Source organism: Nocardia sp. NPDC058658, from assembly GCF_042716665.1.
Taxonomy (GTDB): Bacteria; Actinomycetota; Actinomycetes; order Mycobacteriales; family Mycobacteriaceae; genus Nocardia.
In genome coordinates this window covers 1-56809 of sequence record NZ_JBHXRR010000003.1, presented here as the reverse complement: position 1 = coordinate 56809, position 56809 = coordinate 1, and the positions used below count along the sequence as shown (strand labels likewise).

The following is a 56809-nucleotide window of genomic DNA, read 5'->3' as shown; positions in this document are numbered from 1 at the left end:
TCGTTGGTGATGGTGTCGGAAACCAGGCCCATAGCGATACCCGCGACCGGTGCCTTCAGCGGCACACCGGCGTTGAGCAGCGACAGCGTCGAGGCGCAGACCGAGCCCATCGAGGTCGAGCCGTTCGAGGACAGCGCCTCGGAGACCTGACGGATGGCGTACGGGAACTCCTCCTGCGAGGGCAGTACCGGCATCAGCGCACGCTCGGCGAGCGCGCCGTGGCCGATCTCGCGACGCTTCGGCGAACCGACGCGACCGGTCTCGCCGGTGGAGAACGGCGGGAAGTTGTAGTGGTGCATGTAGCGCTTGGAGGTCTCCGGGCCCAGCGAGTCGACCTGCTGTGCCATCTTCACCATGTCGAGGGTGGTGACGCCCATGATCTGAGTCTCGCCACGCTCGAAGATCGCCGAACCGTGGGCGCGCGGGATCACGTCGACCTCGGCGGACAGCTCGCGGATGTCGGCCAGGCCACGGCCGTCGATGCGGAAACCGTCGGTGAGGATGCGCTGGCGAACCAGCTTCTTGGTGACCGAGCGGAACGCGGCACCCAGTTCCTTCTCGCGACCGGTGAAGTCCTCACCCAGACGGGAGAGCACCTCGGCCTTGATCTCGTCGATCTTGGCTTCGCGGGCCTGCTTGTCGGCGATGCTCAGCGCCTGGTTCAGCTCGACCTTCGAGGTGCCCTCGACAGCCTCGAACACGTCGGGGCCGTACGGCGGGAACAGCGGGAATTCCTGCGTCGGCTTGGCAGCCAGCGCCGCCAGGTCGGCCTGCGCACGGACCAGACGCGCGATGAACGGCTTCGCGGCTTCCAGACCCTGGGCCACCACGGCCTCGGTCGGCGCCTGCGCACCGTCTTCGATCAGCGCGATGACCTTGTCGGTGGCTTCGGCCTCGACCATCATGATGGCGACATCGCCGGTCTCGGTGACGCGACCCGCGACGACCATGTCGAACACGGCGCCTTCGAGCTCCTCCACAGTCGGGAACGCGACCCACTGCTCACCGATGAGGGCGACGCGAACGCCACCGATCGGGCCGGAGAACGGGATGCCCGAGAGCTGAGTCGACGCCGAGGCCGCGTTGATGGCCACCACGTCGTACAGGTCGGCCGGGTTCAGGCTCAGCACGGTGACAACGACCTGGATCTCGTTGCGCAGACCGTCGATGAAGGTCGGGCGCAGCGGCCGGTCGATCAGGCGGCAGGTCAGGATCGCGTCGGTGGAGGGGCGACCCTCGCGACGGAAGAACGAGCCGGGGATGCGACCCGCGGCGTACATGCGCTCTTCGACGTCGACCGTCAGCGGGAAGAAGTCGAACTGATCCTTGGGGTACTTACCGGCGGTGGTCGCCGACAGCAGCATGGTCTCGTCGTCCAGGTAGGCGGCGACGGAGCCCGCGGCCTGCTTGGCCAGACGGCCGGTTTCGAAGCGGATGGTGCGGGTGCCGAAGCTACCGTTGTCGATCAGTGCGACCGACTCGAAAACACCGGGCTCGACCTCGACCGCAGTCGAAGGACGTTCAGTTGTCTGCGTCATATTTTCTTCTCTCGACCTCTCGTCTCGCCGGAGCGCAGCACCATGTGGGCGCGAACCGGCTTTTCGTCAGCCGTACCGGACACGGACACGTGGAAACCCTCCTGGCTGCCACGCGCAGCACCCGGCCTTTTCCCCTTGGAAGCGGCGACGCGGTGGCGGTCATCGATCGAAGCCCGACGGCGGTTTGAACTAACGCCTGCCGAAAGGCCACTACCGAAGACCGACGCCACGCGGACGGATGCACACGGCTGTCACATGTTGTAATGCAGCCGGGAACCCGATGGTCCCCGAATACACGAATAGCCAACGAGAAGAAGTGTACTTCTTCCCATTGGCTACTCGACGACCGCCTCCCGAAGGATGGCGTGTCACGCGAACTCGACCACGACGTTTTCGGCCGCCCCGGATCCGAGGGGCGAGACGTAACGCCGAAGGCGCAGTATCGCCCCTCGGATTCGGGGTTACAAGGCCGAAAACCCGCGGCGCCAGCCGCAAAAACTATCGACGCAGGCCGAGACGCTCGATGAGCGACCGGTAGCGGTTGATGTCGTTGGCCTGCAGGTACTTCGACAGGCGACGACGACGACCGATCAGGGCCAGCAGGCCGTGGCGGGTGTGGTGATCGTGCTTGTGCGTCTTGAGGTGCTCGGTCAGGTCCGAGATCCGCTTCGACAGCAGCGCGATCTGCGCCTCCGGGGAGCCGGTGTCGGTGGGGTGCAGGCCGTACTCGGCGAGAATCGCCGACTTCTGCTCAGTGGTCAGCGCCATGGCTGGACTCCTATTTTTCAGTTCCGCGCTCGAAGGTCCGGTTACCCGGGATGGGCGCCACCGCGGACCGCAGCAAACCCGAGGAGCCACTTTACTCCGCGCTACGCACGGAGTAAAAGCCGGGTCAGGAGTCGGCGGCCGTGAGGACCTTGCGCGCGGCCTCGACATCGCGGCCCATGGCCTCGACCAGCTCGTCGATGGACTCGAACTTGCGCATCCCGCGCAACTGTTCGACGAAATCGACGCCGACATGCTGGCCGTAAAGGTCGGCCTCACCGTCGAGCACGAACGCCTCGACCGTGCGCGAGCGACCCGAGAACGTGGGGTTGGTACCGACCGAGATCGCCGCCATCGCCCGCTCGCCCGGTTCGGTCGAACCGATCGCTGGACCGGACCCGAGCACGGTGAACCAGCCCGCGTACACCCCGTCAGCCGGAATCGCGGCATGCATCGGCGGCGCGACATTGGCGGTCGGGAAGCCGAGCCCGCGCCCGCGACCGTCGCCGTGTACGACGACACCCTCGACCCGGTGCGGGCGCCCGAGGGCCTCGGCCGCCGCGGCCATATCGCCGGCATCGACACAGGCGCGGATATAAGTGGAGGAGAAAGTGACGGCGTGTTCGCCGAGCAGGGTCACCCCGTCGACCTCGAAGCCGAACCGCTCGCCCAGCTCCCGCATCGTGTCGACGGTGCCCGCGGCCTTCTTGCCGAAGGTGAAATTGTCCCCGACCACGACCTCGGTGACATGCAGTCGTTCGACCAGTAGATCGTGCACGTACTCGCCCGGCGTGAGCTTCATGAACTCCTGGGTGAACGGCATCACGCAGAACACGTCGATCCCGAGCTCTTGCGCCAGCTCCGCGCGGCGGGTCAGCGTGGTCAGCTGTGCCGGATGCGAACCGGGTCGCACCACTTCCATCGGATGCGGATCGAAGGTCATCAGAACCGAGGGGACACCACGCTTTTCCGCCGCGGCCACCGCGCGGCTGATCAGCTGCGCGTGCCCCCGATGTACCCCGTCGAACACGCCGATCGTGAGAACGCAACGCCCCCAGTCCGCGGGCACGTCGTCGAGACTTCGCCATCTCTGCACAGAGCGAAGCCTACGCAAAGCGGTGCGCGAACAGAATTCCGGTGTGACCGGATCACCAGCGCGCGCCGTGCCGGTTCGCCGATGTGTCATTCGGTCCAGGGATGCCTAACATTGGTGATGTGCCAGCTAAACGAGATGTCGCGACCCGTAGCGCGCTGACGCAGCCCGCCGAGCAGGCAGAATTCAGCCCCGCGATCGCCCCCGAACTGTCGGCGGTGGCACAGGATTATCTGAAGGTCATCTGGACCGCCCAGGAGTGGTCGCAGGAAAAAGTGTCGACCAAGCTGCTCGCCGAGCGGATCGGCGTGTCGGCCTCGACGGTGTCGGAAGCCGTCCGCAAACTCACCGATCAGGGCCTGGTCGAGCACGCCCGCTACGGCGCGATCACCCTCACCGAACACGGCCGCCTCGCCGCAGTCGCGATGGTGCGCCGCCACCGCCTGATCGAGACCTTCCTGGTGAACGAACTCGGCTACGGCTGGGACGAGGTCCACGACGAAGCCGAAGTCCTCGAACACGCCGTCTCGGACCTGCTCATGACCCGCATCGACGCGAAACTCGGCCACCCCGACCGCGACCCCCACGGCGACCCCATCCCCTCCGTCGACGGCGCCGTCCCCACCCCACCCGCCCGCCAACTCAGCGACTTCGCCGCAGGCGAGTCCGGCCGGGTAGCCCGCATCTCCGACGCCGACCCCGCGATGCTGCGCTACTTCGACTCCGTCGGCATCGCCCTCGACACCTCCATCGCCGTCGAGGAACGCCGCGATTTCGCCGGCACCATCGCCGTCCGCATCGCCTCTGCCGATACTCCCACCGAACTGGGAACCCTCGCCGCCGAAGCCATTTGGCTGACGACCTAGCAGTTGTGGAAGTAGGAGCGCAGCTGTAGTGGCACCCCGTCGGTGAAGGCGGTCGTCCAGCAAGTCACGTGCGGAAAGAGGACGTAGGTGGTCCAAGCGCCCGAGACGCGTCGGATGATGCGCTGGTTGTCGCCGGGGCTGTCCCAACGCACGACAGCCCACTGCTCATCGCAGTCCGACACCGTCGCGGCGGGCGCCGGGTCGACGCCGAGGTCGGTTTCGATGGTGGATTCGGCGCAGGCCGACGCGGGTTGGGCGTCGTTGAACCGCAGTTTCCCGGTGACTGTGCTGCCCGGGGTGACCAAGAACAGCGAGTGCATGCCCTCAGGGACCGGGTTCGTCCCCGCTGGAGCGGTCATGCCGAAGTGGTAGCACCCGGTCGGGGCGGTGAACACCGCGCTGCCCTGGTCGTCGGTGACACCGTCGAGACGCAGCGCTTCGGTGGTCTCCGCGAGCGGGATGTCGTGGCTGCTGGGGTCGCAGGGCTGTCGCAGCGAAAGGCGCACCGGCACACCGGGAACGGGGATGCCGGACAGGGTCACGGTCCGCAGCACGATGGTGCCGGTCGCCGGTGCGGGCGGTTGCACGGTCGTCGGCGGGGCGGTTGGCACACCGGGATTCGGTGGTGCACCCACGGTGGGTGTGGACCCGCCGACGGTGGGAGCGGGTGCACCGGGTGCGTCGGCCGCAACCGCGGTGGTGGGCGGCACGGGTGTAGTGAGCGGAACCGTGGGGCGCGCTGCACTCGGCGCTTGCGGTTCACCGCCGCCACAGGCCGTCACCAGCAGTGCTATACCGGCGACGACGCCGATCCAGGTCTTCCCGATCGCGGTCATGCTCTACCCCTGTCGACGCGATACCTATGTGATTTCGCTATCGCCGGTGGTGATCAGGTCGTTAACCCCTGTCCACCACCCCTGACATCCGCCATGCCCGAGCAAGATCCGGCATAATCACGCACTTCGCCGCCCGCCGATCAGTTTTCTGATTATTCGACGTCGAATTGCACGATTACGCCGGTGTCAGCGCGACAGAAAGTCCAGCAGCACACGGAATTCGGCCGGCGAAAGGAACCCGTCGCCGTCCTGGTCAGCGGCCGCGAGCAGATCAGCGGCCGGCTCGTCGATACGGCCCGCACCCACATGCCGAATCAGCGCTTCCAGCTCGGTCACCGAAATCCGCCCGTCCCCGTCCCGATCCCACAGCGTGAACGTATCGACCGACTCTGCACTCATCTCACAAATCCCTCTCCCGCGACCATTATCCGGCCGGTTCCGCCACTCTACGGATTCCCCGAAGCCGGTGCGGCGCACAACAAGTCGACCAGGAGGTCAGTCGCCGATTCCGCGCGGACGCACCACGATGACCGAGCCCGCGCGTTTTCCGCTCTCCTGGAGCAGAGCGATGGCGCGGCCGCGTGGGTCGATGGCGGCGTAGACGCCCTTGATGCCGACGGGGTCGAGCCAACGGCCCGTGCGCAGGTCGGTGGCCTGGGATTCGTCGATGTCGCGTAGGGGGAACGCGGTTTTGACGGCGGTGTCGACGTCGAGACTGAGCAGTGGCTCGTCCGCTTCGGCAGCAGCGGCGAGTTGTTCGAGGGTGCGGGCGTGTTCGAGGGTGAAGGGGCCGACTCTGGTGCGGCGCAACGCAGTCAGGTGGCCGCCTACGCCGAGCGCGGCACCGAGATCACGGGCCAGGGCGCGAATGTAAGTGCCGGAAGTGCATTCGACCGCAACGTCGAGGTCCACGAACTCATCGACATCGCGTCGAGCCAGAATATCGAAGCACGACACCGTAACCGGACGGGCGGCCAACTGCACCTCTTCACCGGCGCGCGCGCGGGCGTAGGCACGTTCACCGTCGACCTTGATGGCACTCACTGTGGCGGGCACCTGCTCGATATCGCCGGTCAGCGCGGCGACACCGGCCGCGATCTGCTCGTCGGTGACGTGCAGCGCGGACGTCGTCGCGGTAATCTCCCCCTCGGCGTCGTCGGTGTTCGTCGCCTGTCCGAGCCGGATCGTCGCCGTGTAGGCCTTGGTGGTGAGCAGCAGCTGGCCGAGCAGTTTCGTGGCCCGCTCCACCCCGAGCACCAGCACACCGGTGGCCATCGGGTCGAGGGTGCCCGCGTGCCCGACCTTCTTGGTCTGCAAGATCTTTCGGCTGCGCGCCACCACATCGTGGCTGGTGAGCCCACTGTCCTTGTCGACGATCACCAGACCGCCGAGCTCGCCGACCCGCGACACTCGCGCCGCCATCAGCCGTGCGCGATCGCGGTCAGGATCAGCCCGTCGGCGATCAACCAGCTGCCGTCGAACTCCGTCAGCGCGGCACCGCCGTCGTTCGTCAGGCCCGGAACGAGCAGTTTCGTGTGGAAGGTTCCGGAGCCCGAATCCGATGTGCGGGAATCGATCTCGAACGTGATGTGGGCGTCCTCGAAACCGAGCCAGCGCATGGTCAGCGGGAACCAGGCCTTGTAGGTGGCCTCCTTGGCGCAGAACAGCAGACGATCCAGGTGCAGACCCTCGCCCGGCGTGGCGGACAGCCACTCGCGCTCTTCGGGCAGGCTCACCGAATCGAGCACGCCGTCGGGCAGCGGGCCGTGCGGTTCGGCGTCGATACCGACGGAACGGAACCGCAGCGAATGCGCCAGCGCGGCAGCACGGTAACCGTCGCAATGGGTGAGGCTGCCGACGATGCCGCGCGGGAACAGGGGCATACCGCGCTCACCCTTGTCGATCGCGACCGGCTGCTCACCGAGTTCCTCGAGGGCCAGGCGAGCACAGTGCCGGGCGCCGATGAAATCGCGGCGACGCTTCTCGACGGACTTGGCGATGAGGTGTTCTTCGGCGGGGTGCGCCGTCAAATCCTCGGGAAACACCAACAGCTCCGCCGAAGCCACACTCCGCGGCAAAATCCTCTCCAGCACGTGCTCGTCCGCCTCTCCGCGTATTCAGGCCAGACTCAGCTGCCGATTTGAGCAGCGTTGGCGTCTGGCGGGACCGGGGTGGGCGGGTTTGCTCGTGCCCGGTGAGTTACCGATGTGCTCGCCCGCCTCTCCGCGAATTTCGGCCAGACTCAAATGCTGATCAATGCAGCGTTGGCGTCTGACGGTTCGCGGGCAGCCAAGTTAGCTCGTGCCCGGTGAGATACCGATGTCCATACCAAATCAGGCGTAGAGACTTCGTGCAAATGCGCAGGTCATACGCCTCGGCGGCGTTCAGCCTTTGCGCGCATTTCCTCGGCTGCGGCTTCCATCTCCGGGGTGACCTCGAAGTGGCCGCCCCAGGCGTTGAGGTCGCCTGCGGCGTAGGTGGGTTCGGGGAGGATCTGGCGCAGGAGGGGGTCGGGCATGCCTCGGCGTTTCCATTCTCGGGGGTAGCCGAGGGAGACCTCTTCGAAACGGACGCCGTCGTAGTAGGTGGTGCGGGGGATGTGGAGGTGGCCGTAGACCGAGCAGACCACGTTGTAGCTGGTGTGCCAGTCGGCGGTCAGGTCGGTGCCGCACCAGAGCGAGAACTCCGGGTAGAACAGGATTTCCGTGGGCTGGCGGACCAACGGGAAGTGGTTGATCATCACCAGCGGGGTTTCCGGGGGCAGGGCGTCGAGGCGGCGCTGGGTGTACTGGACGCGGGCGTGGCACCAGGCGTCGCGGGTGAGGTACGGGTCGGGGGTGAGCAGGAACTCGTCGGTCGCGACGACATTGCGTTCGCGGGCCAGCGCCAGACCCTCCGCCTTGGTTTTCGTGCCCGCCGGACGCCACGAGTAGTCGTAGAGCAAGAACATCGGGGCGAGGGTGACCCGGCCGCCGTACTTCTCCGCACCCGAACCCGTCCACACCGGGAACGGATCCTCCGGGGTGACGACATCGAGGTCACGGCACATCGCCACCAGATAGTCGTAGCGCGCGGCCCCGTGCATCTGCACCGGATCCTTCGGTGTGGTCCACAGCTCGTGATTACCCGGCACCCAGATCACCTTGGCGAAGCGGCTGCGCAACAACTCCAGCGCCCACCGCACCTCTTCGGCCTTCTCCCCCACATCACCGGCGACGATCAGCCAGTCCTCCGGCGAGGCCGCCTGAATCTGCTCCACGACGGGCTTGTTCCCCTGATGCCCCACATGCACATCGCTGACCGCCCACAACTTCGGAATCACCTGTCCACAGTGACACACCCGCGCCCCGCGCCACCGACGGGTTCACCCCCGCGCGTCCATACCTTCGGCGACGAGCAGATCCAGCAGCCCAGGAAACCGTGCGTCGAGCTCGGCGCGACGCAAGACGACGGTGCTGCGATTGCCGTAATTCACCTGCCGGACCAGCCCCGCCTCGCGCAACACCCGGAAGTGGTGGGTCCGGGTCGCCTTCGTCACCGGCAGGTCGAACGACGAGCAGCTGCGATCCCCGTCTGCCGGATCCAGTGCGAGCAGCGTGATCACGCGGCGCCGCAGCGGATCGGCCAGTGCGCCGAGTACCGCGCCCAGCTCGAGTTCCTCCACCCACCACCTCCAATAGGTACGACTTGCACCATACCTAGCCACGGCCTAGCGTTCCTAGGTACGTAGAACATCGTACCTAAGGAGCATGATGCCCAGCACCTACGCACTGGTGGGGTTCGCCCACCCGAAACCCGAACGCCGCGACGAGCTGCGCGAACTGTTGCTCTCGTTCGTCGAGCCGACCCGCGCCGAGGAGGGCTGCCTCGAATACCACTTCCACGTCGACAGCGACGACCCGTCGGTCTTCGTCTTCTACGAGGTGTGGCGCAGCAAAGCCGACCTCGACCGCCACCTCGCACTCCCCCACATGCAGGCCTTCTGGAACTCCCGCCTGGACTACCTGACCCGCGACCTCGACATCCGCTGGATCGACATGCTCAGCCCCTACCCGCGCTGATTCACGCCGCCCCACTCGGTATTTCGGCGCCCACCCTGGCCCAGCGGCCCGACCTCGCCCGGGCGACCACCGCGACCAATCGCAGCAGCATGAAGGCGACAAGGCCGGTCCAGATTCCCGCGACGCCCCAGTCGAAGATCAGCGACAGCCAGATCAGGGGCAGGAACCCGACCAGTGCGGCGACAAGGGTGGTAGTGCGGAGGTAGGCGGCATCACCTGCGCCGAGCAGGACACCGTCGAGGGCGAAGACGGCGCCGGCCACCGGGATCATGGCCACGAAGAACCACCAGATGACGTGGGTGCGTTCGAGGACCTGGGCGTCGTCGGTGAACAGCAGCGGGATGACGCCGACGCCCGCGGCGAACACGGTGGCCAGGAGCAGGGCGAAGACCACCGACCACGCGGTGACGCGGCGCGCGACGGTTTCGGCGCCGTGGACATTGCTTGCGCCCAGAGCCGCACCGACCAGAGTCTGCGCGGCGATGGCGAGCGAGTCCAGCGTCAGGGCAAGGAAATTCCAGAGTTGCAGGACCACCTGATGGGCGGCGACGGACGCGGCGCCGAAGCGGGCGGCCACGGCGGCGGCGGAGACGAAGCAGATCTGGAAGGCCAGACTGCGGACGATGAGGTCGCGCCCGAGGACGAGTTGAGCACGCATCACCGAGAGTTGGGGACGTAGCGAAACCCGTTCGCGCAGCAGCGCATACGCGAAAAGGACACCCGAGACGGACTGGCCGAGGAGGTTCGCCACCGCGGAACCGGCCAGTTCCATGCGCGGCGCGCCGAGTAATCCGTACACCAGTACGGGGCACAGCGCCGCCGACAGTGCCAGTCCCACCACCACATACGTCAGCGGCCTGCGCACATCCTGCACCCCACGCAGCCAGCCGTTGCCCGCCATCGACAGCAGAATCAACGGCACCCCGAATATCGCGATCCGCACCCAGACCACCGCCTCCCCGGCGATCTCCCCACCACCGGACAGCACCGAACACAGAGGCACCGCGAACACCTGGACCACCGCGACGATCACCGCACCGACCGCCAACCCCACCCAGCTCGCCTGCACGCCTTCCTCGACGGCACCGTTGCGGTCGCCCGCACCGTGCCTGCGTGCCGCACGCGCTGTTGTGCCGTAGGACAGGAACGTGAGTTGCGTGCTCAACGTCCCGAGAATCACCGCACCCACCGCGAGCCCGGCCAGTGCCAGCGCACCCAACCGGCCCACCACCGCGATATCGAACAGCAGATACAACGGCTCGGCCACCAACACCCCCAGCGTGGGCACGGCGATCCCGAGAATGCGCCGAGGACCGACCGACCCGCCGGTCACCACGTCATCCGGCGATTTCGCAGACCCCACACCCACCACCCACCGTCCTACCGGAGCAACACTGCCGACCCCGCCGATGGTGGCACACCCCACCGACAACAAACGCCGTCAGGAACCGCCGAGCAGTGTGCCGAGGAACTCCAGAACCGCATCCCGGGAGACCTCTTCGATCTCACGGTGCCCCGCGGTGTGCAGGTCGAACTCGTAATCGGTTCCGGCCGCGCGCAATTGGGCGAGGTAGGCCATCGTCATGGGAATCGGCACCACCATGTCCGCAGCACCGTGCGTGATCAACAAAGGTTGGTCGAAGGTGGTCGGCGCGGCCATGTAGGCGCGCAGCGCATCGCCGATCTCGGAGACGGGCGCGGCGAGCATCGTGGCGAACGTGATTCCGGCGGCGAGTCGGTCGAAATCCTCGACACAACTGGACGAGATCGCGTCGACGAGCGCGCGGCCGGTGGGCGTGAGAATCCTGTTCACATCGACATCGGGACGAGTGAGCCGGAGCCCTGCCAGAATCCCCGCGAAGGGGCCGATCAGCTTGTCCTCCATCGGGAAATGCGGGGTCGCCGGGCCCATCTGCGCGAACAGTGTTTCGAAGTTGGATTCCGGTGCGAGCGCGGCGGTTCCGCGAAAATCCAGTTCCGGCGCGTACTGCTGCGCGATGCTGCCGGTGGCCAGCGCGGCATGTCCGCCCTGCGACGCCCCGGCCACGGCCCAGGTCGGCGCCAACGCGGGTTCGGCGGCACGGGCCGCGCGGACCAGATCAAGGGTCGAGGTCGCCTCAGTGCGCGTATGCAGGTATGGGTGCGGGAACGTCGAACCCGGCGTCAGACCCAGGTAATCGGGTGCGACCACGGCCCATCCTCGATCGAGCACCGCCTGCATGAACGCCTGCTCCTGGACACCACGAGACGTGGTGATGCCGCAGTGCCCGGCCAACCCCATGGTCGGGTGATCCCAGGCAACCACAGGGTAGCCACCGGCGGGAGCGGGCGAGTCGGGCAACAACAGCAATCCCGAAGCCGAAACCGCTTCGCCGACAGGGCCTTCCGTGCGGTACTCGATGATCGACGCACGCTTCCAGGTCCCCCAACCGGGTTCCTGCGCCACCCGCCCGAGCAACTCGCCCGACGAATTCGGCGCGGCCTGCGCGACCGATCCACCGAGCGCGACCAGCAACGCCGCCAACGCCATCCCGAGCACTCTCGACATCACATCGCCTCCATCAGTCAGCTTCGACCCTAGCCAACCCCGGCCCATCGCACGTGCTTCGGTTCGCCGTCGGTTCGATCGCACCACGCTGAGCGCACACCAATCGCGAAAACGGTCGAATTCTCGACCGTTGAACGAAGTTTTGTCCGCTCAGCGTGGTTACCCCGCCCCGCGAATCAACCCAGCGCGGTAATCAACGCGCGGACAACACCTTCCGGGTCCCCATAGGTGGTGTAGCCGGCGGCGAAGCGATGGCCGCCACCGCCGAACCCGCTGGCCACCGCCGCGACGTCGACGCCGTCGGTCAGGCCGGGTGCGGAGTCGCGGGAACGCAGGGAAACGGTCCAGCGGTCGTTCTGGCCGCGGGCTTCCTTGAAGACAGCGGCGATACCCGCCTCCGAAGTCGTACGGATGACGTCGATGACACTTTCGACCTCTTCGGGACCCACATCATGGGTGTCGGCGGCGCGGACCAGCGCGTACACGAGGCCGACGCCCGCGGCCTGCGGCACGACCACCGCCGTCGACAGCACCTTCGACAGCATCGGCAACCAGGCGTACGGGTGGGTGTCGAGCAGGACTCGGGTGATCTCGGTGCCGTCGATGCCGGTGGCGAGGAGACGCTCGGCCATGGCGTGACTTCCGGGGCGGGCCCAGCGGAACGAACCGGTGTCGGTGACCAGGCCCGCGAACAGGCAGTGCGCGATGGCGGCGTCGATCGGCACGCCCCAGGCGTCGAGGAGGCGGGTGACCAGTTCGGTGGTCGAGGCCGCGGATTCGTCGATCAGGTCGACGGTGCCGAAACCGTCGTTGGCGCGGTGGTGATCGATCACCAATGTCGTTGTCGCGCCGGGTAATCGGTCGGCGAGCGCACCGAGCCGACTGCGCGCACCGCAATCCACGACGATCAGCAGGTCGACCTCGTCGGGCACCTGCGCGGGCGGCACGACGAGCTCAACGCCCGGCAACGTGCGCAACGATGCGGGCAGCTCAGCGGGCTCGGCGAAGGACACGCACACCGGCACCTCGCGCCGATGCAGCGCCAAGGCCAGCGCCAGGCCGCTGCCGACGGTGTCGGCGTCGGGCTGCACGTGGCACAGGATGGTCACCGAACGCGCCGCCGCCAGTGCGGCGACGGCGGCGTCCAGTTCGGTCCCGTCGCGGACGCTGGTCATCTAGCGTCCACCGGTCCTCGGCCGGACAAGACGGTACCCACCGCGCAGTTCTGCGTGGTCACTCAAGCTACCGCCTCCGGGCGCCGACCGGGCATACCTGTCTACTCGTCCTCGTCGTCGCGATCGACCTTGTACGGATCCGCATCGCCCGCGTGCTTGGCGTTCGCGGCGACCTTGGCCACCTCGTCATCGATGGCCCGAGCCCTGGCCAGCAGCTCTTCCATCTCGCGGGCCACCTCGGGCACCTTGTCGAGGGTGAACGACAGGATCGGGGTGAACTTCACGCCGGTGCCCGCGCCGACCTTCGACCGCAATACGCCCTTGGCCGCGTCCAGCCCTGCGGCGGCTTCGGTGTAGTCGGGTTCGGCGTCGATGGTCTCGCCCATCACCGTGTAATACACGTTCGCCTCGCGCAGATCGCCGCTCACCTTGCAGTCGGTGACGGTGACGAACCGCAGTCGCGGATCTTTGATCTCGTATTCGATCGCGGTAGCCACGATCGCGGAAATCCGCTTGGCGAGTCGGCGTGCCCTGGCTTGATCCACCATGGGAATCCTCCTCTAGCTCTAGTCTTCGGGTCCGAAGATCCGGCGGCGTACTGCCAGCAACTCTATCTCCGGACGCGCGGCAACGTGCCGCTCACACTTGTCGAGCACCTCGTTCAGGTGTCCCGTCTCCGCACTGACCATGGCCACACCGAGCAATGCCCGGCGGTGTAGGTCCTGATCTCCGGCTTCCGCGGCATTCACGCCGAAGCGTTTTCCCAGCTCAGCGAGGATCGGCCGGATCACCGACCGCTTCTCCTTGAGCGAATGCACGTCACCGAGCAGTAGATCGAATTCGAGCGCACCAATGAACAGCGGTGCTCACCTCCTGTGAATTGTTCGGATGTGTACGCCCGCACGCCGCACCCGAGAATCGGATGCGGCGTGCGAAGCGGTGTTGCGTTTATCAGTCGCGCGGCTTTTCACGAAGCTCGTAAGCCTCGATGATGTCGCCTTCCTTGATGTCGCTGTAGGTGACGGTCAGACCGCACTCGAAACCTTCGCGCACCTCGGTGGCGTCGTCCTTCTCCCGCTTGAGCGAGGAGATGGTCATCGTCTCGGCGATCACTCGACCGTCGCGGATCAGGCGCGCCTTGGCGTTGCGCTTGACCGAACCCGACTGCACCATGCAACCGGCGATGTTGCCGATCTTGGACGAGCGGAAGATCGCACGGATCTCCGCGCGGCCCAGCTCGACCTCTTCGTAGATCGGCTTGAGCATGCCCTTGAGGGCCTTCTCGATCTCGTCGATCGCCTGGTAGATGACCGAGTAGTACCGGATGTCGACGCCTTCGCGGTTGGCCAGCTCAGTGGCCTTGCCCTCCGCGCGGACGTTGAAGCCGATGATGATCGCGTTGGAGGCCGACGCCAGGTTGACGTTGGTCTCGGTGACGCCACCGACACCGCGGTCGATGACGCGCAGACGCACCTCGTCGTCGATCTCGATGCCGAGCAGGGCCTCTTCGAGGGCCTCGACGGTACCGGAGTTGTCGCCCTTGAGGATCAGGTTGAGCTCCGAAGTCTCCTTCAGTGCGGCATCCAGATCTTCCAGGCTGATCCGCTTGCGGCTGCGAGCGGCCAGTGCGTTGCGCTTACGCGCATTGCGGCGATCGGCGATCTGACGGGCGATGCGGTCTTCCTCGACCACGATCAGGTTGTCACCGGCGCCGGGCACCGAGGTGAAACCGATGACCTGGACCGGGCGCGACGGGGTCGCCGCGTGGACGTCCGCGCCGTGCTCGTCGACCATGCGACGGACGCGACCGTAGGCGTCGCCCGCCACGATCGAGTCACCGACGCGCAGGGTGCCGCGCTGGATGAGCACGGTGGCAACGGGGCCACGGCCGCGGTCGAGGTGCGCCTCGATGGCAACACCCTGGGCGTCCATGTCCGGGTTGGCCCGCAGGTCGAGCGAGGCATCCGCGGTCAGCAGCACTGCTTCGAGCAGCTGATCGATGTTGGTGCCCTGCTTGGCCGAGATATTGACGAACATGGTGTCGCCGCCGTACTCCTCGGTGACCAGGCCGTACTCGGTGAGCTGCTGCTTGATCTTGTCCGGGTTCGCACCCTCTTTGTCGATCTTGTTGATCGCGACAACGATCGGCACATCAGCGGCCTGCGCGTGGTTGATCGCTTCCACCGTCTGCGGCATGACGCCGTCGTCGGCCGCGACCACGAGGATCGCGATATCGGTGGCCTTCGCACCACGCGCACGCATGGCGGTGAACGCCTCGTGACCCGGGGTGTCGATGAAGGTGATCAGACGCTCTTCCTCGTTGAGGTTGGTGAGCACCTGGTACGCACCGATGTGCTGGGTGATGCCACCGGCCTCGCCCTCAGCGACGTTGGCCTTACGGATCGTGTCCAGCAGTCGGGTCTTACCGTGGTCGACGTGACCCATGACGGTCACGACCGGCGGACGGTGCTCGAGGTCGTCCTCGCCGCCGGCGTCTTCGCCGTAGGTGAGGTCGAACGACTGCAGCAGTTCGCGATCTTCGTCCTCGGGGCTGACCACGTGCACGACGTAGTTCATCTCGCCGCCGAGCAGCTCGAGGGTCTCGTCGTTCACCGACTGAGTGGCGGTGACCATCTCGCCGAGGTTGAACAGGGCCTGCACGAGAGCTGCGGGGTTCGCGTCGATCTTCTCGGCGAAGTCCGACAGCGAGGCGCCACGGGCGAGGCGGATGACCTCACCGTTGCCGCGGGGCAGACGCACGCCGCCGACGGCGGGAGCCTGCATGTTCTCGTACTCGGCGCGCTTCGCCCGCTTCGACTTACGGCCACGGCGAACCGCGCCACCGGGACGACCGAACGCACCGGCTGCGCCACCACGGCCACCGGGACCACCGGGACGACCGCCGCCGCCACCGGGACGACCACGGAAACCACCGGCCGCGGGAGCACCTGCACCCGGAGCGCCGGGGGCACCGCCACCGCCACCGCGGTAACCGCCACCGCCGCCGCCACCACCGGGACGGCCTGCGCCGCCACCGCCGGGAGCGCCACCGGGACGACCGCCGCCACCGGGACGACCCGCGCCACCGGGGGCAGGACGTGCCGAACGTGCGGGCATGGCACCGGGGTTCGGACGCGGAGGCATCGAACCCGGGTTGGGACGGGGACCACCGGGACGCGGGGCACCGCCCTGCGCGGCGGCCGGGCGCTGGCCCTGACCACCCTGCGGGCGAGGACCGCCCTGACCGGGAGCCGGACGCGGACCACCCTGACCGGGAGCCGGACGGGGACCGCCCTGACCCGGAGTCGGGCGAGTGCCGCCCTGACCCTGGCCCTGACCGGCCGGACGCGGCGCGGGACGCTCACGATCGGGGGCCGAGCTGAACGGGTTGTTGCCGACGCGCGGAGCCTTGGGGCCCGGCTTCGGGCCGGGACCGGCCGGACGCGGGCCCGGAGCCGCAGCACCGGGAGTTGTCTGGGCCGGACGGGTCTGACCGGCGGCCGGGGCCTGGGTCGGACGCGGCGCGGGAGCCGGACGGGGGCCGGGCGCCGGAGCGCCTGCGGGCTTGGTGGCCGGAGCCGACTGCTGCGCGGCGGCCGGAGCGGGGCTCGCGGGTGCCGGGGTAGCGGGCTTCGCTTCGACCGGAGCGGCCTCGACCTTGGGCGCGACCGGTGCGGCAGGAGCTGCCGGGGCGGGCGCGGCCGGAGCCGGACGCGGACCGGGGCGAGGGCCACCGGGGGTGGGCTTGGCGCCAGCCGGACGGGCTGAGGCTGCTGCCGACGACGGGCCGGGACGGGCCGCCGACTTGGCATCGGCCGCCGGAGCGGACTTCGATGCCAGTGATTCGCGCAGACGACGGGCGACGGGTGCTTCCACCGTCGACGACGCCGACTTCACGAACTCGCCTTGCTCCTTGAGCTTCGCGAGTAGTTCCTTGCTTGTGACACCGAGTTCCTTAGCCAACTCGTGCACGCGGGCCTTGCCTGCCACTGCTCTCCTCACTGAGAGGCCGAGCAGTGACGCCGCCTAGGTAAGGCGGGCCCGCACGACCTCGGGTTATCTCCGACGGACGTTCATCGTTGGTGCTTCACGGTGTGCTCATGAGTGCTCGTGCCTGTTCTCGAGGTACTTATCCAGGGCTGAGATATCCAGATTTCCGGACACTCGTAGGGCTCTGCCGAATGCTCGGCGCCGCTCTGCGGAACGCAAACAAGCTGAAACGGGGTGCAACCAGGCACCCCGTCCGGGAAGTCTGCGCCGCGGATCGGGAACAATCGCGACATCGGAATTCCGATGCTGCGCCACGATCCGCAACAGGTCGGCAGACGACTCGCGCTGACGGCATCCGATACAGGTGCGAACGGATTGCGCGGGCCGGTCCTGTACCCACTCTACCGGTGACCCGGTCATAACGACGAACCCCTCCCCTCCGGAAGTTACGAAGATGTCATCCGCGGGCAGGGATTCGACGTTCTCGAATCAGCTACGGTGCGCGCTACGGCCGGGCGGACTCGTCCGGTATCGGAGCCGCGTCGCTGCGGATATCGATCCGCCAGCCCGTCAGACGGGCTGCCAGGCGGGCATTCTGGCCCTCCTTGCCGATGGCGAGGGAGAGCTGGAAGTCGGGCACGACCACGCGGGCCGCCCTGGCATCGGGATCGACGACAGTGACCGATACCACTTTCGACGGCGAGAGTGCGTTGCCGACGAAGGTGGCCGGATCCTCGTCGTAGTCGATGATATCGATCTTCTCGCCGGCCAGTTCGCTCATCACGTTGCGCACGCGCTGACCCATCGGGCCGATGCACGCACCCTTGGCGTTCACGCCCTGGACGGTGGACTGCACGGCGATCTTGGAGCGGTGCCCCGACTCGCGCGCCACCGCGACGATCTCGACGGAACCGTCGGCGATCTCGGGCACCTCGAGCGAGAACAGCCGCCGCACCAGGTTCGGGTGGGTGCGCGAGAGCTGGATCTGCGGGCCACGCGGGCCACGCGAGACGCCGTAGACGTAGCACTTGATCCGGTCACCGTGCTCGTAGGTCTCGCCGGGCACCTGCTCGGCGGGCGGGATCAGACCCTCGGCGCCGTTGGCCTCGCTGCCGATGCGCACCACCACGATGCCGCGGGCGTTGGCCCTGGCGTCGCGCTGGACCACACCGCCGACGATCTCACCCTCGTGGGTGGCGAAGTCGCCGAAGGACTTCTCGTTCTCGGCATCACGCAGCCGCTGCAGCACCACCTGGCGGGCGGTGGTGGCGGCGATGCGGCCGAAACCCTCTGGGGTGTCGTCCCATTCGGAGACGAGGTTGCCGTCGGCGTCGAGTTCACGCGCCATCACCCGCACCACACCGGTCTTCTGGTTGATGTCGATGCGCGCGTTGGCCTCGTGGCCGTCGGTGTGCCGGTAGGCGGTGAGCAGTGCCGACTCGATCGCCGAGATCACGGTCTCGATCGAGATGCCTTTGTCGGCGACGATCGCCCGCAAGGCTTCGATTTCAATATTCATTCCGCAACCCCTTCGGTGGGAGTGTCACTGTGCTGTCCTGGTGCGGCGAGGTCGGCCGGCTCTTCGCCCGGTACCGGGCGGCCCGGCGCGATGCCGCCCGCGAGTTCGAGTTCGGCGGCACCCGGTGCGTTGAACTCGACCTGGACGACAGCCTCGGCGATATCGGTGAGCGGAACGTGCACGCGATGCGGCTTGATCTTGCCGCCGAGCACGAGCGCGATGGTGGGGTTCTCGGCGTCGGCCACCTGGCCGACGCGCGCGTCGAAACGGGCTTTGCCCTCGATCCGCTCGGCACCGTCGGCCAGTTTCACGCGGACCTTGCGGCCCTGCGCGCGGCGCCAATGCCGTTCGGTGGTGAGCGGGCGTTCCACGCCGGGCGTTGTCACTTCGAGCAGATAGGCGGATTCGCCGAAATCGCCTGCGGCATCGAGAAGTTCGGACATATCGCGACTCAGTGCGGCGATGGCGTCCAGGTCGGCGGGGCCGTCGCTGTCGACGGTCACCTTCACCCGAACCGGAGCCAACTCACCATTGCCTGCAGCCACGATCGCAACGCCCTCGAGGTCGAATCCCCGGCGTGCGACGAGCTCAGCGACTAGCTGGCTCACCCTTTCCTCGGTGGGCATCGGCATATGGGCGGCTCCTGGTTCAGTTGTGACGCGATCGGAAATATCTACGCCGAAGGTCTAGCGTAACGCGCTCAGAGAGTGTAAAGGACCAGGCGCCGACCACCGCGCACCGGTCCGACTCGGCGTGCCCGAGGCATGTCGGAACGCGCGCGAACTCCCCGCGCGAGATCTGGCACGATGGTGCACGTGCCCCACCGCCTTCCCGTCCCGCCGAGCGCCGGGCGACCTTCCGGCATGCGCCCCGACCGGCACGAACCCCCTCTCCCGAGGCTCGAGCCCACCGCCGCGCACCGCCATTCGACCAACACTTGGCGCCGCCGCACCTTGCTCCGGCTCGCCGGTGCGAGCGCGATCGGCATTCCGGCGATAGCCACGCTGGCCGCCTGCGCCGAGGACGATACCGTGCACGCCCCGGATCCTCTTGCCGCACAGGAGGTTCTGGCCCGAGCCGATGCCGCCGCCGCGACCGCCGCGATCGCTTTGGCCCCGCAGTCGAACGCCGCGTTGAACACGATCGCCACCGAGCGCACCGCGCACGCCGACGCTTTGCGCACCGAAATCGACCGGGTGATCGGCGTTTACGGTGACGGCACCACGCCCGTGCGTCGCACCGGCGCACTGACCGTGCCCGGCCCCGACGGGTCCCCGGTACCCGCCGCAGAAGTCGAGACCGTGTCCGCGCAGCCGACGACCGTCGCACAGTTGCGCGATCAGCTGGTTCGCTCCCAGCAGTCCGCCGCCGAGCTGGCTCGCACCGAATCCGGTTATCGCGCAGGGCTACTCGCGTCGATCAGTGCGGCCTGCGCCACCCAGGCAGGAGTCCTGCTGACATGACCGACCAACGCAAGTCCCTCCAGAACGCCCTGGACGCCGAGTACGCCGCCGTCTACTCCTACGGGCTGATCGCCGCGTACGCCAATGTCGACCGGGCTCGCCTGGTCGCCGAGTTCAGCGCCGCGCATCGAGCACGCCGCGACGCCACGATCGAATTGCTCGAGGCCGACGGCACCGCACCCGAGGCGCCCGCCGCCGCCTACAACCCGCCCGCACCGGTCGACGACCCGATCCCGGCCGCCCACCTCGCGGTCAGCGTCGAATCCGATTGCGCCGCAGCGTGGTACGCCGTTGTCGAGAACGCCACCGACGCCGCAGTGCGTGCTACGGCGACCGAAGCGCTCACCGAAGCCGCTATTCGCCGGGCCCGCTGGCAGTCGATCCTGGGCACCGGCCCGTGGACCGTCGCCTTCCCCGGGCGTGCGTAAACCGCCGACTCATCCGGCGTAATCACGCAAAACGCTGTCGTTCAGTCAGAGAACTGACTGGAGCGACGCGTTTTGCGTGATCATGCCGGGGCCACACTGCTACGGGCGCATCGCGTACGCGCCGTCGTAAGCCTCCACCTGCTGCCACACCCGATCGAAGCGTTCCTTGTCGGCGACCGGGCTGCGCAGTGCCCCGATCGCCCACGCACGCTGCGCCTCGGTGACCGACGGCTTGCCGAGCAGTGCCGACGCCTGGGTGTTGAAGTCGCGGATCTGGAAGTCGAAGATCTGGTCGAGCACGTCACGGTCCAGGCCGGTGAGCTCGGCCTGCTCGAGGATCAGCTGGCCGTAGACCACCGTGGAGAACAGGTGGCCGATGGTCAGCATGAAGTCCAGGTCCTTCTGCTGGTCCGCATCCGGTGCCGCGGTCAGCAGCAGCGTCTGCAGCGCCTTGGCCTGCTCGTAGAACCGGGCGACGTTGGGCACGTCCGAGGCCTGCTCGTAGGCCGGGGTCCAGTCCGCGAACTGCACCTTACCCGCGCCGCGCGCCGGGCCCTGCGCCCAGAAGAACGCCTCGTCACCGGCTTCGAGCTTGGTGCCGACGGCCGGGTATTCCTTGGGGTTGAACAGGTAGTTCGGCATGAACTTCAGGATCTGGCCCACGTTCACGTGCACGGTGCCCTCGAGGCGCGGCAGGTGGTTGATGTAGCGCGAAGCCTGCGCGAAGTAGGTGGCCTTCTCGAATCCCTTGGCCGCCAGCACATCCAGCAGCAGGGTCATCGCGACCTCGCCCTCGGAGGTGACCTTGGACTTGGTCATCGGGTTGAACAGCAGGTAGCGGCGGTCCTCGAGGGAGGCGCTGCGGAAGTAGTCCACGGCGCGATCACTGAACAGCTTCATCGCGATCAACCGGGCGTAGGCGTCGACGAAATTGCCGCGCACATGGCCGAAGTCGGTGACCGGGTTGCCGTAGAGGATGCGGTTGTTGGCGTGGGTGATGGCCTCGAAGAACGAGTGCTCGACCATGCCGATGCTGCCGTGGCAGAGGTTGAACTTGCCCACGTTCACGGTGTTCAGCGCGGCCGAAAAACCTTCCGGCCCTTCATGAAGCACGTCGGCGGCGGTCACCGGGTAGTTCTCCAACCGGAAGTGGCTGACATACATCTGGCCGTGGATAACACTCTCGACCAGGTGGTAGTTGTCATGACGACTGTCAGCGGCGAACCAGATGTAACCCTCCGGCCCTTCGACATCACCGCGCCGCGAGAACACCGACACCATCGAGGCCACATTGCCGTTGCCGATGTAGTACTTCTCCCCGTTGGCGCGGAACAGAATTCCCGCTTCGGCGTCGGCACTACCCGGCTCGCTCGGGGTGAGAATCAGATCGGTGTTGTAGATGTCGGCACCGTGATCACGCTCCGACAACGCGAACGCCATCACCTGACCGTCATCGAGATCAGCAGCAGCCTTGCGCTTGGCGATCTCGTTGTCGCTCTGCCAGATCGGGCCGAGCCCGAGAATGGTGACCTGCTCCGCGTACCAGTACGCGAGCCCGTAGAACCCGAAGATCTCCGACAGCGCCGCGTTGCGGGCCGCGTCCCAGCGCTTGTTCGGGTCGCCGTCGGCGTAGGCGGCGGGGGTGAGGAAGGTAGCGAACAGCTTTTCCTTGCCGACGAACTCCAGAAACTCCGAGGTCCACACCGCATCGCGATCCTCGACCAGCAACTGCGCCTTGCCCTTGGACTCGAACCACTCGATAGTGGCCTTCAGCAGCCGCCGCGTCTCAGCGTCGAAGTGCTGCGGATCGTAGGTGGCAGGGTTGAACAACAGGCTGGGCGAACTCGTCATGCCCGTTAACTTAGCAGCGCCGCCCACCCGCCACGCCGAGTCTCGAGCCCGCTACCTGCACTTTCGCCTACGTAGCCGTAGGTTTCCCGAGAACTCGACCGCGCCCCAGGCGCCCGGGCCGCCGACGACCCCGGCGCCCGGACAACGCAAATCGCGCCGCCCCACAGCGAGTGGGACGGCGCGATCGGTGAACGAGATCAGCCGCGGATCTTCGCGGTGACCGTGCTGACGGCGTCTTCGGCCGGGATCTCCTCGGCTTCGCCGGTGAAGCGGTTGCGCAGTTCCACCTTGCCTTCGGCCCAACCGCGGCCGATGACGAGGATCCAGGGCATGCCGAGGAGTTCGGCGTCCTTGAACTTCACGCCGGGGGAGGCGGTGCGGTCGTCGAAGAGGACGTCGAGGCCTTCGGCGTTCAGGCCGGCGACCACGTGTTCGGCGCCGTCGCGGGCGGCGGCGTCCTTGTTGGCGATCACCACGTGCACGTCGAAGGGGGCTACTTCGGCGGGCCAGCGCAGGCCCTTCTCGTCGTGCTGCTGTTCGGCGATGACGGCGACCATGCGGGAGACGCCGATACCGTAGGAGCCCATGGTGAGGCGTACGGGCTTGCCGTTCTCGCCGAGGACGTCGACGTCGAAGGCGTCGGTGTACTTGCGGCCGAGCTGGAAGATGTGACCGATCTCGATGCCGCGCGCGGAGACCAGCGGGCCCGCGCCGTCGGGCGAGGGATCGCCGTCGCGGACCTCGGCGGCCTCGATGGTGCCGTCGGGGGTGAAGTCACGCCCGGCAACAAGGCCGACGACGTGCTTGCCCTGCACATCGGCGCCCGTGATCCAGGCGGTGCCCTCGACGACGCGGGGGTCGACGAGGTAGCGAACGCCGTTGGCCTGCAAGCCCTTCGGGCCGATGTAGCCCTTCACCAGGAACGGATTGGCGGCGAAGTCGGCCTCGGTGAGCAGTTCCACCTCGGCGGGTTCGACGGCCGCGCCGAGGCGCTTGTCGTCGACCTCGCGGTCGCCGGGGATGCCGATGCCGAGGATCTCGGTCTTGCCGTCGGGGTGGCGCAGCTTCACCATCACGTTCTTCAACGTGTCGGCGGCGGTCACCGTGCGCCCGAGGACATCGTTGGCGTTGGCCCAGTCGACCAGCGTTGCGATGGTGGGGGTGTTCGGAGTGTCGTATTCGACCGCGGCGGCCTGGCCCTCGATGGGCAGCGGCGCGGGCGCGGGCGTAACCACGGCTTCCACATTGGCCGCGTACCCGGACTCGGCGCAGGCCACGTAGGTGTCCTCACCGACGGGGCTGACGGCGAGGAATTCCTCGGACGCGCTGCCGCCCATGGCGCCGGAGGTGGCGGCCACGATCACGTACTCGACGCCGAGCCGGGAGAAGATCGCCTGGTAGGCCTTGCGGTGGGTGGCGTAGCTCTCCGACAGACCCTCGTCGGTGAGGTCGAAGGAGTAGGAGTCCTTCATGGTGAACTCACGCCCGCGCAGGATGCCGGCGCGGGGCCGTTCCTCGTCGCGGTACTTGGTCTGGATCTGGTACAGGGTGACCGGCAGATCCTTGTAGGAGTTGTACTCACCCTTCACGGTGAGCGCGAACAGCTCCTCGTGGGTGGGGCCGAGCAGGTAGTCGCCGCCCTTGCGGTCCTTGAGGCGGAACAGGCCGTCGCCGTATTCGGTCCACCGGTTGGTGGTCTCGTAGGGCTCGCGCGGCAGCAGCGCGGGCAGCGAGATCTCCTGGGCGCCGGTGGCGTCCATCTCCTGGCGCACCACGTCCTCGATCTTGCGCAGCGTGCGCAGGCCGAGCGGCAACCACGAGTACACGCCCGGTGCGACGCGGCGGACGTAGCCGGCGCGAACCAGCAGTTTGTGGCTTGGCACCTCGGCGTCGGCGGGATCGTCTCGCAGGGTGCGCAGGAACAGGCGGGAGAGGCGGGTGATCACGGATGCACACGGTAGTCCCTGGTCCGGCGGTGGCGACAGCCGATTACCTCCTTGGCGCTCGCCGACCCCCGAAAACCGGCCCGAACACAAATGCGCCGATAAGGTTACCCATTACAATTCCATTTGAATCATCAGATAACAACCTGATAACGTAACCATGCCTGACAATTCTGAGATGACTAGATTTTCCGTATACGTCAATTACACACATACAACAGAAAATTTGCGGCGCCGATGCCGCCCTTGCGAGAGGTCACAATGGCTGAGACGAAATCCATGTCGAAACGCTGTACAGCAGTGTTCGCCGGTGCAGCGATGGTGGCCGCGACCCTTGCCGGATGCACCAAGACCGAGACCACCGAGAGCGGCCAGCTGCTGCAGTCGCTGAAGGACAAGGGCACGATCACCGTGGGTTTCGCCGGTGAGGCGCCGTATTCGTTCGAAGACGGGGGCCAACTCACCGGCGCCACCGTGGCCCTGCACAAGGAGATCTTCGCCAACCTCGGCATCAAGACCGTCGACGGCGTGCAGACCGAGTTCGGCGCCCTGATCCCCGGCCTGCAGGCCAATCGATTCGATGCCGTGAGTGCCGGAATGTCGATCTTGCCGAAACGCTGTGAACAGGCTTCTTTCAGCGAACCGGAATTCATGTACACCACCGCACTGATGGTGAAACCCGGTAATCCGATGAATTTGACGGATATGCAATCGGTCCAGGCCAGCGGCGCGAAATTGGCCGCGATGACCGGTGCCATCGAATCCGATTACGCCGATGCGCTCGGCATCGACGCCACCCAGGTCGCCACCCCGCAGGACGGGATGGACGCGGTCACCTCCGGGCGCGCCGACGTGTTCGCGCTCACCGCGATCTCGCTGAACTGGCTCAAGAGCCACACCCCCAACGCCGCGGTCGACGTGACGCCGTCGTTCGTCGCCGTCATCGACGGCAAGCCGCAGGTCGGCGCGGGCGGCACCGTGTTCCGCACCAGCGATCCCGATCTGCTCGCCGCCTACAACACCGAGCTGGCCAAGATCACCGGCGACAAGGACAAGTACCTGTCGATCGTCGGCAAGTTCGGCTTCACCGAGCGCGAGCTGCCCGATCCGAAGTACACGACGGCCAAGCTGTGCAAGGGCGAAATCTGATTCACGCATGAGCAATCTCGATGCCGTGCGCGATGCCCTGCCCTCGTTGTGGCAGGGCATCGTGGTCACGCTGGAGCTGACCATCGGCGGCGCGCTCCTCGCGTTCGTCCTCGCCCTCGCCCTCGGCACCACCGCTCGCGTGCGCAATCTCGCCGCGCGCGGCAGTGCCAGGGTCATGATCGAATTCTTCCGTGGCACTTCGCTTCTGGTGCAGATCTTCTGGCTGTTCTATGTGCTGCCACTGCTCGGCTACAAGCTCGACCCGCTGTTCTGCGGCATCCTGGCGCTGGGCCTGAACTACGGCGCCTATGGTGCCGAGGTGGTGCGTGGCGCGCTCAACGCGGTGCCGCGCGCGCAGTTCGAAGCGGCTGTGGCGCTGAACTTCAGTCCGTGGCAGCGGATGCGGCGGGTGCTGTTTCCGCAGGCCTGGGCGCTGATGCTGCCCTCGCTGACCAACCTGCTGGTCCACCTGCTCAAAGGCACCGCGGTGGCGTCCTACATCACCCTGCACGATCTGACCTACGAGATCGGTGACCTGCGCAAGGACACCAGCGACACCCTGTTCTCCTTCGGTGTCGGCCTGCTCATCTACTTCGTCCTGGGCTACGTACTCACCCTGGGCATGAACCTCCTGGAGACCCGCGCCAAGACCAAGCTGGGTCGCGGAGCCTCGCTCAAGGAAGTACTCAGCCTGGCGCCCGAAGAAACGAAGGCGGCCCCATGACAGCGGAATGGAGTTGGGAGCGCGCCCGCGAGGCGCTGCCGGTGCTGTGGGACGGCTTCCAGATCACGTTGCTGGCGACGGTGCTCGGTTTCGCGCTGGCCGCGGTGCTCGGGCTGGTGATCGCGATGATCCGGCGCACGATGCCACGCGCCATCGCCGCGCCGGTGCACGCGGTGAGCGAGTTCGTCCGGCTCACCCCGCTGGTCGTGCAGTTGCTGTTCGCCTACACCCTGTTGACCCAGTTCTCGGCGCTGCAGATCGGCATCGTGGTGCTGGGCATCCACTATTCGAGTTACCTGGCCGAGGTGTATCGCGCCGGGATCGAGGCGGTGCCCAAGGGCCAGTGGGAGGCGGCGCGCGCGCTGTCGTTGCCGCCGGTGCGCACCTGGGGTGCGGTGGTGCTGCCGCAGGCGATCCGGGCGAGCCTGCCCGCGCTGGGCACCAACGCCGTCTCGATGTTCAAGGACACACCGTTCCTTTTCGCCATCTCGGTCGTCGAATTGGTGACCGCCGCACAGCAATTCGGGGCGCGCAACTTCGCGTACCTGGAGTCGATCACGATGGCCGGGGTGTTCTTCCTCGTCGCCAGCTACCCGACATCTGTGCTGATCAGAAGACTGGAGAAGCGCCTTGCCTACTACTGACGAGATGATCAGGTTCGATCAGGTGGTCAAACGCTTCGGTGATCTCACCGTGCTCGACCATCTCGATTTCAGCGTCAGCCGCGGGGAGAAGGTCACGCTGATCGGGCCGTCCGGCTCGGGAAAGACCACGATCCTGCGACTGCTGATGACCCTGGAGACGATCAGCGACGGTGTGATCTGGGTCGACGGCGAACCGCTCACCCACACCGAGCGCAACGGAAAACTGGTGCCCGCCAAGGAGAAACACCTGCGCAAGGTGCGGACCAAGATCGGCATGGTGTTCCAGCAGTTCAACCTGTTCCCGAACATGACCGTGCTCGAAAACATCACCGAGGCACCGATTCACGTGCTGGGCAAGTCGAAAGATGAAGCGCGCGAACGTGCCCGGCACCTGCTCGACATCGTCGGCCTGTCGGACAAGGCGAATGCCCACCCCTCGCAACTGTCCGGCGGTCAGCAGCAGCGGGTGGCGATCGCGCGCTGCTGCGCGATGGATCCGAAGGTGATGCTCCTGGACGAGGTCACCTCGGCGCTCGACCCGGAACTGGTCGGCGACGTCCTCGACGTCCTACGCACCATCGCCGAGACCACCGACATCACGATGCTGATCGTCACCCACGAGATGCGCTTCGCCCGCGAGGTGTCGGACCGGGTGCTGATGTTCGACTCCGGGCGCATCATCGAACAGGGTCCGCCGGACCAGATCTTCGAGGCACCGACCAACGAGCGCACTCGCAAGTTCCTGGAAGCGGTGCGCTGAACGGGGCGGGGCGCGGTAGCAGTTCCTGCGGCGATTACCGTTGACGATCGTGCTGGTGCTGCTGCCTCCCTCCGAAACCAAGTCCGACGGCGGATCGGGCGCGCCGCTGAACCTCGACGATCTCGCGATGCCACAGCTCGGCGCGGTCCGCGACAAGCTGCTCACCGAGGTGGTGCAACTCGCGGCCGACCCCGCGCAGTCCGCCGCCGTCCTCGGCTTGGGCAAAGGCGCCGACGCCGAGGTCGCCCGCAACGCGAGCCTGCGCACCTCGGCGACGCGCCCCGCCCTGGAGCGCTACACCGGCGTCCTCTACGACGGACTCGACGCCAAGTCGTTCACCAAAGCACAGCGCGCCAAGGCCTACGCCCGCCTGGGCATCGGCTCAGCCCTGTTCGGCGCTGTCCGCGCCGCTGACCCCATCCCCGCCTACCGCCTCTCCGGCGGCACCAAACTCCCCGGCCTGCCGACACTTTCGGCCGTCTGGCGCGACGTGCTCCCCGACGCCCTCTACGCCGAGGCCGCAGGCGAGCTCGTCATCGACCTACGCTCGGGCACCTACCAGCAACTCGGCCGAGTCCCCGACGCCATCACCGCCAACGTCCTCACCGAACACCCCGACGGCTCCCGCACCGTCGTCAGCCACTTCAACAAACACCACAAGGGCCTGCTCGCCCGCGCTCTTGTCCTCACCCGCGCCGACCCCACCGACATCCGCGCGGTAGCCAAAGTGGCGACCAAAGCCGGTCTGCGTGCCGAGATCGCCTCGCCCACCGAACTTCTCATCATCACCTGACCCGTTCCCGGGATGCGACATCGATTCGATGGGTCGACGTCCTACAGGCTGAAACACACAGTTCCTCGAGCATCACTCCGGCCGGGCGACGCTCGACCGGATGCAGACGGCAGGCAGGCACTGAGCGGCTAGACCTCGGCGGCGGCGAGGGCCGCGCGGACATCCTCGGCGCTGCCACGCTTGGCGGCCGGCGGCCAGTTGCCGTCGGCGACGGCGTAGGGGTTGACGTAGACCGGGGTGTCTCGTTGGGAGCGACGGCTTTCGGCGAGGGAGCCGCCGTCGACCACGTCGTAGCCGATGGTGTCGATGAAGGCGGTGGCGAGCTTCTTGGCGTCGGGGTCGTCGGCGAAGATGGGCAGGGCGGAGCGGTCGGCGGCGCCCGCGGGGCGGGCCAGTTCGGCGAGGTTGGCGTAGACGATGTTGTTGAACGCCTTGACCACCTTCGAATCCGGGAGGTGACGTTGCAGCAGTTCGCTGGTGGTGGTCTCGTCGGCGTCGAGTTCGGGGAAGGCGCCGTCACGGTCGGGGTAGTAATTGTTGGTGTCGAGCACGACCTTGCCCGCGAGCGGTGCGACCGGGACTTCCCGATAGGCCTTCAACGGAACGGTGACCACCACGTAGTCGCCCGCTTCGGCCGCCTCGGCCGGGGTGGCCGCCCGCGCGTGTGGGCCAAGGTCGGCGACCAGGTCAGCCAGGGTTTCGGGGCCGCGTGAGTTGCTGAGTACCACGTCGTAGCCCGCGTCCACCGCCAATCGTGCGACGGTGGAGCCGATGTGTCCGCTGCCGATCAATCCGATTGTCGTCATGTGCGGGGACAACCAGCGGCACCCGACGGTTGTTCCCCAGCTCATCATCACGCTTCAGCGAGCGGTGCCGACTGTTGTCGCGCACAAAGCTGAGCGGCAATGCCTGCGCGAGGCCGGCGGCCAGGGGCACAGTGGCCGCATGAACAACTGGCTGCGCGCGATCGCGACGACATCCATGATCGCGACAGCCGCGATCACTCCTGCCGCCGTGCACGGCCAACCGACGCCCGAAGCCGGGGCCCGATACGTGGCCCTCGGTGATTCCGGGGCGGCCACCACCGGCGCGATCAACCTCGACCTCACCGCACCCCTGCGCTGCGTGCGCTCGACGACCAACGCACCCAAGTTGGTCGCGCAACGACTCGGGTTATCACTGGACGACCGGACCTGTAGCGCCGCGAAGATCCCCGACCTGTATCGCTCGCAAGGCGCGGGAGTGGCACCGCAGCTGGACGCTCTCGGGCCCGCCACCGAGATCGTCACCCTGCACATCGGCGCCAACGACGCCGACATGACCGAATACATCCTCGGTCACTGCCACGCGAAACCCGGTGGCTGTGCGACGGTGGCAGACCCACGGTGGGACAGCGATATCGACGCGATCGCGCCCGCCTACGCCGCCGCGCTCGACGAAATCGCCCGCCGCGCACCGAAAGCCACCGTCTTCGTCGACGGTTGGCCCACCTACCTGACCGATGCCAGCTGCCCGGCGATGCTCGGCCTGCTGCCCGCCGACGCCGCCTACATCCAGTCCAAGTTCGAGCGCCTCAATTCCGTGGTCGCCCGGGAAGCCGAAAACCATGGGGCCGTGTACATCGATACCGTCGCCGCGTCGAAGGAGTTCGGGATGTGCGCTGACCCGTCGACGCGCTGGTTCGACCCTCTGGTGGCCGACCGCACCCTGCTCCCCTACCACCCGACGCTCGCCGGACAGCGCGGCGTCGCGGACGTGATCGCGTCGGCGATCGAAGCGACCCGCTGAACTACTCGGCGATCGGGGCCATCAGCTGGATGAGGTTGCCGCAGGTGTCGTCGAAGACCGCGGTGCTGACCGGGCCCATGACGACGGGCGGCTGGGTGAAGAAGACGCCGCGGTCGACGAGCCGGGCGTACTCGGCGTCGAGGTCGTCGACGGTGAAGACGATGACGGGAATGCCTTCGGTGCTCAGCGCCGTCTTGTAGGCCTTGGCCGCCGGGTGCTGGTCGGGCTCGAGCAGAAGCTGGATGCCGTCGACGTCGGCGGGTGAGACGAGGGTGAGCCAGTCGAATTCACCGACGGGGACCTTGTCTTTGACCTGGAAGCCGAGCACGTCGGTGTAGAAGGCCTCGGCCTTGGCTTGGTCGTCGACGAAGACGCTGGTCACTCCGATGCGGATCATGGGTTCTCCTCGGTTGTCGGCCATCGCGTCGAAATCGCTTGCAGGGGCGTGAAATCGGCGTGATGGAACTTGTATCGACCTTGTCGGCGGGTGTGGACGAGACCGGCTTGCTCGAGCACCCCCAGGTGCTGGGTGATCGCCTGGCGCGACGAGCTGATGTCGTGCTTGCTCACGAGCCGGGCGCACAGTTCGAACAGGGTTTGCCCGTCGCGATCGGCGAGTTCGTCGAGCAGCGCGCGTCGTGTCGAGTCCGCCAGTGCGGTGAAAATATCGGTCACGCGGGCACGCTCCTGTTCGCTCCCCCGAACCATAGGCAAGCGTTCACTTGCCTGTCAAGCGCACCCCGCCCGCCACCCGCGCGCCGCCTCCACCAGCCGAGCACGGACCAGGTCGACGTGCGGCCGCGACGGCGCACCGACCCTGCGAGCCAGGAAACCGGTGTTGATCGGCGGATCCACGGGATCGAGCAGCGTCACCAGCGTTCCGTCGGCCCGCTCCCGACCACACAGGTAATGCGGTAGAACACTGATTCCCGCCCCGGCCGTCACCGCGGCGAGCACCGCCCGCAGGTCGCCGACGATCAGGGCCGGTTCGGTTTCCAGGCGGGTGTCGAAGACGTGGCGCCAGTACCGCCGCAGGATCGGCAGGTCGGCGGCGTAGCTGACGAGCGGGATGCCGACGAGCGCGACCGGACCTTCGGCGCGCAGCCGTTCGACGTCGATCCGGTCGGCGATCGACGGGGCGGCGACCAGCAGGAACTCCTCGTCGACCAGCGGTTCGGCCAGTACCGTCCGCCCCCGCGGGCGACTGGTAGCGAACACCAGATCCAGTGCGCCCGAATGCAATCGGGCCAGTAGGTCATCGGTGTGTCCGGTGCTGACGGTGAGCCGCACACCGTCGGCGACCAGCGGCGCGAGCGCGGGCACGATCTTGGCGGCGAGCATTTCCGCCGGGCCGCCGAGCAGCACCGGCGGTTCGGGCGGCGTCGCACGGTCTGCCGCCGCACCACTGACGACCGTTTCCAGCGCGTCGAGCGGGCCGCTCACCCTGGCGGCGAGTTCGTGTCCGGCAGCGGTCGGCGTCACGCCACGGGGCAACCGTTCGAACAGGGGTCGGCCGAGGTGGCGTTCGAGCGCCTGGATCTGGGTGGTCACGGTAGGCTGGGACAGCCCCACCTGGGCCGCACCGGCCGTGAGCGATCCGGTCCGCAGGACGGCCAGAAAGGTCCGCAACTGCACCAGATCCATCGACCCATCGGCTGACCTATGTCTCATATAGGCGAGTCTATTGGTCAGGAGATGCCATCGACCCTAGCGTGGTTCCCATGGCACACATCCTCTTCGTTCTCACCGGCGCCGACCACTGGACACTGGCCGACGGCACCGAACATCCCACCGGGTACTGGGCCGAGGAATTCGCGGCGCCGTATGCGGCATTCATCAGCGCGGGCCACACCGTCACCGTGGCGACGCCCGCCGGCGTGATTGCCCCGGTCGACCGGGGCAGTCTGGCCCCCGAGGTCAACGGCGGTCCCGAAGGGGCGGCGGCGGTCGCCGAAATCGTCTCGGGTGCAACCGAACTGCAGAATCCGATCCCGATCGACAAGGTCGACCTCGCCGACTACGACGCCGTCTTCTACCCCGGCGGACACGGCCCGATGCAGGACCTCGCCGTCGACCCCGTCTCCGGCGCCCTTCTCAACGACGCCCTCGCCTCGGGCAAACCGCTCGGCATCGTCTGCCATGCCCCCGCGGCTCTGCTCGCCACCGGCGAAGCGGGCCCCTCCCCCTTCGCCGGCTACCGACTCACCGGCTTCAGCAATGTCGAGGAGACCCAGGCGGGTTTCGCCGACAAGGCGAAGTGGCTGCTCCAGGACCGATTGGTCGCCCTCGGCGCCGACTACCGCGAGGGTGACCCGTGGGCGCCGCACATCGAGGTCGATCGCAACCTCTACACCGGCCAGAACCCCGCGTCCGCGGCGCCGCTGGCCGCCGAGATACTCGCCGCCCTCTGAAGTACCGGCGTAATCACGCAATCGGCCTCGTTTCAGTCAGATATTTGACCGAAAGACGTCGAATTGCGTGATTACGCCGGTCCCCTCAGCCGATCGCGGCGGTGAGTTCGGCCAGTTCGGCCGCGAGGTTGGCACGGGCGACGGCCTCGTAACGGTCGTGGGCGAGGTCGGTGCGGAAAAGACGCGGCTGGTCGGCCAGATTGCGCAGTACCGAGGCGCGCCCGGCCCGGAACAAGTCGTCGGGGACGTGCGCGTATTCGGCGCGGATCGCAACGGTGTAGGCGGCGTATTCCTCAGGGGTACCGCCGAGGACGACAAGGTCGGCATCACAGAGCACGGCGCCGTTGGCATCGCCCGGCTGCGGCTTGTGCCCGCGGGTCAGCACCACGAGCCGCACCACTTCCTCGACCAATTCCGGTGCGGCACCGAGCGATTCGAGGATATCGCGGCCCAGATCGGCGCTGCGCTCCTCGTTGTCGGCCCGCGCGACCGCGTAGATCGCGTCATGGAAGAAGGCCGCGTACCGCACGGCATCGATATCGTCTGCGGCATCGGCCAATTCGTCGATCGCCGCGAGCATCACCGCCAGATGCGTGACGGTGTGGTAGCGCCTGTGCGGTTCGTTGTAGCGCCCCACCACACCCGCCCCGATTTGTTCGGCCTCGACCCCGGCCAACGCGGTCCACCGGTCCAGGAGATTCTGCGACAACGCACTCATACAACAAGTTTCGCCGTCCACACCGACACCCACAACCCCCCGATATCCTGCCCATTGCCACCGGTCCAGCTGCCCGATAGCGTGGGGCGATGGCGTCTTCGGCTCATCTGGCTTCGTTCGCGGGGTTGGCGTTTCTGCTGGTGATCGTGCCCGGGCCGAGCGTTTTGTTCACTATCGGCCGGGCGCTCACCGTCGGGCGGCGTTCGGCGCTGCTGACTGTGCTCGGCAATTCGATCGGGGTGTACGGCCAGGTTGTCGCCGTCGCGTTCGGGCTGGGCGCGGTGGTCGCGACCTCGGCGGCGGTGTTCACGGCGATCAAGCTGGTCGGCGCCGCCTACCTGGTCTTCCTCGGCGTGCAAGCGTTTCGGCATCGTGGTGAGCTGCAAACGGCTTTCCATGCCGAACAGGACGTGACCTCGCACAGCCCCGCCGCGGCACTGCGCGACGGCTTCGTTGTCGGAGCCGCCAATCCGAAAACCATTGTTTTCCTGGCAGCGCTGCTGCCACAGTTCGTGGACACCACACGTGGTTCGGTGCCACAGCAAATGCTGATCCTCGGGCTCTGTATCCCCGTGTTCGGTTTGATCTTCGACTCGCTCTGGGCATTCGCGGCGGGTTCGGCGCGGTCCTGGTTCGCGCGGTCGCCGCGCCGTCTCGCCGCCGTTGGCGGCACCGGTGGCCTGGTCATGATCGGGCTCGGCACATCACTGGCGCTCACCGGGCGCAAAGACTGAGCTACGAACCTAGAGCTTGTCGCCGGTGAGGTCGCGCACGAGCAGCGCGGCGTGCAGTGACGTGCGCGATTCGCCGTCGTCGAGGTCGACAGCGAGGACGCGTTCGATGCGGGCGAGGCGGTCGTAGAGAGTGGGTCGGCTGATCGCGAGAGCTTTCGCCAGTTCGGTTTTGTTGCCCGCCAGGTCGAGAAAGCGACGCAGGGTGCCGGTGAGATCGGTAGTCTGGCGGATGTCGTAGCGCAGCAGCGCGCCGAGTTCGGCCTCGGCGAAGCTCTGCACACCGGGCTCGTCGCGGATCAGCGAAAGCAGGCCGCGCAGGCGAATATCCGCGCTGCGGAAGAACATTCGGGCGGGCGCCGAGATCATGGACAGTGCCACCTCGGCGACGCCCGTGGCATGGGCGAGCCTGCCCGCGGCGTCGAGGAGCGAATCCGAATCGGGACCGACGCCTGCGACAGCTCGGCGCACCCCGTCGACCCGGCGAACCTCACCCAGCACCGCCGCACAGACTTCCGTCAGACGTGCATCGAGTTCCCCGCCGCGGGTCACCCCGAGAATCACCATGATCCGTTCCCCGTCTGCACCACCCCGCAGTCGTCCGGGAAGCGCCGCCGTCGAAGGGATCGCCGCATCAGGCTCAGCTCCGCGACCGCGCGCTGGTGCGGCTCTGGCGGACTCACTCACAGCGCCCCGCGCCCCACTGGAACGGAGTCGTCCAGGCCGATGTTCGGCGGCACTCAACGCAGAGGCGTCAACCAGGCCGAGCCCGTGTGTCACCGCTTCTACGATCGCCGCGCTCCGTCGTTGCACCGCGACAGGATCCGAGGCGGCGCCGGTCTCGATCTCGAGTGCCAGGGGCACATAGCGGGCTCGCCGGTGCAGACCGAGTGCGGCAGCTCGCGCTTGCGCGTCACGTTCATCGGTCACCCGCCCTTCCACCAGGTCGGCGATCAAGCCGGTTTGGGCTTGCCGGTGCAGACCGAAGCGGTCCTTGTCGATCATCCGGTGCAGGGTGATGGTTTGCGCGGCGCGCTCCAGGACCATGCTCACCCGGGAGGTCTGTGCCCGTTCGGAGCGCAGGATCAACCGGCCCCAGCGCTGCGTGTGCGGTCCGACACCGACCACCCACGGCCCCGCGGGCAGCATCCGCGACACGGACTCCCAATCATCCAGCAGCGCAGCCGAACTCGTGTGCCGGGAGGTGGCGGCAAGCACTCGATGCGAGAGGTCTTCGAGCACCACAGATGCGTCGAGCATGGTGGCGGCGGTCTGCACGATCTCGGCGAGCGCGGCGCGGCGCACGCTCAGCTCGGTGAAGGTCTCGTGCACGGTACGAGCGAATTCGAGTTCGGCGTACTGGTCGGCGACGATCGCCCGGTGGACGGCTTCGGTGATCTCCACGAAGCGGGTCACCCGGTGCAGCACGATCACCGGCAGCCCCAGTTCGGCGGCCGTCGCGGCCACGACAGGACCGAGCTCGCTCACATAACTGCCGAGTTCCACGACCAGTCCGGCGATGCCTGCGGCGGACAGGGACCGCAGGTAGGCGATCCGGGCCTGCTCGGGTGCGGCGAGTGCCTGCCCGGTGGTCAGGATGAGTTCCGAGCCGACCAACAGATCGGCGACCGCGGCCTGATCGCTGACATGCACCCAGCGCACCGGACGGTCCAGGTTCGTGGCACAGATGACCTCGGGCTGCCCGGCTTGCATCACGGGAGTCGCGAGCACATCAGCCACGGTCAACAGCACCTACGAATCGTAATACGAAACCCGTAATTGTGTACGAATCGTCGCGCCTACCCGGGCTCGGAATGGACCAAGGTAGAGGCACCACACCCACCGGCGAAGCGAGGCTTTCATGCAGTCCATCGGCCATTGGATCGACGGCAAATCCGTCAGCGGCACCAGCGAGAACACCGCGCCGGTGACCAATCCCGCCACCGGCGTCGTCACCGGCGAGCTGGCGCTGGCGAACGTGGCCGACACCCGCGCCGCGATCGACGCCGCGACGGTAGCCTTCGCGTCCTGGCGCGACACCTCGCTCACCCGCCGCACCCAGGTGCTGTTCCGTTTCCGCGAATTGCTCGCCGAGCGCAGGTCCGAGCTGGCCGCGATCGTCACGTCCGAACACGGCAAGGTCGCCGCCGACGCGCTCGGCGAGGTGACCCGCGGCCTCGAGATCGTCGAATTCGCCTGTGGCATCCCGCATCTGCTCAAGGGCGCGTTCACCGAGAATGCCTCGACCGATGTCGACATCTACTCGATCCGTCAGCCGCTCGGCCCCGTCGCGATCATCGCGCCGTTCAACTTTCCGGCGATGGTGCCGATGTGGTTCTTCCCCCTCGCGATCGGCGCGGGCAACACGGTGGTGCTCAAGCCGAGCGAGAAGGATCCGTCGGCGGCGCTGTGGCTGGCGCGGCTGTGGCAGGAGGCCGGGCTGCCCGACGGTGTGTTCAATGTCGTGCAGGGCGACAAGGTCGCCGTCGACGAACTGCTGGACAACCCGGGGATCAAGGCGGTCTCGTTCGTCGGCTCGACCCCGATCGCCAAGTACGTCTACCAGCGCGGCACCGCGGCGGGCAAGCGGGTGCAGGCGCTGGGCGGCGCGAAGAATCACATGGTGGTGCTGCCCGACGCGGACCTGGATCTGGCCGCCGATGCCGCCGTGAACGCCGGTTTCGGGTCGGCGGGTGAGCGGTGCATGGCGATCAGTGTGGTCGTGGCCGTCGGCGGGGTGGCCGATGAACTGGTAGCCAAGATCAGCGAGCGGGCCGCGGGCATTGTCACCGGCGACGGCACCAGTGGCGCCGAGATGGGTCCGCTGATCACCCGCGCCCACCGCGACCGCGTGGCCGAGTACATCGACGCGGGCGAAACCGCCGGTGCCCGTGTAGTTCTCGACGGACGCGGCCTCACTGTCGACGGCGCGCCGGACGGATTCTGGCTCGGGCCAACAATTCTCGACGAAGTCACCCCCACCATGAGTGTCTACACCGACGAGATCTTCGGCCCCGTGCTCTCGGTCGTGCGGGTCGACACCTACGAGGAGGCAGTGGCGCTGATCAATGCCAACCGCTACGGCAACGGCACCGCCATCTTCACCAACGACGGTGGCGCGGGACGCCGGTTCCAGCACGAGGTGGAGGTGGGTATGGTCGGCATCAACGTTCCGATCCCGGTTCCGATGGCCTACTTCAGTTTCGGCGGCTGGAAGAACTCCCTGTTCGGTGACTCGCACGCGCACGGCACCGACGGCGTGCACTTCTTCACCCGCACCAAGGCGGTCACTACCCGCTGGCTCGACCCGAGCCACGGTGGACTGGAACTCGGCTTCCCACAGAACAAATGACCGTTCTCGAGTCGCCGTCCGCCGACACAACAGAGGAGACCTCGCTGTGACGCTTTCCGATGAGGCCGCTCGCGCCTACGAGCTCGACCGCCGCCACGTGTTCCATTCCTGGTCCGCGCAAGCAGCCCTCACGCCGACGGTGCTCACCGCCGCCGAGGGCTGCTACGTGTGGGACGGCGAGGGCAACCGCCTGCTCGACTTCTCCTCGATGCTGGTGAACACCAATATCGGCCACCAGCATCCGAAGGTCGTCGCCGCGATCCAGGAGCAGGCGGCCAAACTCTGTACTGTCGCACCACAATTCGTCAACGACGCCCGCTCGGAAGCGGCCCGCCTGATCACCGAGCGCACCCCCGGCGACCTGAACACCATCTTCTTCACCAATGGTGGCGCCGACGCGATCGAACACGCCGTCCGAATGGCGCGCCTACACACCGGCCGATACAAGGTGCTCTCGCGCTACCGCTCCTACCACGGCGGCACCGAGACGGCGGTGAACCTCACCGGCGACCCACGCCGCTGGCCCAACGACCACGGCAACACCGGGACGGTGCACTTCTTCGGACCGTTCCTGTACCGCTCGGAATTCCATGCGACCGACGAGAAGCAGGAAACCGAGCGAGCGCTGGCCCACCTCGAACGCACCATCGAGATGGAGGGTCCGGCCACCATCGCCGCGATCGTCCTGGAATCGGTGCCGGGCACCGCGGGCATCATGGTGCCGACCCCCGAGTACATGCGCGGGGTGCGCGAACTGTGCGACAAGCACGGCATCATCTTCATCGCCGATGAGGTGATGGCGGGCTTCGGCCGGACCGGAAAGTGGTTCGCCATCGACAATTTCGATGTCGTGCCCGATCTGATCACCTTCGCCAAGGGCGTGAATTCCGGTTACGTCCCCCTCGGCGGCGTCGCGATCAGCGCCGCCATCAAGGCGACCTTCGACAACCGCCCGTATCCCGGCGGGCTCACCTATTCGGGCCACCCCCTGGCCACCGCGGCCGCCGTCGCGACGATCAACGCGATGGCCGAGGAAAGCATCGTCGAGAACGCCGCCGACATCGGCGCACGGGTCATCGGCCCTGGCCTTCGCGAACTGGCGACCCGGCATCCGAGCATCGGCGAAGTCCGCGGCCTCGGCGTGTTCTGGGCCCTAGAGCTCGTCCGCGACCGGGCCACCCGCGAACCCCTCGCCCCCTACGGCGGCACCAGCCCCGCGATGAACGAACTGATCGCCGCGTGCCGGCAGGGTGGGATGCTGCCGTTCGTCAACTTCAACCGGTTGCACGTGGTACCGCCGTGCGTGATCACCGAGGCCGAGGCCAAGGAAGGTCTGACCATCCTCGATCAAGCACTGAGCGTCGCCGACGCGCACACTGTCGACGCTCGCTGAAAGCCCGAACACGAGTAGATCCTCGCGGCCCGCGCGGAATGTGCGTGGGCCGCGAGGTGTTGTCCGGGTGCGTGACCGCCCGCCGGAGGTCAGCTTCGCTGAGCCTCTTCCTGCGCGTGCTGGGCCTGCACCAACTGTTGCGGGGTGTAGCGCACGGTCAGCGCGACCAGCGCGGCGACGGCGGCGATGATCGCGCAGATGAACAGCACCAGAGTGTAGCCGCTGTTGAGCGCGTCGATCTGGGCGGGCGTCCTGTTCGCGCTGGGGGCGTCACTGCCCCCGAGGGACAGCGTGCGTGATGCCGCGATCGGGCTGAGCAGGCCGATCGCGATCGGTGTCGCCAAGCTCAGGAACATCTGGCCCACCGCCGACAGCGGACCGATGTTCGACGGCGGAACCCCGACCAGCACGCACAGTGGTGCCAGCACGATCGCCATCCCGACGCCGAAGCCGATCACCAGCAGCAGCGACAACAGAGTCGGCAGGTACTGCACGTGCCGGTCCAGCGTCGACCCCAACAGCAGGCCCACCGCGAGCACCGTGCCCGCGGTGGCGAGCAACCAGCGCGGGGCGATCACCAGCGCGGCCTTGGATGCCACCGCACCGCCGACACCGATGCCGATGGTGAACGGGATCGAGGCGACACCGGCCATCAGCGGGCTGTAGCCGAGCACGTTCTGTAGCAGCTGGGCGACGAAGAACGTCATCGCGCCGAGGACCGCACCGGCCAGGAAGATCAGAACGAAGGTGGCGACCCGGTCGCGGCTGTCGAACAGCGACCACGGCAGCAGCGCGTCGGAGGTGCGTCGCTCGACGAGGACGAAGACCACGAGCAGCGCGAAACCACCGATCAGCGAACCGAGGATCACCGGGCTCGTCCAGCCCATCGCTGGTCCCTCGGTGGCGCCGAACACGATCGTCGCGCAGGCCAGCGTGCCCAGGATCGCGCCCTTGATATCGAGCGGCGTGCGGTGGTGTTCGGTATCGGTGAGGTGGTAGATCGCGCCGAGCACGATGAGCGCGCCGATCGGCACATTGATCAGGAAGATCGACCGCCACCAGACCTCGGTCAGCGCCCCGCCAACGATGAGACCACCGACCGAACCGATACCTGCCATCGAGCCCATGATCGCAATCGCCTGGTTCCTGGCTGGCCCAGGGGCGAAAGTGGTCGCGACGAGCGCGAACGCGGTCGGCGCGGCGATGGCGGCACCCGCACCTTGGAAGGCGCGTGCGGTCAGCAGCATCGCCTCACCGGTGGCAAGGCCGCAGGCCAGCGAGGCCGCGGTGAACAGTCCGACGCCGTAGATCAGCATGCGCTTGCGGCCGAACGCGTCGCCGAGCCGACCGCCGAGCAGCATCAATCCCGCGAAGGTGAGGCCGTAGGCGGTCACCGTCCAGGCACTGCCCGAACTGGACAGCCCCATGTCCTGCTGCAGTCGCGGCAGCGCGAAGATCACGACCGTGCCGTCGAGCACGACCATGAACTGCAGGCCGCTCAGTACGAGGATGGCGAGACCGAAGGCCCGCCCCGTCACCGGATACTGCATCGTCGCAGCGGGTTTATCGAGCACAACGAGGCAGTGTAATTGGCGCTGCGGCAACGCGAGGGCGCGCGGCCCACGAAGCTAGTCCAGCCCGAAGCCCGCCGTGGGGCCGATGACGATGATCGCGGGCGGGCGGATGCCCTCTTCCTTCACCCGGTCGGCGACCGTGGCGAGGTCGGCGCGCACCACCCGCTGGGTGCGCAGGGTGCCCTCCTGGATGACCGCCGCCGGGGTGTCGCTCGGGCGCCCACCGGCGAGCAGGGCGGCGGCGAACTTGTCGATCCGCTCGACCGCCATCATCAGCACGATGGTGCCGCGCAGCTTCGCCAGCGCCGACCAGTCGACGAGGGAGTCCGGGTGGTCGGGGGCGACGTGTCCGCTCACGACGACGAACTCGTGGGTGACCCCGCGATGGGTCACCGGGATGCCGGCCGCGCCGGGCACCGAGATCGGGCTGGTGATGCCGGGCACCACCGTCACCGGAATGCCCGCTTCGGTGCATGCCTCGAGTTCCTCGTACCCGCGACCGAAGACATAGGGGTCGCCGCCCTTGAGCCGGACCACGAACTTGCCCGCCTTGTAGCCCTCAACGAGCGCGAGGTTGATCGCCTCCTGCGCCATCGACCGGCCGTAGGGGATCTTCGCGGCGTCGATCACCTCGACGTGCGGGCCGAGTTCGGCGAGCAGTTCCGGCGGTGCGAGCCGGTCGGCCACGACCAGATCGGCGCGGGCGAGGAGCCTGCGACCACGCACGGTGATCAGGTCGGGATCGCCGGGACCACCACCGACGAGCGCGACGCCCGGGGTCACCGGTTCCGAATCATCGGTCACCACACCGGATTGCAGCGCTTCGAGCAGCCCGTTGCGCACAGCAGCCGAGCGGCGATGGGCGCCACCGGCCAGCACGCCGAGCGAAAGCCCGTCGTAGCGGGCGGTCGCCGGGGTGACCGCGGTGCCGTCGCGCGCGATGTCGGCGCGCACGCAGAAGATCCGCTTGGCGGTGGCCTCGGCGACCACGGCGGCATTGGTCTCGGGTTCATCGGTGCACGCCATCGCGTACCAGGCGCCGTCGAGATCCCCGTCGGCATAGGCGCGCAGTTCGATGCTCAACTGCCCCGCCGTCCCCATCCCTTCGACGGCAGGCGTGACCGCCCGGCTGACCACGTGCACATCGGCACCGGCGGCAACGAGCAACCCCAGTCTGCGCTGGGCAACGGTCCCACCACCGACCACCACCACTCTGCGTCCACGCAGATCGAGCCCGACCAGGTAGTTCGGGTCGCCAGCGGGCGGGGTCGATGCGGTGTCAGCGGTGTTCGGCACAGTGTCCCAGCCTAGTTCCTGGTCCGATGCGGCCCGAACGCACCCGCCGACAGCCGATCGCGGTGGTGTGCCTGACCGGAGCCATGAATGCCCGAGTTCGCCGATCACGATCTGTGTCACTCGTTGCCGCCCTGCCGAACAGGCAGGACAGTAGGGACCATGACCCAGCCGGACGCACTCCTCGACGTGGCCTACGACGAAGCTCGCCTGAGCCTGGCAGAGGGCGGCGTCCCCATCGGCGCGGCCCTGTTCGCCGTCGAGGGCACCCTGCTCGGCCGCGGCCACAACCGCCGCGTCCAGAACGACGACCCGAGCGTCCACGCCGAAACCGACGCCTTCCGCGCCGCGGGCCGCCGCCGCGACTACCGCTCGACGATCATGGTCACCACCCTGTCCCCGTGCTGGTACTGCAGCGGTCTGGTGCGCCAGTTCGGCATCGGCACCGTCATCATCGGCGAGGCACGGACCTTCCACGGCGGTCACGACTGGCTCGCCGAACACGGGGTTCGGGTGATCGTCCTCGATGATCCGCGCTGCGTGTCACTGATGACCGATTTCATCGCCGACCGTCCCGACCTGTGGTTCGAAGACATCGGCGTCGCCGAGCCCGAGACGTAGTCGACATCAGCCGAAGTGCGGTTCGTTCTGCACCCAGCGGAAATCATTGTTGCGCAAGGGGAATCGGTCGAGGTCGAGTCGGGTGAGCGTGACCGTCGCCGGTCGGCCGTCGAGTTCACCGCGCAGGATCAGCGCGTCGTCCGAGGTGCGCTCGACGGTGAATATCGCGTAGGGCTCGGGAGTTTCGTTCGGGGCTGGCAGTGCCGAGACGAGCGTCATGGACGTCGGATCGGTCGTGGCTTGCACCGGCACGATCGTGTCGTCCATCCGCTGGTAGCCCGCTGCGCCCACGTCGATGACGAGGCGCTGCCAGCGCACCTGATCGGTGGTGAGTGGTGGTATCGCGGTCCCGTCGACGGTGAACTCACCGACTTCCCAGATGCCGTACAGCTCGGGTTTCGGTGCGCCGCCACCGTATTCGTTCCACCCTTGAATCCCGATGGCGATGCACCCCGCGACGATCCACAGTCCGGCCGCGACCTGCACCACCGCGGCCCAACGGTTCGCACGCCGAGTGGAGAACAGTGGCGGCTGAACAGCCGGTCCCGAGTCCCGTTCCAGGATCAGGAAATTCGCCAGCCTGCGGGCCTGCGGCACCAGCAGCACCAGTCCCATCAGCAGCAGGTGCCCGGACAACATCTTCACCGGCACGTCGAAGGTCAGGTTGAGCAGAAACACCTGCGCCATGCTGATCACACTCAACATCGCGCCCGCCGTAGCGGTCCGCGGCCAGAACAGCAGCAGACCGGCGAGCACTTCCGCTGCGCCCAAGGCGATTTCGTAGGCGGGTGACGATCCGACCTGTGTCCACAGCATCGCCATCGGTGTCAGATCGCCCACCCGAGTCAGCAGAGCGATCAGTGAGGGTTCCGGCATCTGGGTGGGGATCAGCTTCGCGAACCCGTAGAACAGCATCTGCCCGCCGACGAACAGCCGCATCGCGGTGAGAAACCAACTCCACAACCGTGGATACGCGCACCGACGCCGGTCGAGCACCGACCATACGACGGTGATCAGCACCGCGACCACCAGGATCAGACCACACTGGATCCAGATCGCGGCCTGATCGCCACTGCCGTTCATAGCCAATTCCGCCCGCACCCCGAACACCTGCTCGCCGATCCAGGTGCTCACCGGATCGAGCGCGATCATCTGCCAGAGAATGGCCTCCTCTCGCACCTTCAGCGCGAACACACCGAGGAAAACGAAGGTGATCTGTGCCATCCACACACAGAACAGCCCCAGGTAGGCGACGGTGAACCGGAAAGCGATCCGGGTGACCGGATGCCAGGCCTGCGCGGGTGGCGCAGGGCTCGCGATGTCGTCGTGCGTGAGCTCCATGGTCGTCACGGCCACCTGCTGCCTCCCCGTCGAGTTCGATTGTTACCGAAGCTAATCGGCGAACCCCGCCCAGCGCGTCCGGGACAACCCTGATCTTCACCCCCGCCAACCCTGAACTCGCCGAACCCTGCGGCGCCGCGTTTCAATCGACGACGGTTTGTCAAGCCGGATCCCACTCACCGACGCGGGGCTTACATTCCGGGCGGTCTTCCGGTACCCAGAGGTGACACACGTTACAGTTTTGTCGACAGGGGACCCCCGCAGATGTCCGAAGAACAGGATCCGGCCGCTCAGATGTCGCTCACGGTCAGCGAGCGGGATCTGGACGAGTTCGCGGGGAAGCTGGCGCGGTGGCTGACCGGCAAGGTCGGTGCCGAGGTGGCGGTCAGCAATTTGGACAAGCCGTCCGCAGGCGGCATGTCGAGCACCACGATTCTGTTCGACGCCGAGTGGTCGGCGGACGGGAGCAGCGAGCGGGGGTCGTTCGTCATCCGGATGGCGCCCGAGGACAGCTCGTTCCCGGTGTTCGAGTCGTATGACCTGGCGATGCAGTATCAGGTCATGATCGGTGTCGGTGTGGCGTCGGAGGTCGCGGTTCCGCCGCTGCGCTGGCTGGAACTCGACGAGTCCGTGTTCGGCTCGCCGTTTCTCGTGATGGAGCGGGTCGAGGGCAGGGCGCCGTCGGACAATCCGCCGTATGTGTTCTTCGGCTGGCTGTTCGATGCGACCGTTGCCGAGCGCGCGCTGATCGCCGACGCGACCGTCGAGGTGATCGCCCAGGTGCACGCGATCGACGCAGTGGCCCAGCGCTTTCCGCTGCTCGACGGCGAAGGTACCGGCCTGCGTAGACATTTCGAGGCGCAGCGCGCCTGGTACAAGTGGGCGCTGACCGACCACGACGTCGAAGTGCCGCTGATCGAGCGGACTTTCGACTGGCTCGAAGCTAACTGGCCGAAAGATCCAGGACCCGAGGTGCTGAACTGGGGTGACGCCCGCCCTGGCAATATCCTGTTCGACGGATTCACCCCGGCGGCGGTGCTGGACTGGGAGATGGCGACCTTCGCGCCGCGCGAGCTGGATCTGGGCTGGACCATCTTCATCCACCGGTTCTTCCAGGACATCGCCACCCGCTTCGACCAACCCGGCCTGCCCGACTTCCTGCGCCGCGATGCGGTGGTCGCGAAATACGAAGAGCTGACTGGGCATTCGGTCCAGAACCTCGACTTCTACATCATCTACGCGGCACTACGGCACGCGATCGTGATGGCCAGGATCAAGTGCCGGATGATCCACTTCGGCGAGGACACCGTGCCCGCCGACCCCGATGACTACGTGATGCATCGCCTCAGCCTCGAGGCGTTGCTCGACGGCACCTACGAGTGGGACCGATGAACGCGACGATGCCCGTCCCCTTGGACGAATACCCGGTCCATCAGACACCGTTGTCGCTGGCCCGCGTGTCCACGAGCGACCGGAACTTCTACGACCGCTACTACTTCAACGCCTTCGATCCCGCCGGTGACACGATGCTGATCACCGGGTTCGGCGTGTACCCGAACCTCGGCGTGGTCGACGCGTTCGCGACCGTGCGCCACGGCGATGTCCAGCGCAGCGTGCGGTTCTCCGACGCACTCACCACACGCGATCTGAACACCGCCGTCGGCGGCTATCGGATCGAGGTGATCGAGCCGCTACGGAAGCTGCGTGTGGTGTGCGAGCACGACGATCTCGGGTTCGATCTCACCTGGACCGGCGCGCAGGCTCCCGTGCAGGAGCAGCCGCACCTGATCCTGTCGGGCACCCGCCCGATCATCGAGGCTTCGCGCTTCGCCCAATTGGGTTCGTGGGAGGGCACTCTCGCGGTCGACGGCATCGACTACACGGTCGACCCGGCGGTCTGGACTGGCAGCCGCGACCGATCCTGGGGTATCCGCCCGTCCGGCGAGCCCGAACCCGCAGGCAGACCCACCGGCATGGACGGCTTCTGGTGGCTGTACGCGCCGCTGCGGTTCGCCGACTTCTCGATCGTGGTGATCGTGCAGGAAGAACCCGACGGCACTCGCACCCTCAACAACGCGGTTCGGATCTGGAACGACGGCCGCAAAGAACAACTCGGCTGGCCCCGCATGCACTGGACCTACGAATCCGGCACCCGGCATCCGAAGTCGGTACGCCTGGACATGACCATCCCCGACGGCAAACCCCTCGCGGTCGAGATCGAATCGCGCCCCGGCATCGCCCTGCACGTGGGCTGCGGTTACGGTGCCGACCCCGATTGGACGCACGGGCGCTGGATGGGCGAGAACTGGTCGCTGTCAACCACTTACGACCTCACCGACCCCGCAGTCAAAGCCCGCACCCTCTACGGCGTCATCGACCACATCGGCCACGCCCGCTGCGGTGACGCCGAAGGCTGGGGCCTGTTCGAACACGCCTCCATGGGCCGCCACGACCCCACAGGTTTCGCCGATTGGTCCTCCGTCGCCCCTTGACGGAACTTCTCGCGCGAGAAGAAAAGGCGCCGCCGCGACAACGAGGTCGCGGCGGCTCCGATTTCTTATGCGGCCGTGGCGAAGTCGGCCAGTAGCGACGGCACCGCAGCGTCGAATCCGGCGACATCGAGCATGCCCGCGTCGTCGGGATCGGCGAGGGAGAACTTCGTCGCGGTCATGCCGACCACCACGAGCTTGGCTCGCGGATTCACCTCACGGCGGTAGCGAGCCAACGCCTGGTGCGGGTGCACCGAACCCGCCCATGTCTCGTTGTCGGTGAAAATCGAGAACACATCGACCTCGATCCCCTTCTCCAGCGCGTGCAGGATCGGCAGCGAGCAGTCGGTGCCGCCGAACGGCAACCCCGACACCGCCCGCACGGCATCGTCGAGACGCTGACGCGGCGAAATCGACAGCTGGGACAGGCCGCTCGCCCCCTGCCACCCCCTACCGCCGGAGGTGAATCCGACGATCTGGTGCTGCGGTTCGGTGCGCGCGGTGACCAGGGCGAGCGCGGCCGAAGCCTCTCGCGCCGAGATCGGCAGTCCACCGATCGCACTCGTCATCGAGCCGGACACGTCCAATGCCAGCAGGTGCCGCAAGCCGGTCGGCCGCACGGACTCGAACGCGGCGTAGAACGCGGCATCGAGGGCGTCGACGACCGGAGCCGACGGCGTCCAGGTACCCGCGCCACGCGCCGAACGCCCGGAAGCGTAGGTGCGCAACGCGATCAGCACCGAGACCGGGTGCACGCGCGCCTTGCGCAGCCGTGCCGGGTCGGCCAGTCGCGCGCAGATCGCGGCGGTGCGCGGTCCGAGCGGGTCCAGCAAGCCGAGCCGCGTCAACCTGGGGAGCTGACGCAGCAGCGCCGTCTGCGGAATGCCGTTGTCCAGCAAAGCCTCCCACACCGCTGCGGTGTTCAGCGCGGCGTCGGGCAGCATCTCCCAGCTGAGCCGGTATTCCCGAACCAGCTCCGGCACCTGCTCTACCGGTGCGGTCTGGGCTCGCTGGAACCCGTCGACGAGCGCCAACCCGTCGAGTTCCGTTGCGCGACCGCAGATCCAGTCGAACAGCCTGCGCCGGTCGTCTTCGGTGGTAGCCGGGTGCGACAGCCGCAGCAGGTCACGGTTGGACCAACCCTCCCGCTGGCGGTACTTCACCACCTGGAACGCCAGGTCCTCGACCGGCTTGTCCAGGTACCAGTTCGCGACGGCGCGCCGCAGCCCACGGCCCCAACCGCGGAACTGCTCGGCGTAGCCGGCGAACAGGAACAGGTGCGTACCGGTGCGCGCGACCAACGGCAGCGCGGCCAACGCGGCCCGGCGTCCCTCGACGTCACCGACCGACGCGGCGGCGGCCAACGCGAACAAGGCCGGGTGCTGGCGCGGTGCGCGTCCGGAAGTGGAGATCTCGACGATCTCGCTAACGAGGTCGGCGGTGTGCTCGGCGGCGTATTCGATGATGAATTGGGCGTTCTCGACAGTCAGTGTCTGGGCATTGACATAGAAAGTTCCGGATTCCGTTCCGAGCGTGAGAAAGCGGCGCACCCGCGCCTGCGGAGTGATCTCGAAAACGTAGCCGCCCGCATTGTTGACGACCTGCCGGTTATCGGCGGGCATGGTCTGCGGCGTGCTGCGACGAGAAAAGCGCGACAAGATATTCATTGTTCCCCCTCCGATACGTGTACCGGCATAGATGTTTCGGCCCCGGACCCGACGGGGCATATGATGAGCGGACGGACGTGTGGTTACGGCCGAACAACGGAAATCGCTTTCCGCCACGGGGTTCGAACCCGCTGGACCCGGAGGTCGTGCCAGATAACCGACCGAATCCGGCCCGTCCTGCTCACCGACGTAGGCAGTTGTTCGGCGGACGTGTGCGTCCTGACCGGTATAGGTGCTCTACCGTGCTGAGCTACCGCCATCTTGCGATGGCGGGCAGGATTCGAACCTGCGACATCCCCAATCCGAGTGGTAACCGATCAGTTCCGGTCCGCCTCACAACTGCTGAAAATGACATTACTGTGCATGATCGACCTTGCCCAGCGAATTAATTCACTCCGCTGTGCCGAGGCGGCAGCGACCACTATCCCGTCGACAATTGTTCTGCCACGGACGAGTTCACCGCCGCCCGCGAGTAGCGCCGCGGCTTCCGCGACGCTGGCGGTACCGACCGCCGCCGAGACCCGCTCGGAACTGTGCGCCACGTCGACCTCGGCCAGTTGCTCGGCGGAGAAGGCGATGACGGGCACCCCGAAGGAAGCGGCGGCGGCGCGGACCGCGGGTTCCGTGGCTCGTCGCTCGTGCGTCGCCAAGCAGACGATGGTGAGGTCGCCGACCACGGACGCGACGGCGTGCACGATCCGCTCGCGGTCGGTCCCCGGCCGGATACCGATGCCGACAGCCACGCTGCCGATCGAACGGGGCGAATCATCAACTGCCGCAGAATCTCGGGTGGGGTGCTGCTCCTCCGCCCGCGACCCCTCGGTCACCGATCGCTCGCCATCAGTGGTCGAAATCTCGCGCGGCACTGACAAATCGGGCGATCGCGTCGGGGTTTCCAGCCGGGTGGGTGTGCAAGTAGGAGGCGTGGACCTGACGGACCACAGCACCCTCGGCGACAGAACCTGTTGTGCGCCAACCCCATGCGGCGCTTTCCTCTCCGGCGCGCACCAAGCGGGTGCGGTGGAACTCGTGACCACGAACACGGGCACCGGCACGCCACAGCACCGAATCGTGCAGGGCAACGGCATCGCGGTAGCCCAGAGTCAGGCGAGGGCCGAATTCGGCATCGGCGTCGATGACCCCCGCCATCTGGTGGCCGTCGAGAGACCGCGTGAGGTATAGCAGCCCCGCGCATTCGGCGTGGATCGGCAGTCCCTGCGCCGCACCCGCAGCCACTGCGGTCCGTAGCCGCTCGTTGGCTGACAGTTGCCCGGCGTGCTCCTCGGGGAAGCCGCCTGGAAGCACCAATCCCGCTGTACCGACAGGAAGTTCGTCGGACAGCGGATCGAAAACCACCACCCGAGCACCGGCCGCGTCCAGGAGTTCCCGATGCTCGGCATAACCGAAGGTGAAGGCCGGACCGCCCGCCACCGCGACCAACGGACCTTCGGACGAAGCAACGCGCGCGGGTTCGGACGGCAGGCCACCCGCCATCCCGACCAGCGAGCTGTCGGATGCGGATTTCGGTGGCGGTCCCGCAGCGGCGAGACGATCGGGTGCCCGCGACGCTCGCGCTTCGTGCGGCGCGGAGTCGACGGTACGCACCAGGTCTGGCCCAAGCCTGGAGCACTCGGCGGCAGCGAGTTCGGCCACCGGATCCCAGGCGTCACCATTGACCGAGCCGCCCGCCATCGCGACGATCGCGCGCAGATCCACGTGCGCCGCAACCAGTTCGGTCATTGCGTCCACGGCGGCGGTAGCGGCCACGCCGTGTTCGACAGCGGGGATCAGGCCGAGATGCCGTGAGGGGACTTCCAATTCGGTCATGCGCGGTAGGGCGCCGAGGACCGGCAAGCCGACGCGGTCGCAGGCTGCGCGCAGGACTTGTTCGTGGCGTTCGCTGCCGACCCGGTTGAGGATCACCCCACCGAGCCGGACCGAGGAGTCGTAAGTGGCGAAGCCGTGGAGCAGGGCGGCGAGGCTCTGGGAGTGGCCGCGGGCATCCACCACCAGCACTACGGGCGCCCCGAGCAGGCCCGCAACCTGTGCGGTGGAACCCTCGGCGATCGCGTCGGTGCGGTTCTCGTCGATCCGCCCGTCGAACAGGCCCATCACGCCCTCGACGATCGCGATATCGCAGCCCTGCGCACCGTGCCGATACAGCGGCACCACCCGATCCTCGCCCACCAGCACGGGATCCAGATTGCGCCCCGGTCGCCCGGCCGCGAGCCCGTGATAACCCGGGTCGATGTAGTCCGGCCCCACCTTGAACGGCGCTACCTGATGCCCGGCCCGCCGCAACGCACCGATCAGCCCGGTGGCGAGGGTGGTCTTCCCACTACCCGATGCCGGTGCGGCGATCACCACCGCGGGTGCGCTCATCACAGACCTCCGCCTGCGGTCACCACTCGATGCCGCGCTGGCCCTTGCGGCCCGCGTCCATGGGGTGCTTGATCTTGGTCATCTCGGTGACGAGGTCGGCGGCCTCGATCAGTGCCGGGGGTGCGTCGCGGCCGGTGATGACGACGTGCTGGTTGCCGGGGCGGTTGGTGAGGGTTTCGACGACCTCGTCGATGTCGACCCAGCCCCACTTCAGCGGGTAGGTGAACTCGTCGAGAACGTAGAAGCGGTGTTGTTCGGCGGCGAGACGGCGCGAGATCTCCTGCCAGCCCGCCAGCGCGGCCGCCGCGTGGTCTTCCTCGGTGCCGTGCTTACGGGTCCAGGACCACCCCTCGCCCATCTTGTGCCACTCCACCGCACCACCCACACCGGTCTCGTCGTGCAGTGTGCCGAGCGTGCGGAACGCGGCTTCCTCGCCGACCTTCCACTTGGCACTCTTCACGAACTGAAAAACCGCCACGTCGAAGCCCTGATTCCAGGCCCGCAACGCCATCCCGAACGCCGCGGTGGACTTGCCCTTGCCCGGCCCGGTGTGCACGGCCAGCATCGGCTGATTACGCCGCTGCCGAGTGGTCAGACCGTCCTCGGGGACGCTCTCCGGAACACCTTTGGGCACAGAAACTCCTCTTCTCGACGCACGCGGTGTGCGCATTCCTCGACCTCGCGGTCGATGTCCGTTCGTAGCGGCCACGCCGGTCCGCCACCATTTCTATCAGGGCGCACCCGGTGACCCCGACACCGTGAGCAGCGCCGGAATCTCCTCGCGTGCCCGCGGCCCGGCGTAATCGCCCACTTCGACGCCTCTGAGTCAGAAACTGATTCCGCACGCGCCGATTGGTCGATTACGCCGGGCTACGCCGCACGGGTTCGGTCGGTGGCGCGGACTACGTCGGCGACGGTGTCGCCGGTGAGTTCGTTGAGTCGCAGGTAGCGGGCGCGCAGGTCGCGGGCCAGTTCGCCGGCCAGGCCGAGGCGGATCATGCCGCGTTCGCAGTCGATGACCATGGCGGTGTGGCCTTCGGCGGCCAGCAGCTTCGCGGCGGTGCGGGCGCGCGGGAGGGGGTCGGTGCCGCCGGTGGCGCGGCCGTCGGTGAGCAGGACGAGCATCGGGCGACGGCGCGGGTCGCGGACGTGTTCGCGGGCGATCACTTCGCGGGCCTTCAGCAGACCTGCGGCGAGTGGAGTTTTGCCGCCAGTTCGCATTCCGGCCAAGCGGCGGACGGCGATGTCGACCGAGGAAGTCGGCGGCAGGACCAGTTCGGCTTCACTACCGCGCACGCTGATCACGGCCACCTTGTCGCGGCGCTGGTAGGCGTCGCGCAGCAGGGTGACGATGGCGCCGGTCACCGCGGTGAGACGGTCGCGGGCTGCCATCGAGCCGGACGCGTCGACGACGAAGACGACCAGGTTGCCTTCTCGCCCTTCGCGATACGCGCCGCGCAGGTCCTCGGCCGCCAAGGCGAGTGGGCCGCTGAGACGACCGCGCTCGAATTGTTTGGGGGCGGCGGCGAACACGGTGCCGAGCAGGTGCAGGCCGGTGGTGGGATCGGCGTCGGCGCGGACGGTGCGGCCGGTTCGAGTCCGGGCGCGCGAGCGTCGGCCGGGTGCGCCTTCGCCGATGCCGGGAACTTCCCAGCGCGGGATGGGCTTCGCTGCCGAAGTCGGTGTGCCCGAGAGCTTTTCGGGTCCAGGGCGGTTGTTGCCGTCACCGGCGGAGCTGTCCGAGCGGTCGCCGCCGGAACCAGCAGCCTTCGACCCACCGCCGCCAGGTCCTCCACCCTCGGGACCACCGTCAGGTCCACCGTCGTCGGGGCCCCCACCATCGGGACCACCGTCGTCAGGTCCTCGGTCGGCCGCATTGCCGTCGGCCCCTTCCGAACCTCCACGCTCTGGACTGCGGTCAACACCTCGGCCGTTCGAGCCCGCCCCATCGAGACCCTCGCCCCGCGAGTCCTCTTCACGCCCACGAGAATCGGACCCAGGCAGTTCGTCGTCGCGACTATCGGAATCGTCGTCAGCCCGATGACGCCCGTTCCCCTCACCACCACGAGGCCCGTCGAATTCCTCATCCCCCGAAGCCTTTTCGACCTCGGCGGCCGCCGCTTCCATTGCCTCGTCGAGCTGCTGCTCACTGATCCCCGGCTCGTCGAACGGATCCCGCCGACGCCGATGCGGCAACGCCAACTCCGCCGCGATCCGCACATCGTCCTCGGTGACCCGATCCCGCCCCCGCCACGCCGCATGCGCGGTCGCGGTCCTGGCCACGACCAGATCCGCCCGCATGCCGTCCACGTCGAACGACGCGCACAGCGCCGCGATCCGCCGCAGTTCCGAGTTGTCCAGCGCGACCTCGGGCAGCCGATCCCGCGCGGTCAGAATCCGTTCGGCCACAACCTGATCCGCGTCGACATAGCGGGCCGCGAACGCGTCGGGATCGGCTTCGTAGTCGAGCCGACGACGCACCACCGCCATCCGCACATCCACCTCTCGCGAAGCCGCCACATCGACAGTGAGCCCGAACCGGTCCAGCAACTGCGGCCGCAACTCCCCTTCTTCGGGATTCATGGTCCCGACCAGCACGAACCGCGCCGGATGCGAATGCGAGACACCGTCCCGCTCGACATGCACCCGCCCCATCGCCGCCGCGTCGAGCAGCACATCGACCAGGTGATCGTGCAGCAAGTTCACTTCGTCCACATAGAGCACGCCGTGATGCGCCGCCGCCAGCAAACCGGGACGGAACGCCTGCTCCCCGTCCCGCAGCACCCGCTCGAGATCCAGCGACCCGACCACCCGGTCCTCGGTAGCGCCCACCGGCAACTCCACCAGCCGAGCAGGCCGAGCCCCCGTCTCGTCGACCACCGGCGGCAACAACTGCGCCAACGCCCGCACCACAGTCGACTTCGCCGTCCCCTTCTCGCCCCGCACGAGCACCCCACCGATCCCCGGATGCACGGCCGACAAGATCAACGCCAACTGCAGCCGCTCCTGCCCCACCACAGCGGAGAACGGAAACCCCGCCTCACCCCCCACACGCGCGGCGGTATGCGGACCAGCGGCAACATCAGCAAAACCAGGCACGCCCCAACTCTATGCGCGCCACGAACCAGCCCACCCCCCGGGCATCAGCCGGTAGACCGATCCCCCACCCCGCCACACACCCCGATCCCACCCGACCGCAGTTCCCACCCACACCACACCCCGTATCCACCATGGCCACACTCCCAACCCCCACGCCCGACCCCTGGGGAGGGCCGCCGCGAAGCGGCGTAGCGGCCCGGCCGCAAGTCAGCCACACCACACACCCCGATCCCACCCGACCGCAGTTCCACCCACACCACACCCCGTATCCACCATGGCCACACTCCCAACCCCCACGCCCGACCCCTGGGGAGGGCCGCCGCGAAGCGGCGTAGCGGCCCGGCCGCGAGTTAGCCGCCAGCGCTCCAACAAACACAGCCTCAAACCTCTGGGACTACCTAAACCCCGAAGCCCTGCCCTGCCACACACCCCGCCCCTGAACCACCTCGAACCCCACCCCTGCTAACCACGCCGCATCGGCGTATGCATGATCCCGTCATCATCGAATTCCGCCCCATCGACAACGAACCCGAACTTCGCATACATCCCCACCAAATGCGACTGCGCATCCAATCGCACAGTCGCAGAACCGGTTTCGGCCAAAGCGGCCTGCATCAGCCGCGTGGTGTACCCGTGCTTGCGAGCCGACTCGGCCACACAAACCCGCCCGATGCGATAACTCGTCACGCCATCGACAACCTCTTCGAGCAGCCGCAAAGTGCCGAGCACCGAACCGTCATCGAGCCAGAAATGCCGCGTAGACGCCAGCAGATCACGCCCATCCAGCTCCGGATAAGCGCATTCCTGCTCGACCACGAACACGTCCACCCGAAGTCGCAACAGCTGGTAGAGGGCGGCGGCATCCAGATCCGCCGCCCACGACCGCCTCAGCGCGACAGTCACACCTGAGCGAAGCTCGGGGCCTGCTCGGGCGCAGACGCGTGGTTGTTGCGGTCCAGCTTCAGGGTGGCGTTGGTCCAGTCCCAGACTTCCTGGAACAGCGCCTGGTTCTCCGACAGCTTCTGTCCCAGCGAGGGGATCATCGTCTGCAGCTGCGGCGTCCAGCCCGCGTACTGCTGCGGGAAGCAACGCTGCATCACGTCGAGCATGGCGGTGACACAGGTCGACGCACCCGGCGACGCACCGAGCAGACCGGCGATCGACCCGTCCTCGGCGGAGATGACCGCGGTGCCGAACTCGAGCACGCCACCGGCACCCTTACGCCGGATGACCTGCACACGCTGACCGGCGGTGATCAGTTCCCAGTCGCGGCCCTGCGCGCGCGGCAGGAACTCCTCGAGCACGCCCACCTTGCCGTTCTGCGACTTGAGCAGCTCTTCGACCAGGTACTTGGTCAGGCCCATCTCGGTGAGACCGACGCCGACCAGCGAACCGATGTTGTTCGGCTTGATCGACTTGAACAGGTCGGCGTTGGAACCGTCCTTGAGGAACTTCGGGGTCCAGCCGGCGTAGGGGCCGAACAGCAGGCCCTTCTGGCCGTTGATGACACGGGTGTCGAGGTGCGGCACCGACATGGGCGGCGCGCCGACGGCGGCCTTGCCGTACACCTTGGCCTCGTGCGCGGCGATCAGGTCCTGGTTGGTCGAACGCAGGAACTGGCCGCTGATCGGGAAGCCGCCGAAGCCCTTGGCTTCCTTGATTCCGGCCTTCTGCAGCAGTGGCAGCGCACCGCCACCGGCACCGACGAAGACGAACTTCGCGTTGACGGTGCGCGACCGGTAGGTGCGCAGGTTGCGGACGGTGACGTTCCAGGAACCGTCGGACTGCTTGTCGAGGTTGCGGACCTCGGTGCCGAAGGCGATCTCGCCGCCGGAGTAGCCGATGTAGGCGAGCAGCTGCTTGGTGAGCGCGCCGAAGTCGATATCGGTGCCGCCGTCGGACCAGTTCAGCGCGATCGGGTCGCTGAAGTCACGGCCCTTCGCCATCAGCGGCAGGCGCGCGGCGAACTCGTCGGGGGTGTCGATGTACTCCATGCCGCGGAAGAGCGGGTGCGGGGCGAGTGCCTCGTAGCGCTTGCGCAGGTAGTCGACGTTGTCGGCACCGTGCACGAAGCTCACGTGCGGGATGGGGTTGATGAAGCCGGCCGGGTCGTCGAGCACGCCGGTGTCGACGGCGGAGGCCCAGAACTGGCGCGAGACCTGGAAGCGCTCGTTGATGTCGACGGCCTTGCTCACGTCGACCGAGCCGTCCGGGTTCTGCGGGCTGTAGTTGAGCTCGCACAGCGCCGAGTGGCCGGTACCCGCGTTGTTCCACGGGTCGCTGCTCTCCGCGGCGGCGGCGTCGAGCCGCTCGAACACCGAGATCGTCCAGTCCGGCTGCAGCTGCCGCAGCAGCGCGCCGAGGGTGGCACTCATGATGCCTGCGCCGATGAGAACTACATCGGTCTTTTCCATCTTCGCAGCGTTCGACACGGGTAGATCGACTTCCTTGTCCTTCTCAGCTACCCACCGGCGGGTGAGTTCGCTTGGCGCGGGCGCTTTGGCGGTGTTCATGCGACTCGCGGTGAATCGCCGGGAGGTAGGTTACCCGTCGTTCACCTGATGCCAATTGTGCACCTGCGCTGATCGGAGTTCTGCAACGGAGGTCACTAATGTGACGCAAACCAACGCTGCACGTCGCGACGACCGCGCGATAGATTGAGCAGTGTGACGAACGAAACCCTCGCCGCGGCGCAGTGGCAGCCCGATGTCCTCGGAACCGCCTATCAGCAGCGGACGCTGCCCCTCGGTGTCGACCCCGACGGCGAGGGCGATGTCGTTGCCACGCTGGTGCGCTATCTCCCCGATGCCGAGGCCCCGGCCGCAGAGCCGACCGTGCTCTACGTGCACGGGTTCACCGACTACTTCTTCCAGGAGCACCTGGCCGAGCACTTCGCCGCCCGCGGACACCGCTTCTACGCCCTCGACCTGCGTAAATGCGGACGCTCACGGCGCGAGGGACAGAGCGCGCACTACGTCTCCGACCTCGCGTTCTACGACGCCGAACTCAACGAGGCACTGCGGATCGCGCGCGAGGAGACCGGCAACGATGTGCTGATCCTCGCCCATTCGACCGGCGGTCTGATCGTGCCGCTGTGGTTGGACCGCCTGGAATCGAAGGGTGGCAGTGCGGCGGCGGGTGTCGCCGGTGTCGTCCTGAACAGCCCCTGGTTCGACCTGCAGGGCCCCTCCTTCTACCGGACCATCGGCACGCCGGTGATCAACACGGTCGGCCGCTTCCGCGCGTTCGTCCAACTGCCCGCCGGTGTCAGCACCGCTTACGGCGACAGCCTCCACCACACCCGCGCGGGTGAGTGGGATTACAACCTCGACTGGAAGCCGCTCAACGGCGAACCCGTGCGGCTCGGCTGGCTGCGCGCCATCCGCCGGGGTCAGGCGCGCCTGCACCAGGGCCTCACCATCGGCGTCCCCGCACTGATCCTGCGCTCGCGGATCACCAAGTTCGCCCGCGAACACTCCCCCGCCGTCGATGTGGCCGACGCCGTGCTCGACGTGAAACAGATCCAACGCTGGGCGGGTTGCCTGGGCGAGCGCACCTCGATCGTCCCGATCGAGGGCGCCCGCCACGACGTGTTCCTGTCCTCGGAAGCCGTGCGCGCCAACGCCTTCCAGGAAACCGACAACTGGCTCGACTGGCTGGCCGCCTACCGCAAGGCCTAGTCCTGGACCACTGATCACCACGCTCTCAGCTTGGTTTTTAACCTGGGGTTTCGGTGTCGGTGGGTTTGCCGACCGCCGGACGGGGTGCTCGGTGCTTGTTCTTCGAGCCTGGTGGACGTCCTGG

General features: G+C 67.4%; 54 protein-coding genes and 1 tRNA gene (1 of these 55 cut by a window edge). 18 read left to right on the top strand and 37 right to left on the bottom strand.

The genetic code is table 11. From position 1 onward, the window contains the following. From ACFWUP_RS07600 to ACFWUP_RS07590, 3 genes are all read right to left on the bottom strand, one after another. A protein-coding gene (locus ACFWUP_RS07600; RefSeq protein WP_379231839.1) for a polyribonucleotide nucleotidyltransferase crosses the window boundary here: on the bottom strand, positions 1-1538 show its 5' portion. It extends 739 nt beyond the left edge of the window; the window shows 1538 of its 2277 coding nt (coding positions 1-1538); the start codon lies at positions 1536-1538; its stop codon lies off the left edge, out of view. A 498-nt stretch (positions 1539-2036) separates the two neighbouring features. Continuing rightward, positions 2037-2306, bottom strand: a complete 270-nt coding sequence (gene rpsO / locus ACFWUP_RS07595; RefSeq protein ID WP_379231837.1) for a 30S ribosomal protein S15 — start codon at positions 2304-2306, stop codon at positions 2037-2039. A gap of 124 nt (positions 2307-2430) precedes the next feature. Beyond that, positions 2431-3399 carry a bifunctional riboflavin kinase/FAD synthetase gene (locus ACFWUP_RS07590; RefSeq protein WP_379231835.1) on the bottom strand — a complete coding sequence of 323 codons (969 nt, stop codon included), beginning with the start codon at positions 3397-3399 and terminating at the stop codon, positions 2431-2433. A 101-nt stretch (positions 3400-3500) separates the two neighbouring features. Between ACFWUP_RS07590 and ACFWUP_RS07585 the strand changes: the two genes are divergently transcribed. After that, positions 3501-4262 carry a metal-dependent transcriptional regulator gene (locus tag ACFWUP_RS07585; RefSeq protein WP_379231833.1) on the top strand — a complete coding sequence of 254 codons (762 nt, stop codon included), beginning with the start codon at positions 3501-3503 and terminating at the stop codon, positions 4260-4262. Here ACFWUP_RS07585 and ACFWUP_RS07580 read toward each other — a convergent pair. From ACFWUP_RS07580 to ACFWUP_RS07555, 6 genes are all read right to left on the bottom strand, one after another. Beyond that, complete coding sequence (locus ACFWUP_RS07580) at positions 4259-5098, bottom strand: hypothetical protein (RefSeq protein ID WP_379231831.1); 840 nt, start codon at positions 5096-5098, stop codon at positions 4259-4261. The two genes, ACFWUP_RS07585 and ACFWUP_RS07580, sit on opposite strands and share 4 nt — an antisense overlap. A 186-nt stretch (positions 5099-5284) precedes the next feature. Then, positions 5285-5497 (bottom strand): EF-hand domain-containing protein, encoded by a 213-nt coding sequence (locus tag ACFWUP_RS07575; protein ID WP_379231829.1) that lies wholly within the window; start codon positions 5495-5497, stop codon positions 5285-5287. Positions 5498-5593: 96 nt separating this feature from the next. Beyond that, positions 5594-6520: a tRNA pseudouridine(55) synthase TruB gene (gene truB / locus ACFWUP_RS07570; protein WP_379231827.1), complete on the bottom strand. Its 927-nt coding sequence runs from the start codon at positions 6518-6520 to the stop codon at positions 5594-5596. Further along, positions 6520-7191 (bottom strand): 4'-phosphopantetheinyl transferase Npt, encoded by a 672-nt coding sequence (gene npt, locus ACFWUP_RS07565; RefSeq protein ID WP_379231825.1) that lies wholly within the window; start codon positions 7189-7191, stop codon positions 6520-6522. Before npt ends, truB begins: the two co-directional genes overlap by 1 nt. Positions 7192-7463: 272 nt before the next feature. After that, complete coding sequence (locus tag ACFWUP_RS07560; protein WP_379231823.1) at positions 7464-8420, bottom strand: metallophosphoesterase family protein; 957 nt, start codon at positions 8418-8420, stop codon at positions 7464-7466. Positions 8421-8462: 42 nt separating this feature from the next. Continuing rightward, positions 8463-8762, bottom strand: a complete 300-nt coding sequence (locus ACFWUP_RS07555; protein WP_379231822.1) for an ArsR/SmtB family transcription factor — start codon at positions 8760-8762, stop codon at positions 8463-8465. Between the two features lie 88 nt (positions 8763-8850). Here ACFWUP_RS07555 and ACFWUP_RS07550 point away from each other — a divergent pair, with 88 nt between their 5' ends. Next, a complete protein-coding gene (locus tag ACFWUP_RS07550) occupies positions 8851-9159 on the top strand; it encodes a putative quinol monooxygenase (protein WP_379231820.1) in 309 nt (102 codons plus the stop codon). Position 9160: 1 nt separating this feature from the next. On the opposite strand, the gene ACFWUP_RS07545 is transcribed toward ACFWUP_RS07550, so the two are convergent. From ACFWUP_RS07545 to rimP, 9 genes are all read right to left on the bottom strand, one after another. Continuing rightward, positions 9161-10528 (bottom strand): MATE family efflux transporter, encoded by a 1368-nt coding sequence (locus tag ACFWUP_RS07545; RefSeq protein ID WP_379231818.1) that lies wholly within the window; start codon positions 10526-10528, stop codon positions 9161-9163. A gap of 72 nt (positions 10529-10600) precedes the next feature. Then, entirely contained in the window at positions 10601-11707 is a 1107-nt protein-coding gene (locus ACFWUP_RS07540; RefSeq protein WP_379231816.1) for a lipase family protein, read from the bottom strand. A 176-nt stretch (positions 11708-11883) separates the two neighbouring features. Then, positions 11884-12882, bottom strand: a complete 999-nt coding sequence (locus ACFWUP_RS07535) for a bifunctional oligoribonuclease/PAP phosphatase NrnA (protein ID WP_379231814.1) — start codon at positions 12880-12882, stop codon at positions 11884-11886. A gap of 101 nt (positions 12883-12983) precedes the next feature. Continuing rightward, on the bottom strand, positions 12984-13430 hold the full coding sequence (gene rbfA, locus ACFWUP_RS07530; RefSeq protein ID WP_379231812.1) for a 30S ribosome-binding factor RbfA: 447 nt from the start codon (positions 13428-13430) through the stop codon (positions 12984-12986). 18 nt (positions 13431-13448) lie between these two features. Then, positions 13449-13742, bottom strand: a complete 294-nt coding sequence (locus ACFWUP_RS07525; protein ID WP_378628258.1) for a DUF503 domain-containing protein — start codon at positions 13740-13742, stop codon at positions 13449-13451. A 91-nt stretch (positions 13743-13833) separates the two neighbouring features. After that, entirely contained in the window at positions 13834-16872 is a 3039-nt protein-coding gene (gene infB, locus ACFWUP_RS07520; RefSeq protein WP_379231810.1) for a translation initiation factor IF-2, read from the bottom strand. 108 nt (positions 16873-16980) lie between these two features. Beyond that, the gene (locus ACFWUP_RS07515) at positions 16981-17292 is read right to left on the bottom strand and encodes a YlxR family protein (protein WP_379231809.1); all 312 of its coding nucleotides are present in this window, start codon (positions 17290-17292) and stop codon (positions 16981-16983) included. Between the two features lie 85 nt (positions 17293-17377). Next, positions 17378-18391, bottom strand: a complete 1014-nt coding sequence (gene nusA, locus ACFWUP_RS07510; protein ID WP_379231808.1) for a transcription termination factor NusA — start codon at positions 18389-18391, stop codon at positions 17378-17380. Continuing rightward, complete coding sequence (rimP, locus tag ACFWUP_RS07505; protein WP_379231807.1) at positions 18388-19023, bottom strand: ribosome maturation factor RimP; 636 nt, start codon at positions 19021-19023, stop codon at positions 18388-18390. Before rimP ends, nusA begins: the two co-directional genes overlap by 4 nt. Positions 19024-19206: 183 nt before the next feature. Between rimP and ACFWUP_RS07500 the strand changes: the two genes are divergently transcribed. Together ACFWUP_RS07500 and ACFWUP_RS07495 are read left to right on the top strand one after the other, a co-directional pair. Continuing rightward, entirely contained in the window at positions 19207-19854 is a 648-nt protein-coding gene (locus ACFWUP_RS07500) for a hypothetical protein (protein WP_379231806.1), read from the top strand. Further along, positions 19851-20282 carry a ferritin-like domain-containing protein gene (locus ACFWUP_RS07495; protein WP_379231805.1) on the top strand — a complete coding sequence of 144 codons (432 nt, stop codon included), beginning with the start codon at positions 19851-19853 and terminating at the stop codon, positions 20280-20282. The genes ACFWUP_RS07500 and ACFWUP_RS07495 overlap by 4 nt, the downstream gene beginning before the upstream one ends. A 99-nt stretch (positions 20283-20381) precedes the next feature. Here the strand turns inward: ACFWUP_RS07495 and ACFWUP_RS07490 are convergent, their stop codons facing one another. Together ACFWUP_RS07490 and ACFWUP_RS07485 are read right to left on the bottom strand one after the other, a co-directional pair. Beyond that, complete coding sequence (locus tag ACFWUP_RS07490) at positions 20382-22133, bottom strand: acyl-CoA dehydrogenase family protein (protein WP_379231804.1); 1752 nt, start codon at positions 22131-22133, stop codon at positions 20382-20384. 197 nt (positions 22134-22330) lie between these two features. Further along, positions 22331-24079: a proline--tRNA ligase gene (locus tag ACFWUP_RS07485; protein WP_379231803.1), complete on the bottom strand. Its 1749-nt coding sequence runs from the start codon at positions 24077-24079 to the stop codon at positions 22331-22333. A 258-nt stretch (positions 24080-24337) separates the two neighbouring features. On the opposite strand from ACFWUP_RS07485, the gene ehuB reads away from it, so the two are divergent. The 5 genes from ehuB to yaaA are packed head-to-tail and all read left to right on the top strand — an operon-like array spanning position 24338 to position 28146. After that, a complete protein-coding gene (ehuB, locus tag ACFWUP_RS07480; RefSeq protein ID WP_379231802.1) occupies positions 24338-25225 on the top strand; it encodes an ectoine/hydroxyectoine ABC transporter substrate-binding protein EhuB in 888 nt (295 codons plus the stop codon). Between the two features lie 7 nt (positions 25226-25232). Then, on the top strand, positions 25233-25949 hold the full coding sequence (ehuC, locus tag ACFWUP_RS07475; protein ID WP_379231801.1) for an ectoine/hydroxyectoine ABC transporter permease subunit EhuC: 717 nt from the start codon (positions 25233-25235) through the stop codon (positions 25947-25949). Beyond that, entirely contained in the window at positions 25946-26593 is a 648-nt protein-coding gene (ehuD, locus tag ACFWUP_RS07470) for an ectoine/hydroxyectoine ABC transporter permease subunit EhuD (protein WP_379231800.1), read from the top strand. The genes ehuC and ehuD overlap by 4 nt, the downstream gene beginning before the upstream one ends. A 4-nt stretch (positions 26594-26597) precedes the next feature. After that, on the top strand, positions 26598-27353 hold the full coding sequence (gene ehuA / locus ACFWUP_RS07465) for an ectoine/hydroxyectoine ABC transporter ATP-binding protein EhuA (RefSeq protein ID WP_379231799.1): 756 nt from the start codon (positions 26598-26600) through the stop codon (positions 27351-27353). Between the two features lie 49 nt (positions 27354-27402). After that, on the top strand, positions 27403-28146 hold the full coding sequence (yaaA, locus tag ACFWUP_RS07460) for a peroxide stress protein YaaA (protein ID WP_379231798.1): 744 nt from the start codon (positions 27403-27405) through the stop codon (positions 28144-28146). Positions 28147-28274: 128 nt separating this feature from the next. Here yaaA and ACFWUP_RS07455 read toward each other — a convergent pair whose 3' ends face one another. Continuing rightward, positions 28275-28952 carry an NADPH-dependent F420 reductase gene (locus ACFWUP_RS07455; protein WP_379231797.1) on the bottom strand — a complete coding sequence of 226 codons (678 nt, stop codon included), beginning with the start codon at positions 28950-28952 and terminating at the stop codon, positions 28275-28277. A 139-nt stretch (positions 28953-29091) separates the two neighbouring features. Between ACFWUP_RS07455 and ACFWUP_RS07450 the strand changes: the two genes are divergently transcribed. Beyond that, complete coding sequence (locus tag ACFWUP_RS07450) at positions 29092-29934, top strand: SGNH/GDSL hydrolase family protein (protein ID WP_379231796.1); 843 nt, start codon at positions 29092-29094, stop codon at positions 29932-29934. Between the two features lies 1 nt (position 29935). Here ACFWUP_RS07450 and ACFWUP_RS07445 read toward each other — a convergent pair whose 3' ends face one another. The 3 genes from ACFWUP_RS07445 to ACFWUP_RS07435 are packed head-to-tail and all read right to left on the bottom strand — an operon-like array spanning position 29936 to position 31605. Further along, entirely contained in the window at positions 29936-30328 is a 393-nt protein-coding gene (locus ACFWUP_RS07445; protein ID WP_379232305.1) for a VOC family protein, read from the bottom strand. Next, the gene (locus tag ACFWUP_RS07440) at positions 30328-30642 is read right to left on the bottom strand and encodes an ArsR/SmtB family transcription factor (RefSeq protein ID WP_379231795.1); all 315 of its coding nucleotides are present in this window, start codon (positions 30640-30642) and stop codon (positions 30328-30330) included. The genes ACFWUP_RS07445 and ACFWUP_RS07440 overlap by 1 nt, the downstream gene beginning before the upstream one ends. Positions 30643-30663: 21 nt before the next feature. Further along, positions 30664-31605 (bottom strand): LysR family transcriptional regulator, encoded by a 942-nt coding sequence (locus ACFWUP_RS07435; protein ID WP_379231793.1) that lies wholly within the window; start codon positions 31603-31605, stop codon positions 30664-30666. Positions 31606-31655: 50 nt separating this feature from the next. Here ACFWUP_RS07435 and ACFWUP_RS07430 point away from each other — a divergent pair, with 50 nt between their 5' ends. Then, complete coding sequence (locus tag ACFWUP_RS07430; protein ID WP_379231791.1) at positions 31656-32345, top strand: type 1 glutamine amidotransferase domain-containing protein; 690 nt, start codon at positions 31656-31658, stop codon at positions 32343-32345. 85 nt (positions 32346-32430) lie between these two features. Here the strand turns inward: ACFWUP_RS07430 and ACFWUP_RS07425 are convergent, their stop codons facing one another. Next, positions 32431-33063 (bottom strand): metal-dependent phosphohydrolase, encoded by a 633-nt coding sequence (locus ACFWUP_RS07425; protein ID WP_379231789.1) that lies wholly within the window; start codon positions 33061-33063, stop codon positions 32431-32433. An 89-nt stretch (positions 33064-33152) separates the two neighbouring features. On the opposite strand from ACFWUP_RS07425, the gene ACFWUP_RS07420 reads away from it, so the two are divergent. Beyond that, the gene (locus ACFWUP_RS07420; protein WP_379231787.1) at positions 33153-33797 is read left to right on the top strand and encodes a LysE family translocator; all 645 of its coding nucleotides are present in this window, start codon (positions 33153-33155) and stop codon (positions 33795-33797) included. Positions 33798-33806: 9 nt separating this feature from the next. On the opposite strand, the gene ACFWUP_RS07415 is transcribed toward ACFWUP_RS07420, so the two are convergent. Beyond that, positions 33807-35546 (bottom strand): PucR family transcriptional regulator, encoded by a 1740-nt coding sequence (locus ACFWUP_RS07415; RefSeq protein ID WP_379231785.1) that lies wholly within the window; start codon positions 35544-35546, stop codon positions 33807-33809. Between the two features lie 109 nt (positions 35547-35655). Here ACFWUP_RS07415 and ACFWUP_RS07410 point away from each other — a divergent pair, with 109 nt between their 5' ends. Then, positions 35656-37146 (top strand): CoA-acylating methylmalonate-semialdehyde dehydrogenase, encoded by a 1491-nt coding sequence (locus ACFWUP_RS07410; protein WP_379231783.1) that lies wholly within the window; start codon positions 35656-35658, stop codon positions 37144-37146. A gap of 46 nt (positions 37147-37192) precedes the next feature. Further along, positions 37193-38539, top strand: coding sequence for an aspartate aminotransferase family protein (locus tag ACFWUP_RS07405; protein WP_379231781.1), 1347 nt, complete (start codon positions 37193-37195; stop codon positions 38537-38539). Positions 38540-38628: 89 nt separating this feature from the next. On the opposite strand, the gene ACFWUP_RS07400 is transcribed toward ACFWUP_RS07405, so the two are convergent. Both ACFWUP_RS07400 and cobA read right to left on the bottom strand, forming a co-directional pair. Next, a complete protein-coding gene (locus ACFWUP_RS07400; protein WP_379232303.1) occupies positions 38629-40089 on the bottom strand; it encodes an MFS transporter in 1461 nt (486 codons plus the stop codon). Positions 40090-40167: 78 nt separating this feature from the next. Next, positions 40168-41409: a uroporphyrinogen-III C-methyltransferase gene (gene cobA, locus ACFWUP_RS07395; protein WP_379231779.1), complete on the bottom strand. Its 1242-nt coding sequence runs from the start codon at positions 41407-41409 to the stop codon at positions 40168-40170. 159 nt (positions 41410-41568) lie between these two features. On the opposite strand from cobA, the gene ACFWUP_RS07390 reads away from it, so the two are divergent. Beyond that, complete coding sequence (locus ACFWUP_RS07390; RefSeq protein WP_379231777.1) at positions 41569-42027, top strand: nucleoside deaminase; 459 nt, start codon at positions 41569-41571, stop codon at positions 42025-42027. A 6-nt stretch (positions 42028-42033) separates the two neighbouring features. Here the strand turns inward: ACFWUP_RS07390 and ACFWUP_RS07385 are convergent, their stop codons facing one another. Continuing rightward, positions 42034-43383, bottom strand: a complete 1350-nt coding sequence (locus ACFWUP_RS07385) for a DoxX family protein (RefSeq protein WP_379231775.1) — start codon at positions 43381-43383, stop codon at positions 42034-42036. A 249-nt stretch (positions 43384-43632) separates the two neighbouring features. Between ACFWUP_RS07385 and ACFWUP_RS07380 the strand changes: the two genes are divergently transcribed. Continuing rightward, positions 43633-44760 carry a phosphotransferase family protein gene (locus tag ACFWUP_RS07380; RefSeq protein WP_379231773.1) on the top strand — a complete coding sequence of 376 codons (1128 nt, stop codon included), beginning with the start codon at positions 43633-43635 and terminating at the stop codon, positions 44758-44760. Then, the gene (locus ACFWUP_RS07375) at positions 44757-45860 is read left to right on the top strand and encodes a hypothetical protein (RefSeq protein ID WP_379231771.1); all 1104 of its coding nucleotides are present in this window, start codon (positions 44757-44759) and stop codon (positions 45858-45860) included. Before ACFWUP_RS07380 ends, ACFWUP_RS07375 begins: the two co-directional genes overlap by 4 nt. 65 nt (positions 45861-45925) lie before the next feature. Here the strand turns inward: ACFWUP_RS07375 and ACFWUP_RS07370 are convergent, their stop codons facing one another. The 8 genes from ACFWUP_RS07370 to mqo all read right to left on the bottom strand — a co-directional run bounded on the left by ACFWUP_RS07370 (position 45926) and on the right by mqo (position 55518). Beyond that, positions 45926-47524, bottom strand: a complete 1599-nt coding sequence (locus ACFWUP_RS07370) for a TROVE domain-containing protein (protein ID WP_379231769.1) — start codon at positions 47522-47524, stop codon at positions 45926-45928. A 267-nt stretch (positions 47525-47791) separates the two neighbouring features. Further along, positions 47792-47857: transfer RNA gene (locus tag ACFWUP_RS07365), tRNA-Pro, on the bottom strand. After that, on the bottom strand, positions 47842-48267 hold the full coding sequence (locus ACFWUP_RS07360; protein ID WP_379231768.1) for a cobalamin biosynthesis protein: 426 nt from the start codon (positions 48265-48267) through the stop codon (positions 47842-47844). The genes ACFWUP_RS07365 and ACFWUP_RS07360 overlap by 16 nt, the downstream gene beginning before the upstream one ends. Before the next feature lie 97 nt (positions 48268-48364). Continuing rightward, the gene (locus ACFWUP_RS07355; protein WP_379231766.1) at positions 48365-49906 is read right to left on the bottom strand and encodes a cobyrinate a,c-diamide synthase; all 1542 of its coding nucleotides are present in this window, start codon (positions 49904-49906) and stop codon (positions 48365-48367) included. 19 nt (positions 49907-49925) lie between these two features. After that, complete coding sequence (cobO, locus tag ACFWUP_RS07350) at positions 49926-50540, bottom strand: cob(I)yrinic acid a,c-diamide adenosyltransferase (protein ID WP_379231764.1); 615 nt, start codon at positions 50538-50540, stop codon at positions 49926-49928. 236 nt (positions 50541-50776) lie between these two features. After that, positions 50777-52957, bottom strand: a complete 2181-nt coding sequence (locus tag ACFWUP_RS07345; protein ID WP_379232301.1) for a magnesium chelatase subunit D family protein — start codon at positions 52955-52957, stop codon at positions 50777-50779. A gap of 510 nt (positions 52958-53467) precedes the next feature. Next, on the bottom strand, positions 53468-53908 hold the full coding sequence (locus tag ACFWUP_RS07340) for a GNAT family N-acetyltransferase (RefSeq protein WP_379231762.1): 441 nt from the start codon (positions 53906-53908) through the stop codon (positions 53468-53470). Beyond that, the gene (gene mqo / locus ACFWUP_RS07335) at positions 53905-55518 is read right to left on the bottom strand and encodes a malate dehydrogenase (quinone) (protein ID WP_379231760.1); all 1614 of its coding nucleotides are present in this window, start codon (positions 55516-55518) and stop codon (positions 53905-53907) included. Before mqo ends, ACFWUP_RS07340 begins: the two co-directional genes overlap by 4 nt. 153 nt (positions 55519-55671) lie before the next feature. Here mqo and ACFWUP_RS07330 point away from each other — a divergent pair, with 153 nt between their 5' ends. Next, positions 55672-56685, top strand: coding sequence for an alpha/beta hydrolase (locus ACFWUP_RS07330; RefSeq protein ID WP_379231758.1), 1014 nt, complete (start codon positions 55672-55674; stop codon positions 56683-56685). The last annotated feature ends 124 nt before the right edge of the window (positions 56686-56809 follow it).

Bases quoted from the DNA above. Each gene is read 5' to 3' on its own strand.
- rpsO (WP_379231837.1), bottom strand. From the start codon at position 2,306: ATGGCGCTGACCACTGAGCAGAAGTCGGCGATTCTCGCCGAGTACGGC.
- ACFWUP_RS07585 (WP_379231833.1), top strand. From the start codon at position 3,501: ATGCCTAACATTGGTGATGTGCCAGCTAAACGAGATGTCGCGACCCGT.
- ACFWUP_RS07580 (WP_379231831.1), bottom strand. From the start codon at position 5,098: ATGACCGCGATCGGGAAGACCTGGATCGGCGTCGTCGCCGGTATAGCA.
- ACFWUP_RS07575 (WP_379231829.1), bottom strand. From the start codon at position 5,497: ATGAGTGCAGAGTCGGTCGATACGTTCACGCTGTGGGATCGGGACGGG.
- truB (WP_379231827.1), bottom strand. From the start codon at position 6,520: ATGGCGGCGCGAGTGTCGCGGGTCGGCGAGCTCGGCGGTCTGGTGATC.
- ACFWUP_RS07550 (WP_379231820.1), top strand. From the start codon at position 8,851: ATGCCCAGCACCTACGCACTGGTGGGGTTCGCCCACCCGAAACCCGAA.
- ACFWUP_RS07540 (WP_379231816.1), bottom strand. From the start codon at position 11,707: ATGTCGAGAGTGCTCGGGATGGCGTTGGCGGCGTTGCTGGTCGCGCTC.
- ACFWUP_RS07535 (WP_379231814.1), bottom strand. From the start codon at position 12,882: ATGACCAGCGTCCGCGACGGGACCGAACTGGACGCCGCCGTCGCCGCA.
- rbfA (WP_379231812.1), bottom strand. From the start codon at position 13,430: ATGGTGGATCAAGCCAGGGCACGCCGACTCGCCAAGCGGATTTCCGCG.
- ACFWUP_RS07515 (WP_379231809.1), bottom strand. From the start codon at position 17,292: ATGACCGGGTCACCGGTAGAGTGGGTACAGGACCGGCCCGCGCAATCC.
- nusA (WP_379231808.1), bottom strand. From the start codon at position 18,391: ATGAATATTGAAATCGAAGCCTTGCGGGCGATCGTCGCCGACAAAGGC.
- rimP (WP_379231807.1), bottom strand. From the start codon at position 19,023: ATGCCGATGCCCACCGAGGAAAGGGTGAGCCAGCTAGTCGCTGAGCTC.
- ACFWUP_RS07495 (WP_379231805.1), top strand. From the start codon at position 19,851: ATGACCGACCAACGCAAGTCCCTCCAGAACGCCCTGGACGCCGAGTAC.
- ACFWUP_RS07490 (WP_379231804.1), bottom strand. From the start codon at position 22,133: ATGACGAGTTCGCCCAGCCTGTTGTTCAACCCTGCCACCTACGATCCG.
- ehuB (WP_379231802.1), top strand. From the start codon at position 24,338: ATGGCTGAGACGAAATCCATGTCGAAACGCTGTACAGCAGTGTTCGCC.
- ehuC (WP_379231801.1), top strand. From the start codon at position 25,233: ATGAGCAATCTCGATGCCGTGCGCGATGCCCTGCCCTCGTTGTGGCAG.
- ehuD (WP_379231800.1), top strand. From the start codon at position 25,946: ATGACAGCGGAATGGAGTTGGGAGCGCGCCCGCGAGGCGCTGCCGGTG.
- ehuA (WP_379231799.1), top strand. From the start codon at position 26,598: ATGATCAGGTTCGATCAGGTGGTCAAACGCTTCGGTGATCTCACCGTG.
- ACFWUP_RS07455 (WP_379231797.1), bottom strand. From the start codon at position 28,952: ATGACGACAATCGGATTGATCGGCAGCGGACACATCGGCTCCACCGTC.
- ACFWUP_RS07450 (WP_379231796.1), top strand. From the start codon at position 29,092: ATGAACAACTGGCTGCGCGCGATCGCGACGACATCCATGATCGCGACA.
- ACFWUP_RS07440 (WP_379231795.1), bottom strand. From the start codon at position 30,642: ATGGTTCGGGGGAGCGAACAGGAGCGTGCCCGCGTGACCGATATTTTC.
- ACFWUP_RS07435 (WP_379231793.1), bottom strand. From the start codon at position 31,605: ATGAGACATAGGTCAGCCGATGGGTCGATGGATCTGGTGCAGTTGCGG.
- ACFWUP_RS07430 (WP_379231791.1), top strand. From the start codon at position 31,656: ATGGCACACATCCTCTTCGTTCTCACCGGCGCCGACCACTGGACACTG.
- ACFWUP_RS07425 (WP_379231789.1), bottom strand. From the start codon at position 33,063: ATGAGTGCGTTGTCGCAGAATCTCCTGGACCGGTGGACCGCGTTGGCC.
- ACFWUP_RS07420 (WP_379231787.1), top strand. From the start codon at position 33,153: ATGGCGTCTTCGGCTCATCTGGCTTCGTTCGCGGGGTTGGCGTTTCTG.
- ACFWUP_RS07410 (WP_379231783.1), top strand. From the start codon at position 35,656: ATGCAGTCCATCGGCCATTGGATCGACGGCAAATCCGTCAGCGGCACC.
- ACFWUP_RS07400 (WP_379232303.1), bottom strand. From the start codon at position 40,089: ATGCAGTATCCGGTGACGGGGCGGGCCTTCGGTCTCGCCATCCTCGTA.
- ACFWUP_RS07390 (WP_379231777.1), top strand. From the start codon at position 41,569: ATGACCCAGCCGGACGCACTCCTCGACGTGGCCTACGACGAAGCTCGC.
- ACFWUP_RS07380 (WP_379231773.1), top strand. From the start codon at position 43,633: ATGTCCGAAGAACAGGATCCGGCCGCTCAGATGTCGCTCACGGTCAGC.
- ACFWUP_RS07375 (WP_379231771.1), top strand. From the start codon at position 44,757: ATGAACGCGACGATGCCCGTCCCCTTGGACGAATACCCGGTCCATCAG.
- ACFWUP_RS07370 (WP_379231769.1), bottom strand. From the start codon at position 47,524: ATGAATATCTTGTCGCGCTTTTCTCGTCGCAGCACGCCGCAGACCATG.
- ACFWUP_RS07355 (WP_379231766.1), bottom strand. From the start codon at position 49,906: ATGAGCGCACCCGCGGTGGTGATCGCCGCACCGGCATCGGGTAGTGGG.
- mqo (WP_379231760.1), bottom strand. From the start codon at position 55,518: ATGAACACCGCCAAAGCGCCCGCGCCAAGCGAACTCACCCGCCGGTGG.